Annotated in this window: 46 protein-coding genes, 2 tRNA genes and 1 pseudogene; 28 read left to right on the top strand and 21 right to left on the bottom strand. The window is 54.4% G+C overall.

Features of this window, described 5'->3' with window-relative positions:
• Window positions 1-503, bottom strand: a 503-nt coding sequence (locus RR877_RS02450; protein ID WP_332627660.1) for a helix-turn-helix domain-containing protein, incomplete at its 3' end; no start/stop codon positions are given.
• A 229-nt stretch (window positions 504-732) separates the two neighbouring features.
• Here RR877_RS02450 and RR877_RS02445 point away from each other — a divergent pair.
• Window positions 733-2,952: an NADP-dependent isocitrate dehydrogenase gene (locus tag RR877_RS02445; protein WP_332551064.1), complete on the top strand. Its 2,220-nt coding sequence runs from the start codon at window positions 733-735 to the stop codon at window positions 2,950-2,952.
• 50 nt (window positions 2,953-3,002) lie between these two features.
• Here RR877_RS02445 and RR877_RS02440 read toward each other — a convergent pair whose 3' ends face one another.
• Entirely contained in the window at window positions 3,003-3,731 is a 729-nt protein-coding gene (locus tag RR877_RS02440) for a DNA alkylation repair protein (RefSeq protein ID WP_332551063.1), read from the bottom strand.
• Between the two features lie 89 nt (window positions 3,732-3,820).
• Between RR877_RS02440 and RR877_RS02435 the strand changes: the two genes are divergently transcribed.
• The gene (locus RR877_RS02435) at window positions 3,821-4,786 is read left to right on the top strand and encodes a BadF/BadG/BcrA/BcrD ATPase family protein (protein WP_332627658.1); all 966 of its coding nucleotides are present in this window, start codon (window positions 3,821-3,823) and stop codon (window positions 4,784-4,786) included.
• Window positions 4,787-4,854: 68 nt separating this feature from the next.
• Window positions 4,855-6,591 (top strand): amidohydrolase, encoded by a 1,737-nt coding sequence (locus tag RR877_RS02430; RefSeq protein WP_332551061.1) that lies wholly within the window; start codon window positions 4,855-4,857, stop codon window positions 6,589-6,591.
• Window positions 6,592-6,600: 9 nt separating this feature from the next.
• Here the strand turns inward: RR877_RS02430 and RR877_RS02425 are convergent, their stop codons facing one another.
• Together RR877_RS02425 and RR877_RS02420 are read right to left on the bottom strand one after the other, a co-directional pair.
• Window positions 6,601-7,071 (bottom strand): HEPN domain-containing protein, encoded by a 471-nt coding sequence (locus RR877_RS02425; protein ID WP_332551060.1) that lies wholly within the window; start codon window positions 7,069-7,071, stop codon window positions 6,601-6,603.
• Complete coding sequence (locus RR877_RS02420; protein ID WP_332551059.1) at window positions 7,071-7,652, bottom strand: hypothetical protein; 582 nt, start codon at window positions 7,650-7,652, stop codon at window positions 7,071-7,073. Before RR877_RS02420 ends, RR877_RS02425 begins: the two co-directional genes overlap by 1 nt.
• Before the next feature lie 61 nt (window positions 7,653-7,713).
• Here RR877_RS02420 and RR877_RS02415 point away from each other — a divergent pair, with 61 nt between their 5' ends.
• Together RR877_RS02415 and RR877_RS02410 are read left to right on the top strand one after the other, a co-directional pair.
• Complete coding sequence (locus tag RR877_RS02415) at window positions 7,714-8,523, top strand: inositol monophosphatase family protein (RefSeq protein ID WP_332551058.1); 810 nt, start codon at window positions 7,714-7,716, stop codon at window positions 8,521-8,523.
• A 130-nt stretch (window positions 8,524-8,653) separates the two neighbouring features.
• A complete protein-coding gene (locus RR877_RS02410) occupies window positions 8,654-9,955 on the top strand; it encodes a M23 family metallopeptidase (protein WP_332551057.1) in 1,302 nt (433 codons plus the stop codon).
• Here the strand turns inward: RR877_RS02410 and RR877_RS02405 are convergent.
• Window positions 9,952-11,595, bottom strand: a complete 1,644-nt coding sequence (locus RR877_RS02405) for a glycoside hydrolase family 13 protein (RefSeq protein WP_332551056.1) — start codon at window positions 11,593-11,595, stop codon at window positions 9,952-9,954. The genes RR877_RS02410 and RR877_RS02405 overlap by 4 nt on opposite strands.
• A gap of 141 nt (window positions 11,596-11,736) precedes the next feature.
• Between RR877_RS02405 and RR877_RS02400 the strand changes: the two genes are divergently transcribed.
• Window positions 11,737-11,808 (top strand) — tRNA-Thr (locus tag RR877_RS02400).
• Window positions 11,809-11,860: 52 nt separating this feature from the next.
• Window positions 11,861-11,934 (top strand) — tRNA-Met (locus RR877_RS02395).
• Between the two features lie 49 nt (window positions 11,935-11,983).
• Here the strand turns inward: RR877_RS02395 and RR877_RS02390 are convergent.
• Window positions 11,984-12,946 (bottom strand): sodium-dependent bicarbonate transport family permease, encoded by a 963-nt coding sequence (locus RR877_RS02390; protein ID WP_332551055.1) that lies wholly within the window; start codon window positions 12,944-12,946, stop codon window positions 11,984-11,986.
• A gap of 78 nt (window positions 12,947-13,024) precedes the next feature.
• On the opposite strand from RR877_RS02390, the gene RR877_RS02385 reads away from it, so the two are divergent.
• Together RR877_RS02385 and RR877_RS02380 are read left to right on the top strand one after the other, a co-directional pair.
• On the top strand, window positions 13,025-14,038 hold the full coding sequence (locus RR877_RS02385) for a TerC family protein (RefSeq protein WP_332551054.1): 1,014 nt from the start codon (window positions 13,025-13,027) through the stop codon (window positions 14,036-14,038).
• 2 nt (window positions 14,039-14,040) lie between these two features.
• Window positions 14,041-14,310, top strand: coding sequence for a winged helix-turn-helix domain-containing protein (locus tag RR877_RS02380; RefSeq protein ID WP_110234611.1), 270 nt, complete (start codon window positions 14,041-14,043; stop codon window positions 14,308-14,310).
• A 21-nt stretch (window positions 14,311-14,331) separates the two neighbouring features.
• Here the strand turns inward: RR877_RS02380 and heR are convergent, their stop codons facing one another.
• The 3 genes from heR to RR877_RS02365 form a co-directional block, all read right to left on the bottom strand.
• Window positions 14,332-15,135, bottom strand: a complete 804-nt coding sequence (gene heR / locus RR877_RS02375; RefSeq protein ID WP_332551053.1) for a heliorhodopsin HeR — start codon at window positions 15,133-15,135, stop codon at window positions 14,332-14,334.
• A 94-nt stretch (window positions 15,136-15,229) separates the two neighbouring features.
• The gene (locus tag RR877_RS02370) at window positions 15,230-16,090 is read right to left on the bottom strand and encodes a MurR/RpiR family transcriptional regulator (protein WP_332551052.1); all 861 of its coding nucleotides are present in this window, start codon (window positions 16,088-16,090) and stop codon (window positions 15,230-15,232) included.
• Between the two features lie 39 nt (window positions 16,091-16,129).
• Window positions 16,130-16,909 (bottom strand): class II glutamine amidotransferase, encoded by a 780-nt coding sequence (locus RR877_RS02365; RefSeq protein WP_332627656.1) that lies wholly within the window; start codon window positions 16,907-16,909, stop codon window positions 16,130-16,132.
• A 187-nt stretch (window positions 16,910-17,096) separates the two neighbouring features.
• On the opposite strand from RR877_RS02365, the gene RR877_RS02360 reads away from it, so the two are divergent.
• From RR877_RS02360 to RR877_RS02350, 3 genes are all read left to right on the top strand, one after another.
• On the top strand, window positions 17,097-18,461 hold the full coding sequence (locus tag RR877_RS02360; protein WP_332551050.1) for a glutamine synthetase family protein: 1,365 nt from the start codon (window positions 17,097-17,099) through the stop codon (window positions 18,459-18,461).
• Between the two features lie 58 nt (window positions 18,462-18,519).
• Complete coding sequence (locus tag RR877_RS02355) at window positions 18,520-20,040, top strand: APC family permease (RefSeq protein ID WP_332551049.1); 1,521 nt, start codon at window positions 18,520-18,522, stop codon at window positions 20,038-20,040.
• A 138-nt stretch (window positions 20,041-20,178) separates the two neighbouring features.
• Window positions 20,179-21,354 (top strand): amidohydrolase family protein, encoded by a 1,176-nt coding sequence (locus RR877_RS02350; protein ID WP_332627655.1) that lies wholly within the window; start codon window positions 20,179-20,181, stop codon window positions 21,352-21,354.
• 14 nt (window positions 21,355-21,368) lie between these two features.
• Here the strand turns inward: RR877_RS02350 and RR877_RS02345 are convergent, their stop codons facing one another.
• Complete coding sequence (locus tag RR877_RS02345) at window positions 21,369-22,265, bottom strand: LysR family transcriptional regulator (protein WP_332550720.1); 897 nt, start codon at window positions 22,263-22,265, stop codon at window positions 21,369-21,371.
• A 49-nt stretch (window positions 22,266-22,314) separates the two neighbouring features.
• Between RR877_RS02345 and RR877_RS02340 the strand changes: the two genes are divergently transcribed.
• Both RR877_RS02340 and RR877_RS02335 read left to right on the top strand, forming a co-directional pair.
• On the top strand, window positions 22,315-23,829 hold the full coding sequence (locus RR877_RS02340; RefSeq protein ID WP_332618793.1) for an aminotransferase class V-fold PLP-dependent enzyme: 1,515 nt from the start codon (window positions 22,315-22,317) through the stop codon (window positions 23,827-23,829).
• Window positions 23,830-24,102: 273 nt separating this feature from the next.
• A pseudogene (locus RR877_RS02335) lies at window positions 24,103-25,791 on the top strand (amidase); the annotation flags it as partial.
• Window positions 25,792-26,132: 341 nt separating this feature from the next.
• On the opposite strand, the gene RR877_RS02330 reads toward RR877_RS02335, so the two are convergent.
• Together RR877_RS02330 and RR877_RS02325 are read right to left on the bottom strand one after the other, a co-directional pair.
• Complete coding sequence (locus RR877_RS02330) at window positions 26,133-27,950, bottom strand: ABC transporter ATP-binding protein (RefSeq protein WP_332550722.1); 1,818 nt, start codon at window positions 27,948-27,950, stop codon at window positions 26,133-26,135.
• Window positions 27,947-29,755, bottom strand: a complete 1,809-nt coding sequence (locus RR877_RS02325; RefSeq protein ID WP_332550723.1) for an ABC transporter ATP-binding protein — start codon at window positions 29,753-29,755, stop codon at window positions 27,947-27,949. The genes RR877_RS02330 and RR877_RS02325 overlap by 4 nt, the downstream gene beginning before the upstream one ends.
• A 143-nt stretch (window positions 29,756-29,898) precedes the next feature.
• Between RR877_RS02325 and RR877_RS02320 the strand changes: the two genes are divergently transcribed.
• From RR877_RS02320 to RR877_RS02295, 6 genes are read left to right on the top strand one after another with little or no spacing between them, the layout of a single operon-like run.
• Complete coding sequence (locus RR877_RS02320) at window positions 29,899-31,311, top strand: aminotransferase class V-fold PLP-dependent enzyme (protein ID WP_332550724.1); 1,413 nt, start codon at window positions 29,899-29,901, stop codon at window positions 31,309-31,311.
• A gap of 21 nt (window positions 31,312-31,332) precedes the next feature.
• Window positions 31,333-32,298: a quinone oxidoreductase gene (locus RR877_RS02315; RefSeq protein ID WP_332550725.1), complete on the top strand. Its 966-nt coding sequence runs from the start codon at window positions 31,333-31,335 to the stop codon at window positions 32,296-32,298.
• 15 nt (window positions 32,299-32,313) lie between these two features.
• Window positions 32,314-33,966, top strand: a complete 1,653-nt coding sequence (locus tag RR877_RS02310; RefSeq protein ID WP_332550726.1) for a FumA C-terminus/TtdB family hydratase beta subunit — start codon at window positions 32,314-32,316, stop codon at window positions 33,964-33,966.
• Between the two features lie 43 nt (window positions 33,967-34,009).
• Window positions 34,010-34,552, top strand: coding sequence for a MaoC family dehydratase (locus RR877_RS02305; RefSeq protein WP_280804499.1), 543 nt, complete (start codon window positions 34,010-34,012; stop codon window positions 34,550-34,552).
• The gene (locus RR877_RS02300) at window positions 34,552-35,409 is read left to right on the top strand and encodes a CoA ester lyase (protein ID WP_332550727.1); all 858 of its coding nucleotides are present in this window, start codon (window positions 34,552-34,554) and stop codon (window positions 35,407-35,409) included. Before RR877_RS02305 ends, RR877_RS02300 begins: the two co-directional genes overlap by 1 nt.
• Window positions 35,410-35,411: 2 nt before the next feature.
• Window positions 35,412-36,551 (top strand): CaiB/BaiF CoA-transferase family protein, encoded by a 1,140-nt coding sequence (locus RR877_RS02295; RefSeq protein WP_332550728.1) that lies wholly within the window; start codon window positions 35,412-35,414, stop codon window positions 36,549-36,551.
• A gap of 3 nt (window positions 36,552-36,554) precedes the next feature.
• On the opposite strand, the gene RR877_RS02290 is transcribed toward RR877_RS02295, so the two are convergent.
• The 4 genes from RR877_RS02290 to RR877_RS02275 form a co-directional block, all read right to left on the bottom strand.
• Window positions 36,555-37,487 carry a cytochrome b/b6 domain-containing protein gene (locus RR877_RS02290; RefSeq protein WP_332550729.1) on the bottom strand — a complete coding sequence of 311 codons (933 nt, stop codon included), beginning with the start codon at window positions 37,485-37,487 and terminating at the stop codon, window positions 36,555-36,557.
• On the bottom strand, window positions 37,484-38,452 hold the full coding sequence (locus tag RR877_RS02285) for an electron transfer flavoprotein subunit alpha/FixB family protein (RefSeq protein ID WP_332550730.1): 969 nt from the start codon (window positions 38,450-38,452) through the stop codon (window positions 37,484-37,486). The genes RR877_RS02290 and RR877_RS02285 overlap by 4 nt, the downstream gene beginning before the upstream one ends.
• A 17-nt stretch (window positions 38,453-38,469) precedes the next feature.
• Window positions 38,470-39,237, bottom strand: a complete 768-nt coding sequence (locus RR877_RS02280; protein ID WP_332550731.1) for an electron transfer flavoprotein subunit beta/FixA family protein — start codon at window positions 39,235-39,237, stop codon at window positions 38,470-38,472.
• 88 nt (window positions 39,238-39,325) lie between these two features.
• A complete protein-coding gene (locus RR877_RS02275; RefSeq protein WP_280804493.1) occupies window positions 39,326-39,997 on the bottom strand; it encodes a GntR family transcriptional regulator in 672 nt (223 codons plus the stop codon).
• Between the two features lie 122 nt (window positions 39,998-40,119).
• On the opposite strand from RR877_RS02275, the gene RR877_RS02270 reads away from it, so the two are divergent.
• On the top strand, window positions 40,120-41,274 hold the full coding sequence (locus RR877_RS02270) for an acyl-CoA dehydrogenase family protein (protein ID WP_280804492.1): 1,155 nt from the start codon (window positions 40,120-40,122) through the stop codon (window positions 41,272-41,274).
• Window positions 41,275-41,289: 15 nt separating this feature from the next.
• Window positions 41,290-42,768 (top strand): NAD-dependent succinate-semialdehyde dehydrogenase, encoded by a 1,479-nt coding sequence (locus RR877_RS02265; RefSeq protein ID WP_332550732.1) that lies wholly within the window; start codon window positions 41,290-41,292, stop codon window positions 42,766-42,768.
• 65 nt (window positions 42,769-42,833) lie between these two features.
• Here RR877_RS02265 and RR877_RS02260 read toward each other — a convergent pair whose 3' ends face one another.
• A complete protein-coding gene (locus RR877_RS02260; RefSeq protein WP_332550733.1) occupies window positions 42,834-43,550 on the bottom strand; it encodes a gamma-glutamyl-gamma-aminobutyrate hydrolase family protein in 717 nt (238 codons plus the stop codon).
• 14 nt (window positions 43,551-43,564) lie between these two features.
• Entirely contained in the window at window positions 43,565-44,908 is a 1,344-nt protein-coding gene (locus tag RR877_RS02255) for a glutamine synthetase family protein (RefSeq protein WP_332550734.1), read from the bottom strand.
• Window positions 44,909-45,018: 110 nt separating this feature from the next.
• On the opposite strand from RR877_RS02255, the gene RR877_RS02250 reads away from it, so the two are divergent.
• Both RR877_RS02250 and RR877_RS02245 read left to right on the top strand, forming a co-directional pair.
• Window positions 45,019-45,984, top strand: a complete 966-nt coding sequence (locus RR877_RS02250) for an alcohol dehydrogenase catalytic domain-containing protein (protein WP_332550735.1) — start codon at window positions 45,019-45,021, stop codon at window positions 45,982-45,984.
• A 27-nt stretch (window positions 45,985-46,011) separates the two neighbouring features.
• Window positions 46,012-47,520 carry an aldehyde dehydrogenase gene (locus RR877_RS02245; RefSeq protein ID WP_332550736.1) on the top strand — a complete coding sequence of 503 codons (1,509 nt, stop codon included), beginning with the start codon at window positions 46,012-46,014 and terminating at the stop codon, window positions 47,518-47,520.
• 121 nt (window positions 47,521-47,641) lie between these two features.
• Here the strand turns inward: RR877_RS02245 and RR877_RS02240 are convergent, their stop codons facing one another.
• A complete protein-coding gene (locus tag RR877_RS02240) occupies window positions 47,642-49,150 on the bottom strand; it encodes an APC family permease (RefSeq protein ID WP_332550737.1) in 1,509 nt (502 codons plus the stop codon).
• Window positions 49,151-49,338: 188 nt separating this feature from the next.
• On the opposite strand from RR877_RS02240, the gene RR877_RS02235 reads away from it, so the two are divergent.
• Both RR877_RS02235 and hisC read left to right on the top strand, forming a co-directional pair.
• Entirely contained in the window at window positions 49,339-50,154 is an 816-nt protein-coding gene (locus RR877_RS02235; RefSeq protein WP_280805397.1) for an acetoacetate decarboxylase family protein, read from the top strand.
• A 54-nt stretch (window positions 50,155-50,208) separates the two neighbouring features.
• Window positions 50,209-51,276, top strand: coding sequence for a histidinol-phosphate transaminase (gene hisC / locus RR877_RS02230; protein WP_332627654.1), 1,068 nt, complete (start codon window positions 50,209-50,211; stop codon window positions 51,274-51,276).
• 3 nt (window positions 51,277-51,279) lie between these two features.
• Here the strand turns inward: hisC and RR877_RS02225 are convergent, their stop codons facing one another.
• Window positions 51,280-51,888: a GNAT family protein gene (locus RR877_RS02225; RefSeq protein WP_332627652.1), complete on the bottom strand. Its 609-nt coding sequence runs from the start codon at window positions 51,886-51,888 to the stop codon at window positions 51,280-51,282.
• 9 nt (window positions 51,889-51,897) lie between these two features.
• Window positions 51,898-52,533, bottom strand: coding sequence for a YqaJ viral recombinase family protein (locus tag RR877_RS02220; RefSeq protein ID WP_332618791.1), 636 nt, complete (start codon window positions 52,531-52,533; stop codon window positions 51,898-51,900).
• A gap of 129 nt (window positions 52,534-52,662) precedes the next feature.
• Here RR877_RS02220 and RR877_RS02215 point away from each other — a divergent pair, with 129 nt between their 5' ends.
• Both RR877_RS02215 and RR877_RS02210 read left to right on the top strand, forming a co-directional pair.
• Window positions 52,663-53,403 carry a response regulator transcription factor gene (locus RR877_RS02215; protein ID WP_280805399.1) on the top strand — a complete coding sequence of 247 codons (741 nt, stop codon included), beginning with the start codon at window positions 52,663-52,665 and terminating at the stop codon, window positions 53,401-53,403.
• Window positions 53,403-54,881, top strand: coding sequence for an ATP-binding protein (locus RR877_RS02210; protein WP_332627650.1), 1,479 nt, complete (start codon window positions 53,403-53,405; stop codon window positions 54,879-54,881). Before RR877_RS02215 ends, RR877_RS02210 begins: the two co-directional genes overlap by 1 nt.
• The last annotated feature ends 83 nt before the right edge of the window (window positions 54,882-54,964 follow it).

Genomic DNA, 54,964 nt, shown 5'->3' with positions numbered 1-54,964 from the left:
AGTAGCTTTCTGGAATGGTCATCGAGCCAGTTAATGATTTCAATATCGCGCCCGTCAGCTAATGACCAGTGGGTGAAATCCGACTGCCAGGTTTCGTTGGGTTGGTCTGCTTCGAAACTGAGGAAAGAAGATTTAGGTCTTTTCTTCGGCTCCGGGGTGATGAGTCCTGCCTGGTGGAGAACACGTCTGATTGTGGATGTGGACGGCGCAGTGAAGCCTTCAGTAGTGAGGAACGGTTGAATGCTTTCAGGTCCATGATCGAGTCCTTCTGCATCGAGATGGATGCGCAATTGAATAATGCGCAAACGCAGTTCATCGCTGAGGGCATGTGGTGAGGACTTCGGCCTGGACGATTGAGGTTCGACAGCGTCAAGGCCACCTTCTTGATAACGCTTGAGGAGGGTGTAGATATGGGCTCTGGAGAAGCCATGAGTTCTGGCTGCTTCAGTGACTGTTAGGCCTTGGTGGACGATAGAGAGGACGACGACGCGTTGTTTCGACATTGCTCCAGAGTGTCAACAAGGACGCGACTCATCTAGTGTTAATAAGGACGCGACTCATGTGTCAACAAGGTCGTGAACCTAGACACCTCACTTGCCACCACAAGATAAGCCCCTCTCCGGAGGGGCTTTCTGTTTGCTTCGATAAAAAAAGTAGCTCGATATCAAGATACTTTTGGTAGGCTGGGGGAAGATTTTGTAGAGACCCACCCCAGAAAAAGAATGGCCAGCCATGAACGATTCGACCATCGTCTACACCCACACTGACGAGGCGCCAGCATTAGCTACCGCCTCGTTCCTCCCCATCGTTCAGGCCTATGCCAAAGCTGCAGATGTCTCGATCGAAACCCGCGACATCTCCCTTTCCGGCCGCATCCTCGCTGCATTCCCTGAGCGCCTGAAGGAAGACCAGAAAGTCTCAGACGCCCTCAAGGAGCTTGGTCAGCTCGCAACCAAGCCCGAAGCAAACATCATCAAGCTTCCCAACATCTCGGCGTCTATTCCTCAGCTCAAGGCAGCTATTGCAGAGCTCCAGGCTGCTGGTTATGACGTTCCTGACTACCCCGAGGACGCCAGCACGGACGAAGAGCGAGAAGCACGTGCTCGTTACGACAAGATCAAGGGATCCGCCGTCAACCCTGTTCTTCGTGAAGGAAACAGCGACCGTCGCGCACCTGCCTCGGTGAAGGCATACGCTCGCAAGCACCCTCACGTGAACAAGCCTTTCGCTGCCGGTTCCAAGACTCGCGTGGCCACTATGGGCCACGATGACTTCTTCTCCAACGAAAAGTCCGTCGTGATGCCATCTGCTGACACCCTCACCATTCGACACACTGCGGCCGACGGTACCGAGACGGTACTCAAGTCTGGACTTGCAGTTCTTGATGGTGAGATCGTGGACGCCACCTTCCTGTCCGCCTCTGCTCTGGACGCATTCCTGGCAGAGACTCTCAAGCAGGCCAAGGCGGACAACGTTCTCTACTCCGTCCACCTCAAGGCCACCATGATGAAGGTCAGCGATCCCATCATCTTCGGTCACGTCGTAAAGGCTTTCTTTGCAGACGTATTCGACAAGCACGGAGCTGCGCTTGAAGCTGCAGGGCTCACTCCCAACGATGGTTTGGGTTCGATCCTGGCTGGTCTGAGCGATGTTGTCGGAGGTGAGCAGATTGCTGCTGACTTCAGCGCAGCAATCGCAGCAGGTCCTCGCCTGAGCTATACCAACAGCGACAAGGGCATCACCAACCTGCACGTTCCTTCCGATGTGATCGTGGACGCATCCATGCCTGCCCTCGTTCGTAACGGCGGCAAGCTGTGGGGTGTTGATGGTGGCGAAGACGACACTCTCGCAGTGATTCCAGACTCTTCCTACGCTGGTGTTTACCAGGCAACCATCGAAGACGTCATTGCGAACGGTCCTCTTGATCCTGCAACCATCGGCACCGTTCCTAACGTGGGCCTCATGGCTCAGGCAGCAGAGGAATACGGCAGCCACGATAAGACCTTCGAGATTGCTTCCGACGGCCGCGTTGACATCGTCAACGCAGCTGGAGACGTTCTCATCTCCCACAACGTGCACAAGGGAGACATCTGGCGTGCAACGCAGGCTAAGGATGTGCCTATTCGTGACTGGGTCAAGCTTGCAGTGACCCGTGCGCGCGCAAGCAACACTCCTGCTGTCTTCTGGCTGGACGAGAAGCGTGCACACGACGCTCAGATCATTGCCAAGGTCAAGACCTACCTGAAGGATCACGACACCTCCGGTCTCACCATTGAGATCATGGCTCCCGCCGAGGCAACCAAGTACTCACTGGCTCGTATTCGTCAGGGCCTCGACACCATCTCTGTTACCGGCAACGTGCTCCGTGACTACAACACGGACCTGTTCCCCATCCTGGAGGTGGGCACCAGCGCCAAGATGCTCTCGATCGTTCCTCTGCTTAACGGTGGTGGCTTGTTCGAAACCGGTGCAGGTGGATCCGCTCCTAAGCACGTTCAGCAGTTGGTGGAAGAGAACTTCCTGCGCTGGGATTCACTCGGTGAATTTTTCGCACTTGCTGCCTCACTTGAGCACCTCTCCGACACCACTGGTAACAAGAAGGCACTCGTGCTTTCCACCACCCTGGACCGTGCGACTGGAACCTTCCTCGAAGAAGACCGTTCACCCGGTCGCAAGGTCGGCACCATCGACAACCGTGGCAGCCACTTTTATCTCGGCCTCTACTGGGCTCAGGAATTGGCCATACAGACCGACGATGCAGAACTTGCAGCAATCTTTGCTCCGATTGCAGAAGCTCTCGCTTCTCAGGAAGAGACCATTGTTGCTGAGCTCATCGCAGTTCAGGGCAAGCCTGCCGACATCGGTGGTTACTACAAGCCTGATGCAGACAAGATTGTGAAGGTCATGCGACCTTCCGCAACGTTGAACAAGGTCATCGACTCGATCAACTAATCCTGAAGTTTTCAGAAGATAAGCCCTTGAGCAATCAAGGGCTTATCTGTTTAAGACTTGGCTTCCCGTCGAACAGATAGCCAATACTGCCGCTCATCCTCGTCAAGTTTTTCGATGGCATAGCGGAGTTCGGTTCGCGGCATCACTTCTGCGTGTGCACGGAGGAAGTTTCGAAGCACCTCAACATCACGCTTACCTATCTCTCTGAGCATCCAACCTGAGGCTTTGTGGATGAGGTCGTGGGTATCACTCAAGTGGAACTCGGCCATGGCCAGGGCGTCCTCGAATTCATTCGCACGAATGAACGCAAAGGTGAACATGATGGAGAGCCTGCGCTCCCAGAGTGATTCACTGTGAGCGAGTTCTAGGAGTAGCTCTCTTCTGTTTTCATCTGGCAACAAGAACTCACCGAAGGTGGGGGCGCTGGTGTCGATGAGATCCCAGTTGTTGACGTAGCCGGCCTGCACGCTGGAGAGATACAGAGCAAAGAGCTCTGCTTTCTCAATCTCTGACTTTGAGCGCTTGAAACGGTTCACCAGGATGTGCAGAGCACACAGCCTTACCTCGTGGATGGGGGATTGCAGTAGCTCAAGAGCCTCTGCAGGAGGAAGGGACTTGTGTCGCTGAGCAATCTCTCGACCTTGAGGAACAGTCAGGCCGATAAAGATGTCACCTTCGCCATATTCACCAGGCCCGGTTTTGAAATAACCAGCAGAGTGAGCCGCTCTTTCGGGGTCTGCTAATTCCTGCAGATCCCGGATTACTTCCTGTGCACTCACCTCTCAATTATGAGTCACGAAGGTGACGTTCTTTCAGCCCTCTTTTCGACGGATCAGTATGTTCAGCAAGTAACCTGTGGGAAGGCTCATTGAAGAGTCTTCTGCGTGTGGAAGGTAGTGCCATGAATGCTCCGTTGGGAGAAAACCTCACCCTTGCGTTGGATGCAGGGCAGACCGGCGTCCGAACGTTACTGATCAGCGGTGATGAAAAACACACTCAGCAGTTCCCTGGTCTCAAAACCGATTCGGAACTCTTTCCTCAACTTGCCACCATCATTACTTCGGCACTGACGAGCGTCACGTTACCTGTCTCTTTGTCTATCGGGATGACGGGACTCACGGCGTCTCAGAGCAAACCGGAGGAACTCCTGGGATTACTCCCCGCCACTGTTTTTCGTGTGTCGCTAGCTCATGACTCCATTACCGGCTTTCTTGGAAGCATGGGAGTGGAGAACGGAACTGTGACGGCGGTGGGAACAGGGGTTGTTACTCTCGCTGTGGGAGAAACAGAGATGGCCCGTATCGACGGCTGGGGAAATCTCATCGGTGACGCCGGATCTGCGTATTGGATAGGTCGCGCTGGGCTTGATGCGGGGATGCGTGTCTATGACGGTCGCATCGCAGACAGTTCCTTGATTTCACTGCTGCAGGATAATTTCTCCCACCCGGAGGAGGCCTACATCGAGTTACAGACGAGCCATGACCGGGTGGCCCGCATCGCGTCTTTCGCCCAGCAGGTCATTGAGCATGCTCAAGAAGATGCCGTCGCTCGCGCGATCGTGGAGGAAGCAGGCAGAGAATTAGCGATTTCCGCAGTGACTGGAGCACGACGAGTGGGCTTGTTGGAAACGGAATCTCCACGCTTTAGCTGGGCTGGAAACATGATGAAGGCGCAGCAGCTCAAAGATTCCTTCCTGGCGCATATAGCTGAAGCTGTTCCACATGCTGAGTTTGCTGAGCCACTGGCGGAACCAATTGACGGTGTTGCTGTCATGGATTTACTGCCAGAAACCTCACCGCTGCGCAGTGTCATTCACACAGCAAAAAGGCCATAAGTTTTTCATAGACCAATCGTTCAGACTCTGCTGATAGCTTGAGTGACGAACAAACGAAGGAGTTCACCATGTCTGCAGGTTGCTGCTCAGCACACCCCGTTACCCAAGATCACCTCGGCGCAGCTCTCAGCTCCGCCGGAACAACCGTCACCGCTGCGAATCACGCTGCTGGAAAGACCGTCGGGGCTTCTGCTGAGATTCTGGTTGTCGGCACGATTGCCACGGGCAATCCTGCTGCCCCATTGGCAGAAGCAATGGCTATCTCTGGTGGAGCCATCATCGGCATCGGTGCGCTCAAGGATGTTGAAGGTCTTGTTGATTCCTCGACCAAGACGGTGAAGCCTGAGGGTGTTGTTGTTCCAGGCCTCATCGAGCCCCACATGCACATCTGGACTTCACTGCTCAACCTCACCTGGACCGATGTTTCACACGAAGTGTGTGCGACGTTCGACGATGTGGTTGCCGTGCTCAAGACCGCAGCAGCAGCTACACCTGCTGGACAGTATGTCTTGGGCAAGCTCTTTGACCCCAGCTTGTTCCCCGGTGAACCTGATCTAACCCTTGACATCCTCGACCAGATTTCCCCCAACAACCCAGTCATCGTAATGAACGCTTCGATGCACTACCTCTACGCAAACACAGCTGCGTTTGCAGCCGCCGGCATTACCTACGACACCCCAGATCCAGTCGGTGGCAACTTCGGTCGTGCTGACGGCAAGCTCACTGGGGTTATCGGTGAGGCTCCAGCAATGATGATGGTGTTGGCCACGTTCCCCAAGCCCTCTGCTCAGGAGCTGGCAGCTGGCATCACTGAGATTTTGACTGAGTGTGCCAAGCAGGGAGTTACCTCACTTCGTGAAGGTGCCACCGGCACCCTTGCTGGTGTGAGCGAATTGGCCATGTTGCACCAACTCAATGGTGCGAAGCGTCTGCCCGTGCGTGTGTCCACTGCACAGTTCGCGATTATGGCCGGCAAGACTCCAGAACAGGTTGCACAAACCTGGAAGGACGCTGGTGTCACCCCATTTAGTGGCGACGAAATGGTTCGTGCAGATGCCTGGAAGGTCGTCGCAGACGGATCAAACCAGGGACGTTCTGGCTACTTCATGCAGCCATACCTCGGTGAAAACAACGGTGGTCACGGCAACTGGACGCCTGAGACATTGCGCGGTGCGATTCGCGCCGGCCTGAACGATGGCTGGCAGATCAACTTGCACACCAATGGTGATGCTGCGGTGGAAATGGCGCTCGAAGCTATGGAAGAAATCCTTCCCGGCAGCGCTAACGCTGATTTGCGTCACGCATTCGTGCACTACTCCGTCACGACAGATGACCAGCTAGCGCGCACTGCCAAGCTTGGCATCTCAGCAACCTTCTTAATGAACCACGTCCTCTACTGGGGTGCTGCGTTCCGTGACACCATTCTCGGCGCAGAGCGTGCAGACCGACTTGACCGCGTTGCCTCGGCAATCAAGGCGGGTATCAACGTCAGCTTGCACTCCGATTACAACGTGAGCAAGGTTCACCCCCTGTTGAGTGCTCAAACTGCAGTATTGCGTCGTTTGCAGGCAGATGGTTCTGTCCTCAACGCAGCTGAAAGCGCAACTCCCGCACAAGCACTAGCCGCAATCACCAGAGATGCAGCTTGGCAGATTCACGCAGATGACCGTGGCTCGCTCGAAGTGGGTAAGCGTGCTGACTACGCCGTTCTAGACAGCAACCCCTGGACTTCTGATCCAGAAAGCTGGGACAAGATCGTGGTCAACGAAACCTACATCGACGGAACCCTCGCCTTCCAGGCGTAGAGATTCAGGTTAAAACACAGGCATCTCATCAAGGAGCTTTTCGGCTAGGCCGAGAAGCTCCTTGGCGTATGCGATGGCAGTTTGTGCGTCGGAGGCATCAGCTGTCGGGTTATCAAAGCTCGGGTACTCAGAAGCGTTTCGAAGAGTGCGCATCCAGCCAAAATTGTTCAGTTGTGACTTCAACGGAGGAACTAACTGGGCCCGGAGCGCGTCTTCAACTGCTCTATGCCCACCTTTAGAGGTTGCGCGCAGACCCTGATTCTCCAACAATGCAGCACATGATTTTCTTGCAGCATCGTAAGCAATCTGAAAACTGCCGGCGGGGTCTGTTGATTGAACTTGCGTTGCGGTGTGGAGGTGAAGTCGGGCGTGATTGAGGAAGAGATCTGCAAGATCACGATCGGGCGATACTTTCTGGAGGTAGCCGGCTTTCACCATTGTTTCTATGTCGGTGCGCCCTTGTTTCCAGTGGGTAATCACTATTTCTCCAGATTTAACTCCAGCAATGGTCGGCTCTTCACCGTGGTGACAAACCCATCTTTCTGGTTTGCCCAGCGTTCAGGGGTTATCACGTTGATGCTGACCTCTCGGCCGACAAGTGCAGAGGCCTTGTGCGCAACCTCATAGAGGTCACCATATTCGGAGCCACCGACAATGAGCACGTCAATGTCCTGAGGACTTTCACCACTTTCACCGAGGAATCTCGCGGCCCACGAACCATAAATATAGGCATGTTCAATACCGGGCAAACCAGAGAGTAGGCCAGGGAGTAGTGCGGCTGGACCGTATCCGAACATGACCACGTTCCATAGGGAGGCATAGATGGGGTGCTCTGTGTTGATGCGAACTAGCCGGTTTCGGCCAACCCGGCGCGCTGTGACATAACCCCCGTCAATCAGCCGATCAACATCTCGCAAAATCGTAGGAACGGCAACACTGCACTGGGCTGCTAGTTCAGTGAGCGAAAGTTCCTTTTCTGCATCGCGCATGAGGGCAGCAAGCATTCTCCCTTGGGTATCAGAACGCAAAATAGGAGAAAGCAGCGGAGCTGAGGATTTCATAACACCTATCATAACTTAGGCGATATGAAATCATAATCTTGGAGTGAGCTAACCTAAGACCATGCCTGTTTCCCCCACAGAACTTCTCGACATTGCTCGCACAATTGCACTTGAAGCCGGTGAACTGATTGCACGCCGTCGCAGCGAAGGCGTTGTGGTGGCTGATACAAAGTCCAGTTCTATCGATGTGGTGACGTTCGCAGACCGCGAGTGTGAAGAGTTTGTGAAGTCCCGTCTGGCCGAGCTTCGCCCCGAGGACGGCTTCTATGGCGAAGAGGGTGGAGACTCCACAGGAACTTCAGGTCTCACCTGGATTGTTGACCCAATCGATGGCACCGTGAACTACCTCTACGGCATTCCCCAATTCGCCGTCAGTATTGCTGTGGTTGAAGGAACACCAGACCCTGGGACGTGGAAGCAGCTTGCCGGCGTGGTCTTCAACCCGATGAATGACGAGCTCTACTTCGCTTCGCTTGGTGGTGGAGCGTTCCTGACTAAGGCAGGTATGACTTCACCTCTTGCCGTCAACCAAGAGACCCTGCTCGCCCACACTCTGCTGGCAACGGGCTTTGCCTATAGTTCAGAGTTGCGAGCTGAACAGGCAGATGTTCTCACCCGCATTCTTCCTGCCGTGAGGGACATTCGCCGTGCTGGAGCAGCGTCACTGGATCTGTGTGCAGTTGCAGCAGGCCAGCTAGATGCCTACTACGAGAGAGACACCAAACCATGGGACTATGCAGCAGGTAGCCTCGTACTGCGTGAAGCAGGAGGGGTTGTGGGCGGTCTAGACGGTGCTCCAGAGGGCCGGGAAATGCTGCTTGCCACAAATACTCACCTGTTTTCTCAGATTGAAAAACTCCTGTTGAGCTAAGGAAATTCACCTTCATTTGATCTTTTCTGGGTGGTCTTTCTCAGGGTTTATCTGTAGCGTTAACCATTCCGTTATCTTTCATCCCGCAGGGCACTAGCCCCGGGTCATGATTATGTGAGGAAAAGTTTTAGTGGTTCACGATTCCAACGACTTCTCTGCTGATAACCAGCAGAGCGCCTTGGGGAACCCAGAACAGCCCCTCACCCGACGTGAAATGCGTTTGCGTGAAGCACGATTGGCTGAAGAACGGCTCGCTGAAGAGCTAGAACGTCAGATGCAAGGTATGCGTACCCCATCTCGAGAACTGAGTATTCCGGCGGAAACCCAGATAGAAGAAGCCGTAGCTTCTTCGGTTGCTGCACCACCCGCATTTGCAGAAGAAGCACCACTGCGTCGACGAGATCTTCGTAATCGACCACCTCGTGCAGAAGAAGACGCCACTGCTGTCCTGCCAGAACCTGCACACGATGTTCCCGTGTTGACGGATCCTGTTCAGGCAGAGATGAACACGCCCGCTGAGGGAATACCTGTTATCCCCGCAAAGCCAGTGCTCACTGAGCCACCAGTGAATACTGCTCAATTACCTGCACCCATTTCACTCATTGCACAGGCTTCAACTCCTCGCACTCCTGCTCCAGTGGTCAAGGTGAGGTTGAAGCATAAGCGTCGCAGTACTGAACCAAAGATTGTTGCACCGAAGTCTCGCAAACGTCGCGGTGCACAGATTTTCAGCATGGTTGCCATGGCATTTGTTGCTGGTTTGGCTATTGCCACCAGCATTCCAGCCAATGCGCTGCTCTCTCCAGAAGACGTCGCGCTGCAGTCTGAGCAGGCCCGCCTGAGCACTATGGCCATTGGAGATGGGCAGACCGTTGAAGGCACGGGTGGTGATGTCAACGCCGGGCGTGACGGTGTGAGTGTGACAGCCGCACAGGTAGCTCCCACAGCTGGAGCTTATGCACCCAAGAAACTCAACGTGAACGTGCCTGTCTCTACTAACGGCATGCGCTGGCCGGTGGATGAAGTGAAAATTTCCTCACCCTACGGCCCTCGCAACTTGTTTGGAAGTTACAACTTCCACACCGGACTCGACATTGACCCTGCCTATGGCACCCCCATCTACTCAGTAGCTGATGGCATTGTGTCCCTGGTTGAAAACCCAGGTCCCACTTGTGGTGTGGCGGTATTCATTGAGCACAACGTTGATGGCACCAAGTTCACCAGTGTCTATTGCCACATGGCCCTGGGTTCTCCCACGGTCACCGCAGGGCAGACCGTCAAGAAGGGTGACTTCGTCGGAAATATCGGTCAGACCGGTCTTACCACCGGTCCTCACTTGCACCTCGAGATTCGAGTGGCAGATGCTCCGATTGACCCCTATTCATTCCTGGTGCAGCACGCAGGTATGGCACCGAACGAGGTTTGGGACTAAACCATCCAGACAGCACTTGCGGGTGTGAGAACACCAGAGCTGCTGTCAGCGCTGTCGAGAATGATGTCCCCGTCAGGCAACACAAAATCGTCTTGGCTGTAGTTGATGAATACCGTTACGTCACCATTGCGGAACCCCAGCACGTTTTCTGGCGTTCCTTCAATCCACTCAAGAATGCCGTCACCCAGCGCCCGATCCTTACGAATCGCCAGCGCTGCTTTGTAGAGCTCGAGGGTTGAGCCTGGAACGCCCTCTTGGAGGTCACGTGCAAAGTCGCGATAGACGGCAGGTTGTGGCAACCATGGTTCACCTGCAGGACCAAAGCCGTAGTTAGTGGCCTCTGCCTCCCAGGGGATTGGGACACGGCACCCATCACGGCCATAGGACTCACCTGCGGTGCGGAAGAAAGTGGGGTCCTGACGCTTGTCATCAGGAATGTCCATTGCTTCAGGAAGTCCAAGTTCTTCACCCTGATACATATAGGTCACTCCGGGCAATGCCAGCATCATGGCTGATGCTGCACGGCCGCGGGCAAGGCCTAAAGCATTGTCTGGCTTAGGTTCTGTCAGTGGCCCAATACCGGTGATGCGGTCAGCAGTTTTCGCGTTGGGATCCAGTGCAAGACGAGTTGCGTGACGTATCTGGTCATGGTTGGAGAGCACCCAGGTGCTGGGTGCGCCTACGGCATGGAATGCCGAAATGGAGTCCTTGATGACCTGACGCATCTGTTCGCCATTCCAGCGGGTCACCAGGAAGGGGAAGTTAAATGCTTGCTGCATCTCGTCAAGACGAACCCACAGAGCCATCTTGGTGAGAGGCTCCACAAATGCCTCAGCGCAGAGAATGCGCTCGCCAGGATATTCCTCAAGCAGCTGGTGCCATTCACGATAGATCTCGTGGACACCCTCGTGACCGAAGTAGGGGTTGTCAGGTCGAACCTCAGCTGGAGTGCTCCAATACTCCTCGTCACGACGGAAGTCGGGAAGACCCGGTGCCTTGGAGAGACCGTGAGCAACATCCACGCGGAACCCATCGACACCACGGTCTAGCCAGAAGCGCAGGATTTCGAGGAAGCGGTCACGAACCCAGCGGTTAGTCCAGTCGAAGTCAGGCTGGCTGGAGTCGAAGAGGTGCAAGTACCACTGACCAGGGGTGCCATCTGGGTTAGTGGTTCTAGTCCAGGCGGGACCGCCAAAGACAGACTCCCAGTTGTTGGGAGGAAGTTCACCGTTTGCTCCCTTGCCTTCCCGGAACATGAAGCGGGCACGTTCTTCACTGCCTTCTCCGGCAGCAAGTGCTTCCACAAACCAGGGGTGCTCAGAGGAGCAGTGGTTGGGAACCAAGTCAACAATGACCTTGAGGCCCAGGCCGTGAGCCGTGGACTCGAGAGTATCGAAGTCTGCAAGTGCGCCAAAGAGAGGGTCCACGTCACAGTAGTTGGCCACGTCATAACCAGCATCCTTTTGCGGGCTGGTCATAAAGGGGGAGAGCCAGATGGCGTCAACACCGAGTTCTTTGAGCTTGGGCAGGCGAGAAGTAATCCCCGCGAGGTCACCAATTCCATCACCATTCGCATCCGCGAAGGAACGGGGGTAGATCTGGTAAATAACGGAGGAACGCCACCACTCTTTTTCACTCATGGAGCAAGTTTAGGCACGAGCGAAACTCCTGAGAACATCCCTGCGGTATGTCATCAACCGCCTTGTGTTTTTAGCATGCGCTCAGAGGTGATAATCTCTTACGGTGCCAATTTTCGAGGGAAACTTCGAAGGTATGGATACGCCCCGATAGCTCAGTGGTAGAGCACTTCCATGGTAAGGAAGGGGTCGCGAGTTCAATCCTCGCTCGGGGCCCGATCATTCTTCGACTGCTGCAGGGTAACCTGCCTCACCGGCGGATGTTCGTGGCTGGGTAGCTCAGGTGGTTAGAGCGCACGACTCATAATCGTGAGGTCGCGGGATCGAGCCCCGCTCCAGCTACGCCGTCAAAACCCCCTCATCGCGAGGGGGTTTTGTTTTGCTTCAGCGGCTAGCCAATTACCTGAGCGAACCACACGAACAGGGGTATTCCTACAATCAGGTTGAACGGGAAGGTAATCCCCAAGCTCGCTGTGAGATAGAAGCCCGGGTTCGCTTGCGGCAGAGAAAGCTTCACAGCAGCAGGTGCTGCGATGTATGACGCACTAGCGCACAGAATTCCAAACACCGCAGCTCCTCCAGCGCTCAGCCCAATCCAGGCCGCAAGTGCAACTCCTGCAAAGCCGGCAATCAGCGGAAAACCGAGTGCAAACACGAGCAATCCCCAGCCGGCCTGCGGCAGTTCTTTGAGGTGTGATCCAGCCTGAATTCCGAGCTGAAGGAGGAAGAGTGTGAGTACTCCCACAAACAGGCCGCCGAAGAACGGCTCCACTCGCTCGTAGCCGGTCTGGCCGCTGACGGCACCGATGACCAGACCGCCAACCAAGAGCAAGATGGACTTCCCAGTGAGCACTTCGTGCATGAGGGGACCCCAGCTTTGACCTTTGCTGGCCTTGCGGGCAAGGACAAGGCCCACAATCAGGCCGGGTACTTCCATGATGGCCAGCAGGGTGGGCAAGAAGCCTTCTGTTTCGAGCCCTAAGGATTCGACGAACATGAGCCCTGCCGTGAAGGTCACCAAGGAAGTCGAACCGTAGTGGGCGGCAATCGCCCCGCGATCGAGTTGACTCAGCGGGGTCAGTACCTTCAAGAGCGCGAAGGCGGCGATCGGAATCAAGAGCCCGACCGCGATGGCCAGGGCAATTGGTGCGGCGATCTGTGTGGGGTCTGCGCTACGCAGACCCACACCGCCTTTGATGCCGATAGCGAGCAGGAGATAGATGGAGAGTGCGCTGAAGATCTGTGGTGGAATCTCGAGTTTGCTTCTGAGGCCAACAGCTATCAGACCCAATACAAAGGCCAGCACGGGGGGAGAGGTCAGGTTCGTGACAGCGAGTTGCAGAGATTCAAACATCTGATTCCAATCGGTTGACTGGAACAATAATACATGAAATACTTTTCCGTAATAACTTTTCTCTAATGAAGGTGAGACATGAACATAGAACTCTGGATGTGGCTCGCAGTGTGTGCTGGCATCATCGTGATGCTGTTGGTCGATCTCTTTGCCCACCGCAAGGCGCACGAGATCTCCCTGCGTGAAGCTGCGCTGTGGTCAGCCTTCTGGGTTGCAACAGGTGTGGGCTTCGGCGTTCTCATCTGGAACAGCTTCGGCGAGGAATACGGTCAGCAATACTTTGCTGGTTTCGTCATTGAGAAATCCCTCGCTATCGACAACGTCTTTATCTGGGCATTGATCTTCGCGGCATTTAGCGTGCCACGAAAGTACCAACACCGGGTGCTCTTCCTGGGTGTGCTCGGTGCGCTGATCTTCCGAGGCATCTTCATCGCGCTGGGATCAGTCATCCTCGAAAACTTTGCCTGGGTGCTCTACCTCTTCGCTGCCTTCCTCATCTATACCGGTATTCACATGCTGATCAAGCGCAACGAGCACTCAGACCCCACCCAAGGACGTTTCTATAAGTGGTTCTCTGCACGGGTGCCGAGCGTGAAGAAGTTCTACGGGCAGCGCCTCTTTGTGAGAATTGGTGGCACGTTACTCGCCACTCCACTGCTGTTGGTCCTAGTGCTGGTGGAGTTCACCGACATTATCTTCGCGGTGGATTCCATCCCTGCGATCTTCGCGGTGACGTCTGAATCGTTCCTGGTCTTCACTGCAAACGCCTTCGCACTTCTGGGTCTGCGCGCGATGTACTTCCTGTTAGCTGATCTGATGCACCGCTTTATCTATCTCAAGGTGGGACTGGCCCTGGTGCTGGTCTGGGTCGGTATCAAGATGGGTCTGCACGACGTTGTGAAAGTGCCCAGTGGATTGTCCCTGACGGTGATTCTCGCCATCCTGGTGATCGCGATTGTGGCGAGCCTGATTGTGAGCCGCAACAAGGAAGTTGTTCACGCTGAGCCAGTACACAAGCAAGAATTTCCTGAAGCAACAGAGGCTGAGATTGCAGAATTGAAGCCGCTGTGGCGAAGGTCTGTCAGGATGTAAGCATGGCTCAATGGACATTCCTTACTCACCACGGGCACGTGTTGGTTGCGGTTGCGCAATCTGCCGATCTCACGGTTGATCAGATTGCTGCCAAGGTAGGGATTACTGCCCGGGCAACCGCAGGTATTCTCACGGACTTAGTAGATGCGGGCTATGTGGAGAAGACCAAGGTTGGTCGCAACAATCACTACACCGTTCACGGTGAAATCCCCCTGCGTCACCCACTCAACAACAACACCACCATTGCGGAGTTGTTAGCCCTCTTTCAGTAGGGCGTGAGTTTCTTGAGTGTTTTAGTTCACAAAGAGGGGAACTAAAGCACCAGAGAAGACCTGCCAGGCAAGGACGCTCTTTGCAACCAAGCTGAGCGTGATGTAGGCACGTTCACCGCGCAGGTAGCTCTTCCAACCGCCAATTTGGCGATACTGCAAAACCTGGTTGATGGCGAAAGTGTTGAAGAACACGAAGAGTGAAATCACGATGCCATAGACAAAGCCAGGAACCTCAGCTGCGCTGGTTGAGCCAGGCTGCAGGGTGTAGACGGCAATGATGATCCAGGGCACGATTCCGGTCATGGAGCCGAAGATGAATGGCAGGAACTTCTTGTTTCCTGGCTTCTCATACTTCTCCTGCAGTGCCCCGAACATGATCATGGAGGCGTTCACCGCGAAGATCGCAAACAGAGCAGCGAAGTCGGTAGCACCGTTGAGCTGAGCAATCAGCCAGATCATGACCGAGGAGCTCAGTGAATACTCTGTCCAGCGGAAGTAGTTGTGGTTGAGTTTCAAGCCATTGGCATAGCGCGTGAAGACACCAGGCAAAGAAATAAGGAAGTGGAAGAAAGCCGACATAAAGAGGAAGGCCACCACACCCAGGCCGAGGTTTATTTCAAACAGTGTGACCTGCTCCGTGGGGAGGTCTACCCCGGGAGGACCGGTCATGTAGTCAACGGTCACGGGGAACATAACCTGTGAACTGAGTTTGGTCAGGATGAAGAGGAATGCCACACCTTGGAGCAGGTGAATGGCTCCAGCAACGATGTTGTACACCCGAAGGCGTTTGATCTGATCATCTTCGGAGCGAATCTTGCGGGCCATGATGCACCAGTCTTTTTGTGGCCCACCATGGACCATTTTTTTCTCATTCTGAACCACTTTGGCTGAGAATCAAACCCTGGAGTTGTTGGGGGCATTAACTTTCTGAGAGAAGCTCTTCTTCTCTCATTCGCTCCCAGAGAGCAAGACGAGTATGTGCGGGTTCACCAATTCGTTCCAATACGAGATTAAGCAGCTGCTCTCCAAGTACAAACGCTGCAGAGTCACTTTGAAAGGCATGCTCAGTTGGGCTAGACACATCAAGTACTACATCGGCGCGAGAAGCAATAGGGCATTCGACACTGTCGGTGATGAGTATCAACGTTGCACCATGTTGCTTCGCCGCGATGGCCAGGTTGGTCGCGCTTCGTTGATAGCGATGGAAGTCATAGAGTACGAGCACATCGCGAGGGCCAAGGTCTGCAACAACTCCGAGATCATGACCAGTGGGGTCATTGAACATTCGAACCCCGGTTCGGAGTTCTTGAAGATGAGTTCCTAAATGGTAGGCAGCGAGATAGGAAAACCTCCCACCTGTGAGCAAGATGCGTCGATTTTGGTCTGCGAGAAGACTGATTGCGGCATCATAGGAGGCATTAGGAATATTCGAAAGTGATTCAAGCGTTCTTTCAGCTTGGGTGGTCGCATCGCGAACGATGACTTCTCGTGCTGTGCCATGAGTCTTGGGGGTATTCAGGCGAACTAATGGGCCTGATGAGCGACGCGTGAGTTCTTCTCGAAGGGCTCTTTGAAACTCTGAGAACCCCCCAAAACCTAGTCCTTGTGTGAATCTCAGGACTGTCGGTGCGCTGACTCCCGCCCGAGCAGCAAGATCGGCAATTGTAGATAACCCGGCACTTGGATAGTCAGCAAGGAGTACGCGTCCGACTTGTCGACTTGCCCGCCCCATTTCAGAAAGCGAGCCCGCGATCTGGTCCGAGATTGTGAAGTCATCCATTTACAAAGTTTGTCACAGCACTGCAATGTTGATGGGTTATTAAAGAAAATCAGTATGCATCGAGCGTGAATCGAGATCAATAGTTGTCACGGATTCTGGGGGGAGATTTTCCCAGCCTGAACCGTCAACGCCCGTTGAACTAATCAGTATTGTGTCATCTATCGTTCGCTTCATTCTGAGAGCGAAATAATCTTCATTATGTTCGTCGGGCAGCCCACCGAGTTCTTTGAATTCTTCAACATCAGCTTCAGGAAGTGTGCTGCGGGCACTTGCGTGCACAACGACAAGTTGCTGGGAATCAAGCAATATCGCATTCAGGCTCGAGAGCGGGAATGCAGAACGTAATCGCCGAACGGCTTTGATGACTGCTTCAGGCAAAGTCAATCCGTGACCAATTTCTTCTTGAATCAACATGAAATACATTTCACTGTCGGTAACACCGGTCATCTTCGCTCGAGATTCTGCCGAGAGCATTTCACGAACCTTCGCAATGGGCTTCAGCGAACCATTGTGTTCGAAAGAAAGTTCGCCAGTGCTGAAGGGGTGAGCATTACATATTTCGACAGGTAAACCCATGGTTGCCCATCGCAAGTGAATCATTGCAGCGTGACTCGGTTGTGAAAGCATTTCGTTAAACTGGGGATCTTTCAGGGCGGACTTCGGTGATTTAACTGTTGTGGGAGCAGCACCAGTTTGAGAAACACCAGCCCACCCCCAACCGTCACCGTGAAGTCGAGCCAGTGATGTGAGTTTCTCTACTCCGTCGTCTCCGAGCTCTCGTTTGACTGTCGAGCTACCTGCAGCGACGTACGCGAACAATCTGCACACCAGAGTTCTCCGTTCTTGGCGGTTATTGAAAACACAAAGCGTTCTTCATATTTCACCAATCAATATATTCATCTTATGTGTATATATGTTACATTTTCAGAAATATTGATATATTGTAACGAATATGACGAAGCCTTCGTCTTATGCTCAACATTTCGACCCAACGGAGGGATCGACAGTGACTTGGATCAATGAAGACCCCAAGAATTATGAATACGACGTCCAGGAGCTGGATCTTGTAGCAAGCAGGCTGAGCAGTGATGGCGTTGATTTACTTGTTGGCACAGCTCTTGACTTTGCAGGTGTGATTCGAAGCAAGGCAGTACCGACGAGACGACTCCGGAGTTTTGCTAATTCAGGTATGGGAGCTTCTCCGTCATGGGTAGTGTTCTGCGCGGACAACGGGATTGCCTTTACTGAAGATATAGGTGTTACAGGTGACCTACGGCTTCGACTCGACCCAACGCGAGTTCGATCTATCGGTGAAGGAATGGCTTGGGCGCCGACAGATTATTTCGAACAAGACGGCACTCCATCAAAAATGTGCGCACGTACTTCACTGAAGCGACAAGAAGCTCGAGCTGAATCACTTGGGTTAACTTCACTCATGGGTGTTGAACTCGAATTCAATTTATTGGCTGAGGATGGATCCGAATTACACGAGCCAAACTGGGCCGGTTATGGAATGCGATCGCTTATTTCTAAGCGACAGTTTCTTACCGATCTCACCAAAACACTTGAAGATGCCGGGGTTGGTACGGAACAAATTCATGCTGAGTACGGTGTGAACCAATATGAAGTTTCTCTGGCACCGATGTCCCCAGTTGAGATGGCTGATACAGCACTTCTAGCACGAATATTGATATGTCTAGTCGCTTCTCGTCACAACATGGCAGCCTCCTTCTCGCCACTTGCGTTTGTAGGAGGAGCGGGAAACGGCATGCACCTGCACCTTTCGCTTGCCCGTAACGGGGAAAACATTTTTTCTCAGGGAAACGGCCCACACGGCATCTCACAAGATGGTGGAAGTGCTATTGGTGGAGTTCTCGATTCAGTTTCTGAATTACTAGCCCTCTACGCGGGTTCGATAGTTTCCTCCCTGCGACTTCAGCCTGGTTCATGGTCTGGGGCTGCTGCGTGTTGGGGCTTAGAAAACAGAGAAGCGGCACTTAGGTTCTTAGCCGCAACGCCTGGGAATCCACACGGGGCCAACATTGAACTGAAGATTGTTGATCCAAGCTCGAACATTTATCTAGCTTCCGCAGCGTTGTTAGGTTCCGCTCTTAACGGAATTGATCAGCACTTGGAACTACCTGGGGAAGTCGCGGGTAATCCATCTGAATCGGACAACTCAGAAAAACTTCGTTTAGACGCAGAACCAAATGAATCATTACGTCGTCTTGAACACTCGGACGTCGCGAGGGATATTTTCGGCGTTCAAATTATCAGTGGGCTTATTGCGGTGAGACGTCATGAAATAGAGGTCTTTCAGAACTCAACACCCGATGAGATAACTTCGGCACTCCGACTGGCTTGGAGTTAGCCGACTACACAAGGGCAAATTGCTCACAACTATGAGGTTTCCAAAGGAGGAAACGCAAATGGAATCAACCGATACAAATAAGAAAGTGGATGGTTCACCTCGGCGAAACTTGCCACTGTGGGCAGCACTTGCTCTCTCACTTGCAATGGTCGGCCCCACCTTGGCAATGTCAGGAAATGGACAGGGCCTTGTAGGAATTGTTGGGAAATCAGTTCCTCTTGTCTTCTTGATTGGCGCAATCGGCGTCGCTCTAGTTGGTTATGGCTTCCTCCGCCTAACTCGCCACCTGAATCACGCTGGTTCCGCATACGGTCTCATCGGAGCGACTGTTGGCCCAAGGACGGGATTCTTCGCGGGTTGGGCAATGTTGGGCGCCTACATCGGGTTCTCAATTGGAACATTGGCCCTTACGGCAGCATTCGTCAATGCGTTGCTCGCAGCTTTTCAGCCTGGTGTAGAAAACCCGTTCCAATTGCCCTGGTGGCTGATCATGCTATTTGGCGCAGTTGTTTCATTCATCCTTGCTGGCCGAGATGTGACCGTCATCGCTAAAGTCCTCCTCGTTATTGAAGGTGTTGGCATCCTCGCAATGATCATTCTTGTGATTGCCATATTCGGCCAAGGTGGTGCTCAAAGCACCGGTATTGATTTTTCAACGTTTAGTTTTGAGGGCGTTGACGTAGGAACGGTCATGGCTGGTGTCGTTGCTGCATTCCTTTCCTGGGCCGGCTTTGAAGCCTGTGCTTCACTTGGTGAAGAAACCAATAATCCAAAGCGAAACATTCCTCGGGCACTTAGTGGCACTTTGCTCATAACCGGTGTTCTATTCGTGGTGGTGATGTTTGCTCAAACCATTGGCTTTGGAACAGACGCTGCTGGGCTTGAAGCATTCGGTACTTCAAGCAACACACTGGGACAACTGGGAACCGAATATATCGGTGCTTGGTTCGGAGTCATTGCAGTATTTACTGCAACTTGCGCAGCGTTCGGCTCTCACTTGGCAACAATTGCCACCTCGAGCCGCATGCTTTACGCATTCTCACGTGATGGATTTGGGCCAAAGTCACTCGGAAAGCTTCACCCTAAGGGTGGGCCTCGTCGTGCTGCCTGGTTAGTTCTCGGGATCACTGTGGTGACGCTATTGATCTGTGCAGCTACTGGTTGGCCAGTAATGGGAACCGAGGACGCAGCCATTGATGCGTATTTCTACTTCGCAGTAGCGGGCGTCGTCTGTCTCATGGTTGCTTACTTTATGGTTGAAGTTGCCGCCGTTTATTTCGTAAACAGTTCTCGATTCAACTCAATTCACGGCTCAAAGGGCCGATTCCTTGGCACTGTGATTCCAATTCTTGGTGCAGTCCTGATCGCAATAATTCTGTGGTTCAACGTCAAAGATTCGACTGATCCGTTCACCCCAGGACTTGCTGGATTGTATTGGGTTGCCGCAGGTCTGATTCTGGCAATTGCTGCTTCGCGAATCGCTAAACGCGTAGGAGAGTCGTTGGCTCGTGAATTGCTCATACCAGGACTCGGAAAAGAGCTCGATCCAATTCATCTGTCGGGGTCGGAGGAACGCTAACTGAGTGAAGAACCGTGGCCACATTGGGAGAATAAATCTGTTCCATTGGAACTGATACCAAGGTGAAGAAAATATTCTTGACTGTTCTCTCGTGTGGTCGCGGTTCTCATTTCAACAAACGAAGAAGTACATAAGGAAATGATGTTCGATATTTTGAGCGACGGGCTCCACAGCAACGTGAAAATGAATCAGACGATTGTGGAAGCTGCATCGACTATTCCTTTGATCGACCATCATGTGCATGGAACGTTCAGCAATCCGATTACACGTGAGACCTTTGAAGAATCAATCAATGAAGCTTCATTAGATCCAATTCCACAATTTATGTCGCAGTTTGACTCGCAGCTTGGATTTGCCATTCGTCGTTGGTGCTCTCCAATGCTGGGCCTCGATATGCATGCCCCTGCTGATGAGTACTGGTCAAGTAGAACAACATTGTCATCACAGGAACTCGACCGTCGCATGCTTACCCAAGCCAGGGTTGGTCACTGGGTGATGGACACCGGTTTTAGTAGCCAAGCAATAACCACTCCAAAGGAATTTGGGGAGAGGGCTGGCGGACTTACGAGTGAAATAGTGCGACTGGAATCCATTGCCGAAGCACTGATGGCTTCTGAGGTTCCCGTTAAAGATTTCGTCAACGCATTTCGTTCTGAAGTTGAACATGCTGCGAAAACTGCTGTGGGATTTAAAACAATTGTTGCTTATCGCACGGGATTCAAAATTGATTGGACTATTCCTTTTGACACAGAAGTAACTATTGCGGTGACTAAGTGGGCAAACTCAAGACAGTCAATCCCACGTTTAGCCGATCCAACTATCGAAGCTTTCATCATTCACGCAGCTTTATCCACTGGGCTGCCTCTCCAAATTCATGTTGGATTCGGTGACCGAGATCTAGATTTGCACCATACTAACCCCATGGATTTACTGCCCTTGTTGCGACAGCCACACGTGAGGGGGACATCTATTGCACTCTTGCATTGCTATCCCTTCCATCGCGAAGCTGGTTATCTCGCGCAAGCATTTGAGAATGTGTATTTCGATATCGGTTTGGCCATCAATTACCTAGGTGCCCAAAGTAGCCAGTTGATTCGCGAGTCACTCGAGCTGTCCCCGTTTGCAAAACAAATGTATTCCTCTGACGCTTTTGGGCTTCCCGAACTACATGTGCTCGGTTCTATTCTGTGGAGACGTGGAATGGCCGCAGTACTGAGTGATTGGGTCATTTCTGGTGAGTGGAGCGAGAGCGATGCTTGCCGTGTGCTCAAGATGATTGGTTCAGATAATGCCAAACGCGTCTATAAGTTATAGAAATATTTTTTGTGCTATTTCCGCGTTGAATTGAGTGTTGAAAGTTCAGTAAGGAGTAGCTGAATTGGCACTCGAGGGGCGTGTGCACCGATAACAACAGCAAGTTCACGGGAAATACCTTTCCCGGCTAGTTCGCGAACAGCAACATCTGTGCGACCTAGGTTAATAGCCGAGGCAGGAATGAGAGCAATTCCCAACCCGGCCGCCACATAACCATAGATGACTGAATAGTCATCTGAACGGATCGAACAGCGGGGAGTGAATCCAAGTAATTCCGACTCTCGTGTGAGTGCATTATCAAGTGGATCATTGGGGTAATTACTCATAATCCATTGCTCGTTTGCTAGTTCAACTAATTGAACACGATCGCTTTTTGCAAGGGTGTGTGTGCCCGGAAGCAAAACACTCATTTGCTCACGGAGCAAGGGGCGATATGTTGCGCCGGAAGGAATCAAGTCCACTACCTCCGGCCCACCAACTATGACCGCGGTATCAATACGCATGAGCTTTATCGATTCAAGAAGTGAAATGCTTTCGGCTTCAGAAACGTTTAAAGAGACATTGAGGTCGTTCAATCTCTTGAAAATTCGTGGCATCACGGTTGCACCCATCGTCGGCAACACTCCAATGGAAAGTTGGATGACCGCATTATTGAGCGAGGCTATTTCGACCAGCACACGTTGTTCTAGAGCCAGGATTTCCCGAGCAACAGGGACCAGTACTGTTCCGGCGTTTGTGAGAAGAGTTCCTGAGCGGCTTGACTGAATGATCGGTTGTTGCACTGTTCGGGCCAATGACGCCAAATGATGTGAAATTGTTGGCTGGCTCCATCCCAATTGCTTGGCCGCAGCTGAGATTGACTGAGTTTGTGAAATTGCCACAAGTGCCATGAGCTGTTTTGTTTCAATCATTTGGTTCCATATTGAGTATGTAACTAGGTAGTTAATATGTTATTCCAAGATGTCTGGTGATTCGAGAAAATTAGTTATGCCACAGACCCCAGATTCTCCTACGCCCTACGCCGATGCTGTCGAGAGATTTGCCCGTCGTGAGTCACTCCGACTGAATGTTCCTGGCCATAGCGCTTCGACTTCTGCGGCACCGCAGCTTTCACAATATTTCGGTGAACATACTTTGTTACTTGATGTACAGCCACTAGTAGCTGGAATTGATAAGGGACCTGATAGTCCGCTTGTGCAGTCATTGGAGCTCGCTGCTCAAGCATGGGGAGCTCGGAGAACATGGTTCTTGACCAATGGCGCATCTCAGGCAAATCGGATGACAGCACTCGCTGTAGCTCAACTTGGTTCAAGCCAAGATGTGGTTATTGCTCAACGAAGTGCGCATTCAAGTTTTGTTGATGGAATGATTCTTGGGGGGATCACCCCATGTTTTATTCAGCCCGCGATTGATACTGAGCACGGAATCAATCATGGTGTGAGCGTAGAAAATTTTGCTCATGCTTTTTCTGAACAGAAAAATGTGAAGGCAGCTTATGTAATTAGTCCTTCATATTTTGGCGCAGTTGCAGATATTCCCGCTCTCGCTCAAATTGCGCACGAGGCCGGGGTACCTCTCATTGTTGATGGAGCTTGGGGAGCACATTTTGGATTTCATCCAGAAGTTCCAGAAAACCCATTGCGTCAGGGCGCAGATATATTAATTTCGAGTACCCACAAGTTAGGCGGCTCGCTTGGTCAATCTGCAATGTTGCATTTGGGTAATGGTGAATTTTCTGAACGACTAGAACCATTAATCGAAGGTGCTTTTTCTTTGACGCAATCTACAAGTGCAAGCGCACTTCTTCTAGCATCACTCGATATTGCCCGAGAAAGTTTGCAGCATGGTAGCGATCAAATTGGACGTTCGATCGGTGCTGCTCATCGTTTGCGTGAGGCAGTTCGACAGCACCCACTTCTCGACGTAGTAAGCGACGGCTTTTCTCAATTTCCAGACATCGTGACACATGACCCATTACATGTGTCTATAGACATCCGAAAACTGGGCCGGTCAGGTACAGATATTCGTGAGGCACTCATGAGCCAATTTGATATCTATCTTGAAATTGCAACTCAAAGTTGCATTGTTGCGATAGTGGGGCCTGGCATGGACTTTGATTCATCTGAGTTAATTAACGCCCTTGAAGCGCTTGCTGATCCTGATAAAGCAGAAGTTGGTGTCATATCAATTGCAAGTTCGCTACCGACTCCTGGTCAGATGATCCTTTCTCCTCGTGAAGCTTTCTTCTCTCCAAGAGAGCTGATTTCAGCAGAAGCTGCCATCGGTAGGGTAAGTGCAGATTCTCTCGCGGCATATCCACCGGGGATTCCAAATGTCATGCCTGGTGAACTTATTACTGCCGAAGTGGTGACTTTCTTGCAATCAATCGCAACCGGTCCAGGCGGGTATGTTCGTGGAGCGGCGAACTCTGAGGTGACGGATTTTTGGGTTGTAGCAGATAAACCCAACAAGTGAGTTCGATACTCAGAAGCTTGGTGCTGAACTCGCATACTTTAGAACAGGTTATTCATTTCTGCGTATAGAGGAGTTCTCGAAGAGGGTGAACTATCAAAAGGCATACTTTCCCTCAATCATGTTGATCCTGAAAGTTCGTTCATGTGCACAATGCAGAAGATACCTTTGGCACAATCCCAATTGAAGTAGTTGGATACCGAAGGCGTGATCTGAAAGTATTTTCAATCTGATTTATGCACTCACTTAGGCTTAAGGCAATCTAAGGAAACAATCATGTCTCACTTCCCTGTGGTCGAAAAGACCCTCTCTCAACTTCGCGCTGCACTCGACACCGGCGAGGTTACCAGCGTCCAACTGGTTGCTACCTACCTGAATCGCATTGCCTTCTATGACCGCCATGGCATCACGCTCAACGCTGTTCCGATTCTGAATCCCGATCTCTTTGCTGAAGCTCGAGCAGCTGATGAGCGCCGTGCTCAGGGCACGACACTGGGTTACCTCGACGGTATTCCCTATACAGCTAAGGACAGTTACAAGGTCAAGGGGTTGACGGTCGCTTCTGGCTCTCCCGCTTTTGCTGACCTCATCGCCACCGATGACGCATTCACCATTGCGCAGTTGCGCAAGGTGGGCGCCGTGCTCATTGGCCTGACCAATATGCCACCGATGGCCAACGGCGGCATGCAGCGCGGACTCTATGGACGCGCGGAAAGCCCGTATAACGCAGATTTCTTGACTGCTGCGTTTGGTTCAGGTTCTTCAAACGGTTCGGGAACCGCTACCGGTGCCAGCTTCGCTGCCTTTGGTCTGGGTGAAGAAACCTGGTCTTCTGGCCGTGCACCTGCCAATAACAATGGGCTCTGCGCATACACACCCTCCCGGGGAGTGATCTCAACCCGAGGCAACTGGCCACTTGTTCCCACCATGGATGTCGTGGTTCCTCACACGCGCACGATGGATGACATGCTCGCTGTGTTGGATCAGGTCGTCGGAGACGACTGGGAAGTGCGTGGAGACTTCTGGCGCATGCAGCCGTGGGTGAAGACCCCGAAGAGCTCTGAGCTACGCCCTGATTCCTATCCTGCTCTTGCAAACCCTCGTGCTCTCGAGGGCAAGCGCATTGCTATTCCACGGATGTATATCAACAAGGCTCCGGTCGACATTGTCCTCGATGACATTGATGTCATTGAGACCCGCGACTCGGTCGTGGAACTGTGGCATCAAGCCAAAGCTGACCTCGAAGCCCTCGGTGCTGAGGTCGTGGAAACAGATTTCCCCGTGGTGACCAATTACGAAAGCCGTGGACCAGGAGCGAAGAGCCTCATAGCTCGTGGCCTTGTTCCTGAGCACTTTGCTGAGCACGAGCTCTGGGAACTCTCCATGTTTGGTTGGCACGACTTCTTGGCAGCCAACAATGACCCCACACTCAACGCTTTGGCACAGGTCGATCCAGACAAGATCTTCCCCGTTCCCACCGGGTCGGTGCCTGGTCGTTATGACGACCACCTGCACCGCTTTGCTCCGGAAGATGTTCCGTTGGAAGAGTATGTGGCCCGCGCCAAGCGTGACGGTGTTCCTGCGCTTGTGGACATCCCGGACATGGCTGAAGGTATTCCAGGGCTTGAGAAGGCACGCAAGCTTGACCTCGAAGACTGGATGGACGAACTCGGCTTGGACGCTGTGGTCTTCCCGGCATCAGCTGATGTGGGACCAGCAGATGCTGATGTCAATGACGCCTCTGCCGATCTGGCCTGGCGCAATGGAACATGGGTTGCCAACGGCAACCTGGTTCCACGCCACCTCGGCATCCCTACTGTCACGGCACCCATGGGAATCATGAGTGACATCGGTATGCCAACCGGACTGACCTTCGCAGGTCGTGGCTATGACGACAGCAACCTCCTGGCTTATGCCTGGGCTTTCGATAACTACCGTAACCACCGCGTTGCCGCTCCGCGCACGCCTGAGCTTGCTGGAACTCACTGGGTCTCGCGCGATGTTGAGCAAGTAAGCCAGGCTCCCGAACTTCACGTCCTCGTCTCCATGGCACCTGCGGTCAATGGGATGGTACCCATCCACGTTGACGTGGCCACAGATGCAGCGGAGGTAATGGTTACCGTCAACGGTGTCCAGATTGCAGGTGTGGTGACCCCTTCTGGCTTCATCGCGGAGACGTTGGTCCCCGAGTTTGAGCACACTCGCCTGCACTCGGAATGGCGAGGAGGTTATGGCTCCGTGATTGTTGCCCTAGCCAAGTCTGGCAACACCGTTGTTGGCCACTACGACGTCGTGGGTGGCGTGGCCTAAGCCAGCGAGTCTCGCCAGGCTGAGTGCAGACTGGCAAACTTGCCGGTGCCGGCAATGAGTTCTTCAGGGGATCCGTCCTCGATGATTTCACCGTGTTCCATCACGAGCACACGGTCCGCAATCGACACCGTCGAGAGTCGGTGAGCAATGATGATTGCGGTGCGGTCAGCGAGCAAGGTTTGTAGTCCTCGCTGCACCAATCGCTCGCTAGGGATGTCCAGCGATGCAGTTGCCTCATCCAAGATCAGCACGGTGGGGTCTGCAATGAATGCGCGCGCGAAAGAGAGCAGCTGACGTTGTCCTGCGGACAAACGACCACCGCGCTTGTTCACGTCAGTGTTGTAGCCTTCCGGCAATCTCATGATGAAATCATGAGCACCCACAGCCTTGGCAGACGCCTCAATTTCTTCCTGCGCTGCTCCAGGTTTACCAAGGCCAATGTTGTCGGAAACCGAACCTGAAAACAAATAGGACTCTTGGGTCACCATGACGATGGCTCGGCGGAGATCCTTGTTGGCTAGGTCACGCAGGTCTATGTCATCCAGGCTGACGGTTCCCTGGCTGGGGTCATAGAAACGTGCCACCAACTTTGCCAGGGTGGACTTCCCAGCGCCGGTGGTTCCCACCAAAGCGATGGTCTGTCCTGCTGGGATGTGGAGATCAAGTTGGGGAAGAACGATGGTCTCGTCGTTATATCCAAATCGAACCTGGTTGAAGTCCAGCTTGCCCTTGGGGTGAACCAGAGGAGTCGGATTGAGCGGCTCCACCACGGTGGCCTTCTCTTCGAGCATGCCCGAGACCTTCTCCAACGCAGAGGACGCGTTCTGGAAGGAGTTATAGAACATGGCTAGTTCTTCCATCGGTTCAAAGAACCGGCGGGTGTAGAGAACAGCTGCAAGAAGTACGCCGACCTCCATAGCGCCGTTGGCCACACGGAACGACCCCAGAATCAAGACGGCAGCCAGGGTGAAGACACCAATGACTTTGAGGCCGGGGTCATAGGTTCCAAAGAGGCGAATGACTTTGCGGTTTGCTTCCCGGTAGTCGTCAACGGCGAGGGCGTAGCTCTTTTCGTTGCGCTCTTCACGGCGGAATGCTTTCACGGCACGGATACCGGTCATGGTTTCCACGAACTGCACAATCAACCGTGCCGAGAAGGTGCGGGCTTCACGGAACTGCTTCTTGGAGGTGTTGGAGAACCAGCGGGTGAGGAAGAATGCAGGAATCAAAGCAATGAGCAGCGGAAGCGCACTTGAAGGATCCAGTGCAATCAACGCGCCTGCCGTGAACGTCATGAGCAAGATGCCGCGGAACAGGTTGCTGATTCCGCCATCGAGCAGTTCACGCAAGGTTTCGATGTCACTGGTTTGACGAGCAATGACGCGGCCCGAGGTGTAGTTTTCGTGGAAGCTCATACTGAGGTTTTGGGTGTGCTGGAAGACACGTTCACGCAGGTCAATCAATACCGTTTGGCTCAGCACCGCAGAAGAGCGCATATAGACGGCCATCATGGTCGAGCTGACAATCGCGGTGAGCACATACGCACTCACAATCAATTGCGCAGGTAGCCAATTGTGGTTCTGCACAACCTGGGACAAGCCCTGGTCAATTCCTAGTGCCAACAGCGTGGGCCCGGCAACCTGCGCTGCCGTGCTGACCACCACAACAACGAGCGTCCAATACAAACGCACCCGCACAGGGTGAAGCAGGGACTTCAGTAACGAAAGCGAGCGCTGGCGCAGGCGCTTTCCTTCCTGTTTCGTGAAGTCGGAGCGTTCTTCACCGGTTACTCCGCGAACTCCGGCAATCGTCATCGCTTTTCCTCCTCGAGGGAAGCAATCACGTTGCGGTATTCGGGGCAGCGCGCGAGAAGTTCAGCGTGGGTGCCTACGTCCAGGATTTTGCCGTTATGCAAGAGAGCAACACGATCCGCCAGCATCACTGTGGAGGGTCGGTGCGCCACAATGAGCGCTGTGGTGGTGCCCAGTACTTCACGCAGTGCCTTCTCGACAGCAGCCTCGGTGGTGACATCAAGTGCGGAGAGAGGGTCATCCAGCACCAAGATGCTGGGCTGGACGGCAATGGCTCTCGCTAAAGCCAAACGCTGACGCTGGCCGCCGGAGAGACTCAGGCCTTCCTCGCCGATCTTGCTTTCGACTCCCTTGGGCAAACTTCGGGCAAAGTCTGCTTGAGCAATGTCGAGTGACTCCTGCAGGAGGGCTTCACCCTCGGCTAGGAGCACAGGGTTCTCGGTGTTGGTGAGATCTTCACGGCCCAGCAAGACGTTGTCTCGCACGGATATGGAGAACAATGTGGCATCTTCAAAGGCCATGGCCACGCGGGTGCGCAGGCTTTCAATGCCCACGTCTCTGATGTCCACGCCATCAATCAGTATGCGACCGCCGGTGACATCAAAGAGTCTGGTGGTGAGGGCGGTGAGGCTGGTCTTGCCGCATCCCGTCAGGCCCACCAGTGCCATGGTTTCACCAGGCTTTATCGTCAGGTTGACCCCATCCAGCAGATCTGGAACATGTGCGGGGGAGTCTTCATAACGGAAGTGAACATCGTCAAAGACAAGTTCACCAGGACCAGCTGGAACATCTTTCGCATCCCGCACTTCGAGGATCTCGATGGGGGTGTCCATCACTTCGTGGAAGCGGTTGAGCGAGCTGGCTGCCTCAATAGAAATAGAAAGCATGGGTGCAATGGACTGCATCGGTCCCTTGAGCAGGGCTGCCGTAGCAAAGAACGCGATGAGAGTTCCCACCGAGACAATGCCCTGCTCAGCTTCGATGATGCCGATGAGCAAGGTGATGGCGAATCCCAGGTCTGGAATCAGGAGCATCCAGAACCACATCTGGCCATTGGCCTTGCCCTTGGCTAGTTCCGTTCCGCGCAGGATGTTGGCCTGCTCGAGGAATTCTTCGAGAGCTTCACCGGCGCGACCAAAGGACTTCAGCACACGGATGCCGTGAACGGATTCTTCAATGGCCGTGGCCAGGTCACCCTGCTGGTCTTGAGAGTTTCTGGCCAGGGTGGTGAAGGTGCGCTGGAAGCGCAGGCTGATGATGATCAAAGGCAATGAGCAGATTAGGAAGATGGCGCCCAGCACAGCATTGAAAGCAAAGAGGAGGGTGAAGCCGGCAACAAGCATGATGGTGCTCGTGACGAGCTGCACCAAGGCGAAGGAAATCCATCTGCGCACGGTGCTAATGTCACCCATGGCGCGTGAGAGCAGCTGGCCGCTTTGCCACTTGTCATGGAAAGAGACGGGAAGCTTCTGAAGGTGGACATAGATGGCGTTCCGCATCTTGCCTTCGAGGTGAACACCGGGGGCCAACGTAATCCAGCGGCGCAGGTAGATGAAGATGACTTCGGCCATACCGAGCCCGAAGATAACGGCGACGCCAGGCACAATTTGTGCCACGTCGCCGGTGCTCAGTGGGTTGTCAACCAGCCAGCGCAGGGCGAAAGGAATCGTCAGTGCGGTAGCTACGGCAGCTAGAGAAACAAAGATTCCCACGAAGAGGAGAGGCAGTGCACCCTGCACGAATGGGTACACCCGACGCAGGCTGCTGAATGTGCTCAGCTGACCGCTCTGCTGCTGGGTAATTGCCACGCTGCTCCTGTTTCGACCTCTCAATGTATCAACTCGAAATGCACCACAGTTATTCCCGCAGGCGGCGCTGATGTCTGGCAGGCAGGACAGTCAATACGCAGGTAGCGCTGACAGGAAGCACAGCTCATTTGTATCCTAAAGACATGCATGATTTCTTGCGGCTCGGTGTTGAGCGCGACGGTGTCCTTGAGGAAACTTTCCAGACTGTAAACCAGATGTGGCAGGGTCAGGACAAAGCTCGAGAAGGTGAGCCAGAGTTCACTGGAGAAACTATCCAATTGCTCAAAGAATCTCTCCCCGAGCGCGGCATGAAAGCAACTGATGCCATCAGTCTTGCTGCAGAGGTATTGGATCAATCCATTGCGCAGTCGCGACCTCGTTTCCTCGCCTACATCGGTTCAAGCGGTCTCGAGATTGGCGCGGTGGCAGACTTCCTGGCCGCTTCCTATGACATCAACGTTGCATTGAATTCGAAGGCCTCCACGATGTTGGAGGTGCAGACCAGTAAGTGGCTGGGAGATTTCATCGGATTCCCGAACTCTCGAGGACTCTTCACTTCTGGTGGCACAGTGAGTAACATCACCGGTCTAGCCGTCGCAAGGCAGAAAGCTGTACCAGACTCTCGTGAAAATGGGAACAGCATTCCATTGGCTGTGTACTGCTCGAGTGAAGCGCACTATTCCAACCGACGTGCAGTGGAGTTGCTGGGTCTGGGAAACAAAGCAATCCGTTCTATCGCTATTGATGACGAACGCAGGATGATTCCCGCGGACCTGGAAAAGCAGATCAAGGCAGATATTGCCCAGGGGGTCAAGCCCATGGCTATTATTGCCAGCGCCGGAACCACCCTGACGGGGGCAGTTGACCCATTGCGGGAAATTGCGCGAATAGCTCAGGAGTACAACGTGTGGCTGCATGTCGATGGTGCTTATGGCGCACCTGCTGCAGGCACGAATACGGCTCGTGCTCTCTTTGACGGTTTGGAACTAGCGGACTCTGTCACCATTGATGCACACAAGTGGCTGTTTGTGCCCAAGGCTTGCAGCATCGTGCTGGTGCGCGATTACCACGCGCTCGCCGAAACCTTCGGTCACAACGAGGCATACATGCCTCACAACACCGAGGACCCCAACCCGGTAGATGTGACCTTGGAGTATTCGAGACCACTCCGAGCACTGAAGTTGTGGCTCGGGTTCAAAACACATGGTGCTGCGCAATTCCGTGAGGCGCTGGAGCATGACCTCGAACTGGCGCAAATAACCTATGACCGCGCCAGCGTGAACCCACGATACCGAGTCATGCCTCATCGCCCCCAGCTTTCTGTAGTGCCGATTCAATACCTTCCTGAAGGAATGACTGATCCTGAAGAAATCAGCGAGCACAATGCTCGGCTGTGTAAGGCAATTATGGAAGATGGAAGGGTCTATCTCTCTCCCGCCATTATTGACGGACACTCCTGGCTTCGCCCTTGCTATACAAACTTCCGGACCGAAGTCAGCGATGTGGATGCGCTGTTTGCGGTTATTGAAGAGCTCAGCGCCACGCTTCGCAGCTAACACAGTGCCAAACTTGGTGTTATGAGCAATGCCATTGTTGTCACAGAGTTCGGTGACTCTTCCGTCCTGAACTTCACCGAGGTCGAGGCGCCCGTTGCTGGTCCTGGCCAAGTGCTTGTGCGTATGCGTGCCATCGGTGTGAACTTCATTGAGATTTATCAACGTAAAGGCATTTATTCCATCCCACTGCCCCACATCTTGGGCAATGAAGGCATGGGTGTGATTGAAGCTCTCGGTGAGGGCGTGACCAACCTGGAGGTTGGTCAGCGCATTGCCTTCACTGATGGCATCTCTACCTATGCCGAACTAGCACTTGTTCCAGCAGATAAGGCGTTGGTGATTCCTGCCGGCATGGATGACCTCACCGCTGCTTCTCTTCCCCTGCAGGGAATGACTGCTCATTACCTCGCTGCCTCAACTTTCCCTCTCGGCCCTGGGCACACTGCCCTGATTCACGCTGGTGCTGGTGGAGTTGGCCTGCTGTTGATTCAATTGGCCAAGATGCGCGGTGCTCGGGTGTTCACCACGGTTTCTGACGAACTCAAGGCCGAACTTGCTCGAGCAGCTGGTGCTGATGAAGTACTTTCCTATGGCGGCTTTGATGTTCGCGTGCGCGAACTGACTAATGGCCGCGGGGTTGACGTTGTCTATGACGGCGTGGGTCAGGCCACATTTGACCGCTCTTTGATGTCGCTTGCCATCCGCGGAACCATGGTTCTCTTTGGTGCTGCCTCTGGTCCTGTTCCTGAGTTTGATCTGCAGCGCCTGAATTCAGGTGGTTCGCTGTTTATTACGCGACCCACACTGTGGAATTACTTGTTAACCGCCGAAGAGCGCAATTGGCGCTGGAGCGAGCTCACAGATGCCGTCGTTGCAGGCAAACTCGACGTTCGCATCGGCGGGACATACCCACTTGCAGAGGCAGCCCAGGCTCATGACGACTTGGCTGGGCGCAAAACCACGGGCAAACTTTTAATACTTCCCTAGAAAGAACAGGCAATTATGAACAAGGGCGAATACCAGATTCTGCACCGTCAGTCTTCTGACTACGACAGGACTCTGCTCAGTGACGAAGGTGTTGAATCTGTCACCCTCGGTGAGCACACCTTTACCTCTGTTTCTCCTGAGGCTCTCGAGCTCCTTGCCTACACCGCCTATAAGGAAATCAACTACTTCTTGCGCCCAGCCCACCTTGCTCAGCTGCGCACCATTCTGGATGACCCCGAGGCTTCTGGCAACGACAAGTACGTGGCCCTAGACCTACTCAAGAACGCTAACGTGGCTTCCGGTGGCGTGCTGCCCATGTGTCAAGACACCGGCACCGCTCTGGTCATGGCCAAGCGTGGCCACCGCATCCTGACCGATGGCCGTGATGCTGAATACATTACGAACGGTATTGCCAAGGCGTATCACGACCTCAACCTGCGCTACTCGCAGATGTCTCCCACCTCGATGTGGGAAGAAGTGAACACTGGCACCAACCTGCCCGCAGAAGTCGATATCTCGCTGACTAAAGGCGACAGCTATGAATTCCTGTTCATGGCTAAGGGCGGCGGAAGTGCCAACAAGACCTTCCTCTACCAAGAGACCAAGGCTGTTCTGGAAGAGACGCGTCTGTTGGAGTTCCTGCGCGAGAAGATCGCCAGCCTGGGAACCGCAGCCTGCCCTCCCTATCACTTGGCCATTGTCATTGGTGGAACCTCTGCTGACTACGCGGTAAAGACCGCCAAGCTGGCCTCCACCCACTACCTCGACTCACTTCCCACCGAAGGTGGCAAGGAAGGTCAGGGGTTCCGTGACCTCGAGTTCGAACAGAAGGTCTTCGAACTGACCAAAACCATCGGTTTTGGTGCGCAGTTCGGCGGGAAGTACTTCTGCCACGACGTTCGTGTTGTTCGCCTGCCTCGCCATGGTGCTTCGCTGCCGATTGCCATTGCGGTCTCCTGTTCGGCTGACCGTCAGCTCCTGGCCACCATCAACTCTGAGGGTGTCTTCATTGAAGAGCTCGAACATGACCCAGCACGCTTCATTCCTGAAACAGGTCTCGAAGAAATCGAGCAGGCCTCTCCTGGTGTTCCCATCAACTTGAACCAGCCGATGGAGGAGATCCTCAAGGAACTCTCCGCCTGCACTATTGGCACGCGTGTGATGTTGACCGGAACCATTGTGGTGGCACGTGACATTGCGCACGCTCGTATGCGTGAACGCCTAGAACGTGGTGAAGGTTTGCCCGACTACGCCAAGGATCACCCCATCTACTACGCTGGTCCAGCAAAGACCCCCGAAGGTCTGCCGACAGGCTCCTTCGGACCCACCACAGCTGGCCGTATGGACAGCTATGTGGAGGAGTTCCAGAAGGCTGGTGGCTCCATGGTCATGTTGGCCAAGGGTAACCGCTCCTCTGTGGTGACCAAGGCCTGTGGCACCTATGGCGGCTTCTACCTCGGTTCTGTGGGAGGCCCCGCTGCTCGTCTGGCCCAGGACAGCATTCGTTCGATGGAGATCATTGACTACCCCGAGTTGGGTATGGAAGCTGTCTACAAGATCGAGGTGGAGAACTTCCCTGCCTTCGTTGTTGTCGATGACAAGGGCAATGACTTCTTCACGATGGACCAGAAGAAGCCTCTACTGCTGGGCCCTACTCGTTCTGTATAATATATTCAGCGCTTTCTGCGCGAATATCTAAAGGACTGCATCCATGAGTGACTCTGATTCCCGCGTTGTTGAGGGCTGGACTGGCCGCCTGTTTGAAGACTTCGCAATTGGTGATATTTACTACCACCCCTTTGGCAAGACGGTCACCGAAGGTGACAACCAGATGTTCACTCTCATGACGCAGAATGTCTCGAAGACACACGTCGACCGAAACTATGCCGCAGGCACTAGCTACAAGCTTCCTCTGGTTAACTCCACATTTACACTTGCTTTGGTGACCGGACAGTCCACAATGGATCTCTCCATGAATGTCTTTGCCAACCTGGGCTGGGACGAAGTGCGTATGCCTGCACCTGTTTATGAAGGAGACACCATCTACTCGCGCTCCAAGGTACTCGACCTGCGCGAATCTGCGTCACGTCCCACCATGGGCGTGGTCACGGTTGCCACCGAGGGCTTCAACCAGGATGGCACCATCGTGGTGAGCTTTAAGCGTTCCTTCATGATTTATAAGAAGGGCCACCTGCCCAGCGTTGCCGGCTCGCGTCCCGACGAATCCAGCCTGCCCGAGGTAGCGTCCAAGTAATGACTTCTGCACAGGGATCGAACTTCGACGTTGTGGCCAATGCCACAACGATGTTGTTTGTTCCTGGCGACCGTCCCGACCGCTTCGTCAAAGCGCACCAATCAGGTGCTGATCTCATCATTATCGATTTGGAAGACGCTGTCGCTCCCGAGAACAAGGCGCTTGCTCTGGGGGAAGTCGTTGCTGCGCTGACAACGGAGGCCGAATCTCTTCCAGGTGGTCAACTGACCGCTTTGGTGCGCATCGATAGCGCTCATAGTGCAACAGAGCTTGCTGCTCTTCGCAAGGTGGCAGAGACTCCTGGCAATGGTTTGCTCGGCGTCATGGTCCCCAAAGCTGAATCGGCGCAGCAGATGGCGGAAGCCGTTACCGCCTTGCCAGCCGGCCTCGCCATTGTTGCATTGATCGAGTCAGCACGTGGCCTTGTGAATGCGAAAGAGATTGCTGCCGTTCCCGGTGTGACCCGCTTAGGTTTTGGTGCGGTCGACTTTGGTGTCGACGTGGATGCCACCCACGAACGTGTTCTTGACTATGCCCGGGCACAGATTGTCATTGCCTCCAGCGCTGCTGAAATCGCTGCGCCAGTAGATTCACCCAGCTTGAGCATCAAGGACGGAGAGGTTGTTTCAGCTGAAGCTCTCCGTGCTCGTGAGTTTGGCTTCGGGGGAAAGCTATGCATTCACCCAGCACAGGTTGAGCTTGTTCATTCAGCATTCGCCCCTACTGCAGAACAAGTTGCCTGGGCCCAAAAAGTTATTGGCCTTGAGGGTGGTGCTTCACAACTTGATGGCGTCATGATCGACAAGCCTGTGGTTGATCGCGCGAAGCGCATTCTGTCTCGAGTGGGAGCCAAGTAGTCATGGTTCGCCCACTCGACGGCATCACTGTTGTTTCTCTTGAGCAAGCAGTTGCTGCTCCCTTTGCCTCCCGTCAGCTCTCTGACCTGGGTGCACGGGTGATCAAGATCGAGCGCGATGCAGGTGACTTCGCCCGCGCCTATGACACCAAGGTTCATGGTGAAGCAAGCTACTTTGTCTGGATCAACCGCAACAAAGAAAGCGTTGTGCTGGACCTCAAGACCGAGCAGGGCATAGCTGCACTTCGTGGCCTTGTGTCTCAAGCGGATGTCTTTATTCAGAACCTTGCCCCTGGAGCTGTTGAACGTCTTGGTCTGAGCGCTGCCCAGGCATTGGAACTCAACCCTCAGCTGATCTATGTGTCCATCTCTGGCTATGGCCGTGGGGGAGAGTATGAACAGAAGAAGGCTTATGACCTTTTGGTTCAGTGCGAAACGGGTTTGCTCAGCGTGACTGGAACGCCAGGGGCGCCTGCCAAGGTGGGCATTTCGGTGGCAGATATTGCGGCAGGTATGTATGCCTACTCGGGTGTGCTCTCTGCGCTGATTCAGCGTGGTCGCACAGGTAATGGTGATGTGCTCGAGATCTCCATGCTGGAGGCACTGGGTGAATGGATGAGCCAGCCTTATCTCTATGCCGAATACGGCGGAGAACAACAGCCACGCTCGGGTGCTCAGCACGCCACCATCGCCCCCTATGGTCCGTTCAATACCAATGACGGAACAGTGTTCTTTGGTATTCAGAACGAACGTGAATGGGCCAAGTTCTGCGAGATTGTGCTCCAGGATGAATCCGTTGCCGCCGATTCACGATTCAACGCGGGTGCTATCCGTGTTCAGAATCGACCTGCGTTGCATGCCCGCATTGACGAGGTGTTTTCCTCTATCAGCAGTGTTGAGGCCCTCTCTCGTTTAGACGAGGCAGGCATTGCTAATGCCCAATTGCGAGACATGCGCCAGTTCTCTGCACACCCCCAACTCGAAGCCCGTCACCGCTGGCGCGAGGTGGAACTCCCCAATGGCGAAAACGCACGCAGCTTAATTCCACCCGTCACAGCCAGCTCGTATGAAGCACAGATGGGTGCTATCCCTGCACTCGGTGCACACACCGAGGCAGTTCTGAAAGAGTTCGGACTGAACTAATTCCTACTGGCGCGTGACCTTGCCGGTTATGGTTGCCACGGGCTGCAGGAATGCTGGCTTGGCCAAGATCCATGCCACAACCGTGAGCACAAGTGAACCCGCGAAGAGACCGAAGCCAAGCCAGCTGTCTCCATTGTTGGAGGCATACATGTGGTTGAGATTACGCAGTGCACCAGTGGTGAGAACCAGAGTGACGTGGGCGATGACAAACAGTACAAAGAAGATCATCACGGGGTAGTGAATAGCTCGTGCAACCGGAAGCGGGTAGACCTTGCTGATGGCTGCTTTCGGCCCAGGCCACGCGTTCGACATACGAACACCGGTGAGGGTGGCCAGTGGAGCTGCGACAAACACGATGAGGAAGTAGGCGAGCTGCTGCAGGCTGTTGTAGTTGACCCAGCCGTTCTCATGTGGCCAGTTCAGTGAGGCGTATTGAATAGCTGCCGACCACGCATTGGGAATGACCTCCCATGAGGTGGGCACAAGACGCATCCATTGCCCGGTGACAAAGAGCAACACGATGAAGATCACACCGTTGAGTGCCCACAGGAAGTCGAGGCTGAGGTGGAGCCACAGGTCGAGGCTGATCTTCTTGGGTTCCCCCTTGGTGCGGAGAAGGCCCTTGTCGTTGCGGGTCCAATACGCAGCGGGACGCTGCGTGGTGCGGACAAGCCACCCCGTGCGAATGATCAACACAATGAAGAATGCGTTGAGGAAGTGCTGGAAGTTTAACCACGCGGGGAAGCCTTCGGGTGCTCCTGCAGGAAGAGCAGTCTCTCCAGGGTATTGAGCGAGGAATGCAGCACCTGCATCAGATGCCCTGTACCACTGCGCAAGCAGCACTACGGCGACCAGGGCTACGAGTGCGAGAGGGATTCCCCACGCCAGTTTCTTCTTCGTCTCAGGAGTGCCGAGGGCGGCGAGGAGTGAACTCATCGACGTGCCTCAATGGCAGCGATGAGCTGCGGCACAACAGTGAAGACGTCACCGACAACACCAAAGTCAGCAACATCAAAGATGGGAGCATCCCCATCCTTGTTGATGGCTATGATGGTGTCCGAGGTCTGCATACCGGCGCGGTGCTGGATTGCTCCAGAGATTCCGAGAGCAACATACAGCTGTGGTGCGACTGTCACACCGGTCTGACCGACCTGGTGAGATTGGGCGATGTAGCCTGCATCCACAGCTGCGCGAGATGCGCCCACTGCAGCGCCGAGCGCATCTGCGAGCTGTTCAACCAAAACAAATTTCTCTGCTGATCCCAGACCGCGACCACCAGATACAACTCTCTCAGCACCGCGAAGTTCGGGGCGAGAGGAGTTGGACTCATGGGCATTGGTGCTCTCGATGACACCGGTCGTGCTGGCGTCCACGTCAATCGAGATGGTGCTCACGCCAGGAGAGGCAACGGGTGTGCGGCCATCAGGCGAGCCCTGGCGGACAGTGGCAATGGTGAGGCCACCGTTGGTCTGGGATTCGACGGTGAAGCCACCACCAAACACCGAGTGGGTGGCAACGATGCTGTCCTTGCCGTTGACAAGGTCGACAGCATCCACCAACACCGTGGTGTTGGTGCGCACAGCCAGACGGCCTGCTACTTCGCGGCCATCGATGGAGTTCGGAATCAGAACCGCTGCTGGCTTCTGCTCAGCAATGGCTGCTTCTAATGCCGCGACAGCTGGAGTGGTAAGGGCAGTGTGAGCTGCAGAGCTTTCAGCGACAACCACGTGTGCTGCACCAAGTGCACCCAGTTCAGAAACGAGTGCTGCACCAGAACCAGGTGCGGTCACCACGACGGCAACAGGGGTACCGAGCTTGGTGGCTGCTGCCAAGAGTGAAGGGGTAGTGGAGCTGAGCTTGCCGGAACTGGTCAGTTCGACGAGAGCGAGAATGTTCGACATGTCTGTACCTGTTCCTTCTAGATGAGTCGGTTCGAGACGAGGAAGTCAGCAAGTTGTTCTCCCGCTGTTCCGTCATCGGTGATCTTGGTACCTGCGGCGCGAGCAGGACGGACGCTTGTGCTGAGAATCACGGTGGAACCTGCGGGTGCGCTCACGCCCAGGTCAGCGAGTGACTGAGTGACCACGGGCTTCTTCTTGGCGCCCATGATGCCCTTGAAGCTGGGGAAGCGGGCGTCGGGGTTGCTCTCGTTGACGGAGATGACGGCGGGAAGGTTGGCGTGGACGTTCTGAGTTCCTTCTTCAATGAGGCGAACGCCAGATACAGCAGATCCTGATATGTCGATGGAACCCAACATGCCGAGGTGGGGGAGGCCCAGGTGCTCAGCAATCATGGAGGGAACAATTCCACCGCGACCATCTGTTGATTCATTACCGGCGACGATGAGGTCGGCGTTGAGATCACGAAGCGCCGCGGCCAGTGTTGCTGCGGTCATGCCGGCGTCTGCACCTGCCAGGCCATTATCTTGGATGTGGATGGCGGAGTCGCAGCCCATGGCGAGTGCTTTCTTCAGCGAATCACTGACATCGCCTGGTGCCATGGTCATCACGATGACTTCTGCAGACTTGTCACTGTCTTTATAGGAGAGAGCTACTTCGAGGGCACGCTCATTGATTTCATCAATGACATTGTCACCGCCCACGCGGTCAACCCAGCCTGTGGTGGTATCGAGCTTGCGCTCGCCCCAGGTGTCGGGCACCTGCTTCATCAAAACGACGATTTTCACTACTGTTTTCCTCTCACCGAGTAACAGAAAATATTATATACCAAAGTGAAGAAAGCGCTAGTAGTCAGTCATCCAGGGGTGTTACGAGTTAGCCCTGAGCTGCGATGCGGGCGTCGATGTGGCTGGCAAGCTGCTCGCCAGCGTGACGCACGTGCTCGGTCATCTCCGTGCGAGCGCGTTCTGCGTCTCCTGCACGGATAGCTTCGAGCAATCCGGTGTGGTCGTGAACGGTGGTTTCGGGCCAGCCGTTGATCGAGGCATAGAAGCGACGAGGGGCATAACGGGAAACAAGCTTGATAACCCAGGCCAGACGCGGGGCATCAGCTGCGAGGTTAATTTCGCGGTGGAAAGCGTGGTTGAGCTCTTCGAGGGAAGCCAGGTCCCCACGGTTTGCGGCTGCGGTGAGCTCGGTGTGGATCTCATCCAGGGCAGCAATAGTTTCTGGAGTTGCCTTGGATGCGGCACGTGCTGCAAGCTCCCCGGCCACCATGGACTGAACCAAGAACATGTCTCGGACGTCGTTGCCGTCTACTTTGGCAACCGTGAATCCGCGGCGAGGAGCAAGATCAAGGAATCCTTCAGCACGGAGTGCTTGGAGTGCTTCGCGAGCAGGAGTTGTCGAGATACCGAGCTCATCTGCCACCGTCTCAGGGCGGACAGGGGCGCCAGCGGCGAGAGTGCCAGATGTGATCTGGTCACGCAAGAACGAAGCTGCTTCGTCACCCAACTGAGGGCGAACGGGGCGAATTCGTGCGTTCATTATCAGCAGTGCTCCTCGTCTCACACACCGGGAAGAAGCCCGGAATTCCGGGCGAGTGTGCTTCTTACATAATATTCCCTATAGCCTTGCCGAGCACTGTCAATATGATATATTTTGTTTTTATGACTACCTCTCTCACCGAAGAAGAACAGATGCTCGTCGACACTGTCCGAGCATTTATTGATCGTGATGTGAAGCCCACCGTCAATGAAGTTGAGCACGCCAATGAGTACCCCGAGGCGTGGATTGAACAGATGAAAGAGATGGGAATCTACGGCCTCGCCGTTCCCGAGGAGTATGACGGTCTGCCCATCTCCATGCCTGCCTATGTTCAGGTCACAGAAGAGCTTGCTCGCGGTTGGATGAGCCTTTCAGGCGCCATGGGTGGTCACACCGTTGTGGCCAAGCTGCTGACCATGTATGGCACCGAAGAGCAGAAAAGCAAGTATCTTCCCCTGATGGCTACCGGTGAACTGCGTGCCACCATGGCCCTGACTGAGCCCAGTGGTGGTTCGGACCTCCAAGCCATCTCTACCGTTGCTCGCGCAGACGGAGATGACCTCGTTATTAGCGGTTCGAAGACCTGGATCTCCAACGCTCGTCGCTCCGGCCTGATTGCACTTCTTGCCAAGACAGACCCCAACGCTGAGCCTCGTCATAGCGGAATGTCCATCATCCTGGTTGAACCAGGTGAGGGCATGAACATTTCTCGCGACCTCCCCAAGCTTGGTTACAAGGGTGTGGAGTCTTGTGAGATTTCATTTGATGACTACCGCACTCCTGCAGCCCAGATTTTGGGTGGGGAACCCGGCAAGGGCTTTGCCCAGTTCATGAAGGGACTCGAGGTCGGACGTATTCAGGTCGCTGCCCGCTCACTCGGTGTCGCTGCCGCTGCTCTGGAAGATTCCATCAAGTACTCACAAGAGCGTGAAACCTTCGGCAAGGCCATTTGGAAGCACCAGTCCATTGGTAACTACCTTGCAGACATGGCAACCAAGCTCACCGCTGCTCGTCAGCTCACTCTCTTTGCTGCTGAAAAGTATGAAAGCGGCGAACGCTGTGACATGGAAGCAGGAATGGCCAAGCTGTTCGCCTCCGAGGTCGCCATGGAGATTGCCCTCAACGCCATCCGTATTCACGGTGGGTATGGCTACTCAACCGAATACGATGTTGAACGTTACTTCCGTGATGCTCCACTCATGATTGTGGGAGAGGGCACCAACGAGATTCAAAAGAACGTGATTGCAGCGCAGCTCATTGCTCGCGGTGGACTCTAAGAAAAGGTAAGCACAATGTCGTACTTCACCCCAGACGCTGATCTTCTCGCAGCATCAGAGAAGGCTCTTGCCAGCATCAATGTCTCTCGACTGTTGCCAAGCAACACCAGCTTCGATGTCATTGACCCTGCAACGGAGAAGGTCATTGGCACCCTGCCAGATCACACTCCCGAGCATGCTCTGCAGGCCCTGACCAAGGCCGATGCCGCGGGTAAGCAATGGGCAAAGAAGAGTCCACGTCACCGTTCGGACATTCTGCACGCGGTCTATGCCAAGTTGATTGAGAACAAGGACACCCTTGCCTACGTCATCTCCCGTGAGATGGGCAAGCCGCTGTCTGAAGGTTATGCCGAAGTTCAGTACTCCGCTGACTATGTTCGTTGGTTTGCAGAAGAGGCACTGCGTGCTCAGGGTCTCTATCGTGATTCGCCGGCAGGGGACGCGACCATCCTGGTTCGTCGTGCACCAGTAGGTAATGCCGTGCTGATTGCCCCATGGAACTTCCCCATGGCGATGGCAACGCGCAAGATTGCTCCCGCGCTCGCTGCAGGTTGTGCGTGTGTGGTCAAGCCTGCCAATCTCACCCCGTTGACCACTGTGGTTGTTTTGGATCTCATGATTCAGGCAGGTGTCCCCGAGGACCTGGTCCAGGTCATCACCACAACTGACGCTCCTGGCTTTAGCTCAACCCTGTTGGCTGACCAGCGCGTGCGCAAGATTTCCTTTACTGGATCCACTCCCGTGGGTAGCACACTCATGGAACTGGCTGCCAAGAACATCGTCAAGAGCTCGATGGAGCTCGGCGGTAATGCTCCCCTCATCGTCTTTGATGATGCAGATCTTGATCGCGCCATTGAGGGAGCAATCCTGGCCAAGATGCGTAATGGTGGACAGACCTGTGTAGCCGCCAACCGCATGTTTGTTCAAGAAGGCATCGCCGATGCTTTCATTGACGGCTTCACCGCCAAGATGGCTGCATTCAAACTGGGTAATGCCATGAACAAGGATGTAGACCTCGGTCCCGTTATCGATGACCGTGCTGTTGCGCGCCTCACTCACCTGGTCAACGACGCTGTCGCTAAGGGTGCAACTCTCCGCACCGGTGGAAAGGCGCCTGATCATGAAGGTCACTTCTTCGAGCCCACGGTTCTCGACAATGTTCCTGCGAATGCAGACATTGCCACCACGGAAATATTTGGTCCCGTTGCCGCAATCACGCGCTTTAAGACTCAAGAAGAAGTTATTGCGAAAGCTAATGACACTGAGTTCGGTCTTGCTGCGTTCGTGTTCACGGAAAACCTCGACCGCGCCATCAACGTTGCCGAAGCCCTCGAGACCGGCATGGTTGGTATCAATAATGGTTTGCTCTCCAACATTGCGGCACCCTTCGGTGGTGTGAAGGCATCAGGAACCGGTCGCGAAGGTGGAGCGGAAGGCCTCGAGGAATACCAAGAGATTCGTTACTTCACGATGAAGCGCAAAGAAACCTTCTAAGCACCTCCAACGCCTGAAGGCAACAGAAAACCCCCGCCGTAATCCGGCGGGGGTTTTCTTGTGAACTACACGGAGACTGGTTCGACCGTGAGGAACCAGTCAATGAGTTCCCGGCCGTGAGCTTGGGCATATTTACCCTTGGCATCCCATTCCTGACGAAACTCTTCTGCGGTGAAGTTTCCGGTGAGTTCATCTCCGCCCACCCGCAGCCACTCATTCATGAGTTCAGTAGTGACTTCGGGGTGGAATTGAACACCTAGAGAGTTTCCAGCACGGAACACTTGAGGGGCAATCTCATTGCGGGCAAGAACTTCTACATCTTCAGGTAGCTCAACGATGTCGTTGTGCCACGAGAACCAGGGGCCAGGAGCTGTGGGGCATCCTTCGAAAGTGTCGAAATTGATCATGCCCACCTCCATACGCTCTGCTTTGATGGTTCGGCCGCCCAATACTTCTGCCAGAAGCTGGGCGCCAAAGCATATTCCGAGATAGGGAGTTCCTCGCTCGCGAACAGCGCGGATGAAGTCAATCTCTAGCTCAACCCACACGCGAGTGTTGGGGTTGTAGGCGTGAGTGAAAGAACCGAACATGATGACGGAGTCGATTCCCTCAAGTGAGGGGAAATCGGTATTTGCTTCGAGGAAACCATCATGTTCAGGGGTCGCCTTGAGCACTTCGTGGTGAAGCACGGTGTGGCCAAGTTCAGTCAGATAACTCGCGACGTATCCATAGTCGGATGCGACGGTTTCCTCATGCGTGATGAGCAGGATTGTCTTGGACACGAATGTTCCTTTAGTTAGATGACGTCGCGGTAACGCTGGGTTTCCCAGTCGGTAACCCAGGCGGCAAATGCAGCCATTTCGTTCTGCTGCATCACAGTGAAGTTTTCTACGAAATCTTTACCGAAGCATTCGAGCGTCCAGTCACTGGATGAGAAGTTTGCTAACGAGTCACGCATGCTGGTGGCAAAACGAACCAAGCTCTCATCCAGGTGAACGTCACCGATGGACTGCGGGATCAGCGGGTAGTCATTCTTGATGCCATCGAGGGCGGCCTGGAGGTAGCCCTGAGCTACAAGATAGGGGTTGGAGTCAGCCGCAGCCCAGCGAACTTCAATACGCGTGCCAGGTCCCGCATCGGTGATGCAGCGAACGCCAACAAGCCGGTTATCGAGCCCCCAACAGACTTGAGTGGGGGAGAACGAGTAGTCCACGATGCGCTTGTAGTCATTCTGAGTGGGCTGGGCAATAATTTGCAGCTCGAGGTTGTGCTGAAGGATTCCAGCGAGAACCTTGCGCATCAAATTAGAGTGAACGGGGTGGTCTGAGTCTTTCGCAGCGAAGAGGTTCTTACCGTTCTTATCGGTGACGCTCATGTGAACGTGCATTCCCGAACCGGCACCACCGTTAATTGGCTTGGCCATGAAGGTGGCGTGCAAATTGTTTTGTCGTGCGACGCGCCGCACAATGTGGCGGAACAAGATGGTCTTATCCACCATGGTCAGAGCGTTGTCGTACTTGAGGTTGATCTCAATCTGAGAGGGACCATATTCGACGTTGGAAGCCTCAACTTCAATACCCGAGCGCTCGAGAGCGTGACGGATGCCACCAATGACAGCCTCGAGTTCATCTGCACGGTCCATGGAGTAGCAGTAGGCCTGGTCCGAGATGGGGGTCCAGTCATCGTTGAAGAGGTGGAACTCCAACTCAGTGGCCATGTCGACCTTGTAGCCAAGCTCCAGGAATGACGCCAGAGTCTTCTTCAGCATTCCGCGGCCGTCCATGGTGACGGGCTCTCCGGTGTGGCCATCGACCATGTCGCACATGACGGTGGCCATGCCGTCTTCCCAGCCCGCAATGCGGAAGGACTGCAGGTCAGGCACTGCCTTCATGTCAGGGGCGCCCATGTCGCGTTCAAACCAGGGGGTTGCTTCCACGTCGGAACGGAAGTTCCAGGAGAATGCGACACCAGAGATGGCAAAGCCTGCACCAGAAAGGAACTGCTCTACCGGAAGGCGCTTACCTCGAGGCATTCCCCATGTGTCGGTGAAGATGCACTCGACGGTATGGATCTTGTTTTGCTCGATGATCTTGGCGCAGTCAGCCATCGTGGCGGGGGCAGAAGCAGTGTGTGATGCCATGGTTCCTCATCTTTGAGTTACATATCCAGTAAACGGATATACAATATATAGAGTAACCGAGGGTTACTTCTCCGGCAACTATTGCCGGACTTTCTCACTGTGGAGGTCTCGTGAAAACGCTGGTATTGGTTGAAGCAAACAAGCCATTAGTACTGGAAGAACGAGAGATTCCCGTCGCCACGGCACCAGGCGAAGAAATCATCAAAGTCATTGCCTGTGGTGTGTGCCACTCAGACATTCACGTCGCAGATGGACACTTCGGTGGACCACTTCCGTTAGTCCTCGGTCACGAAGTTGTGGGTGAACATGCCGAGCTGGGTCGCGTTCTTCTTTATGCACCCTGGGGGTGCCGAAAGCCTGATTGCCGCCAGTGCAACGCAGGTCTTGAAATGATCTGCGCCAACAGTCACGAAGCAGGTGTGGTCGATGACGGTGGCTACTCCGAATACATGCGAGTACCCAGCCGTGATTACTTGATTCCCATCGGTGATCTTGACCCTGCAACTACAGCACCGTTGGCTTGTGGTGGTCTTACCGCTTTCCGTGCCGTTAAGCGCACCATGCCTCACCTCAATGTTCCCGGGGCCAAGGCAGTCATTATTGGTGCCGGAGGTTTGGGCCAGTTCGCCATCCAGTTCATGAAGAAACTGGCCAATGTTGAACTAACCGTCCTGGACATGGCGGACGACAAGCTCGCCGCTGCCAAGGAACTCGGCGCAGATCACGCGCTCAAGCAATTGCCAGAAGGTGTGAAGTATGACGCCATCATCGATTTTGTGGGCGCCAAGCCCACCATGGAAGCAGCTGCAGGGGCTGTCAACCGCCAGGGCATTCTGGTTGTTGTGGGTCTCGCTGGTGGCCGCCTCGAGTTCGGTGTCGGTGTCATCCCCAGTGAAGCAGTGCTGACTACCAGCATCTGGGGAAGCTTGGAAGAACTCAAGGAGCTTCTTGAGTTCGTCCGCACGCAGGGTGTTAAGCACCTTGTCGAAACCATGCCTCTTGATGATGCGCAAGAAGCGTTGGACCGTCTGCGCCGCGGTGAAATCCGCGGTCGCGTGGTCCTGACCGTCGCCTAACTTTTCTCTTCAATCAAAGGACAGCACGTGAACTTCCCCACGAAATCAGTTCAGGAATGGACCGACTACGCCAACACCATTAAGTGGCCTGAGGCCATGATCATCGATGGCAAGCCTCAAGCCGCCCGAGATGATTCTTATGTTGCACTGGTCACCCCTCGTGATGGTTCCACCGTCACGCAGGTTCCCTACGCAACTTCAGATGAACTCGAGATGGCGGTCAGTGCAGCTCGTCGTGCCTTTGATGAAGGTCCCTGGCCTCGCATGGCTCCGAAGCAACGCAAGGAGCTCATGCTGGCATGGGTGGCGTTGATGGAACAGCACCGCACTGAGTTGGCAACCATGCTCAGCATCGAAATGGGCAAGCCCATTGCCGATGCCTGGGGCATTGAGCTTCGAGCACTGATCAACACCTACCGCTGGTATGCCGAGATGGCAGATAAAGAACTCGATGAGATCTCGCCCGTAGGTGAGGACGACCTCGCACTGATTACCCGTGAACCTGTGGGTGTTGTGGCAGTCGTGACGCCGTGGAACTTCCCGCTGACATTGTCAGCGTGGAAGATTGCTCCCGCTCTTGCAGTGGGCTGCACCGTCGTGCACAAGCCTGCCGACCTCACTCCACTCACTGCTGTTCGTATCGCCGAGTTGGCTCTTGAGGCTGGTATTCCTGCGGGTGTCTTCAACGTATTGCCTGGACGTGGATCTGTCATTGGCAAGGGACTCGGTCTGCACCACGCTATTGATTCACTGGCATTCACCGGTTCCACCGAAGTGGGCCGTGCCTATATGGAATATGCAGCGCAGTCGAATCTCAAGCGCGTGTGGCTGGAGCTAGGGGGCAAGTCACCGAACATCATCCTTCCGGATGCACCAGATCTGCAAACTGCCATCGACACAGCCGCCTGGGGAATCTTCTTCAATACAGGCCAGATGTGTACAGCTCCTTCGCGGTTGATAGTTCACCAGGATGTTGCCGATGAGGTCATCGCTGGCGTCATCAAGGCTGCTGAGAACTACAAGCCTGGAGATCCTTTCGACCCTTCAACCAAGATGGGGCCACTGGCCTCCTCTTCACGCCGTGCTGAGGTACAGGCTCACGTGGATCGCGGTATTGCAGATGGTTCCACACTGGCTTTGGGAGGTCACTCCGTCGAGCTCAGTGCCCCTCTAGCTGGCGGCGCCTATTACGAACCCACGATGTTCATCAACGTGAACCCTGACTCTGCCCTGGCTCAAGAAGAGATCTTTGGCCCAGTGTTGTCGGTTACCACCGTCAAGGACGATGAGGAAGCCATTCGTGTGGCCAACAATTCTGACTATGGTCTCGCTGCTGGTCTCTGGACTGCTAACGTTTCCAAGGTCCACCGCCTAGCTCGTCAGATTCGTGCTGGAACCGTGTGGGTCAACTGCTATGAAGAAGGTGACCTCACGGTTCCCTTTGGCGGTTTTAAGATGAGCGGTAATGGTCGCGACAAGTCACGTCACGCACTCGAGAAGTACACCGAGTTGAAGACCACCTATATCAAGCTATAAGAACAATAAGCACGAAGGCCCTCGCTCTGCGAGGGCCTTCGTGCATTCCGCGGCCATGAGCCTGCACATAAAGAAGGGGCGCCCACCATATTCAGGTGAGCGCCCCAGTACTTACTTTTGATTAGGACAGGATGTCCTCTGTCAGTGACTTGTTTTCCTTCTTGTTGACCACTCCACTGATCAATCCGATGACAAGGAAAATGAGGGGCAGCGCAACGAGGAACCAACCAAGTGGGCTCAGTGCGAATGCGCTCTCAGGCAGTGTGGGGTCGACGCCGTCTGCAACCGTTCCTGCAAGCAGGTTGAAGCGAGCGACGACGAGGTACATTGCCAAAGCCATACCAATTGCTGCCAGTGCGGGAGCAATCTTGCCTTGCCAGACGTTAGCGCCTTCGTTCTTCATGAAGTACGCGATCACAGCAATGCTGACGAAGATCTCGACGAGAACGATTGCAAGAACGGCGACGGTGCTCATCCAGTAGAACAGGTTGAGTACGGGGTCGAGAGCGAAGATTGCAAACAGACCCATCACGATCAAAGTGATGATCGAAGTGGTCCATACGCCACCAGCAGGAGCCCCGCGGCGGTTAGTGTTTGCCAGACGAGCTGGAAGAACACCACCACGTGCCATTGCGAAGAAGTAGCGAGAGGCTGCGTTCTGGAAAGCAAGCAGACCTGCGAAGAGGCTGGTGATAACCAGGATTCCCATGAGCTGAGCCATCCAGGGACCAACGTACTCAGAGGCAAGAGAGAACAGAACTGCAGCTGGGTCAACTAGCGGGTTTCCGTCAACACTTGAACGCTCGAGTGTCTGGTTGATTGCTTCAGAGGCACCCATACCGGTCATCATGGCGAAGCTCACGATTGCAAACAGACCAGCGATGATTCCAACTGCCCAGTAGGTTGCACGACGCACAGCCTTCTTGGGGTCCTTTGCTTCTTCACCATAGATAGCGGTTGATTCGAAACCAATGAAGGAAGCGAAAGCGAAGGCGATAGCAATACCAGCGGTACCGGTGAAGCCTCCAGCGAATACCAGTGAAGGATCGAAGCTTGCCTGGAAGTTGAGGCCTTCAGGGCCACCGTTTGCGAGGATTGCGACAGCAACGATGAACATGGACACAACTTCAAGCGTGGTGAGAACACCAAGGAACTTTGCACCCACCTCAACACTCATGAGCGAGAGGAAAGTGACAGCTAGCCATCCAATGACGCACCAGATGAACCAGTTGATGTCAAGACCCAAGCTGGCGAAAGTAATGTTCATCATCGCGCCGAAGAATCCGAAGACAGCAAGCTGCACTGTGAGGTAAGCCAAGATGGAGACGAAGGCCGAGCCCACACCCATGTTGACGCCAAGGCCCTTACCTACGTATGCAAAGAACGCACCTGCGTTGGTGACCTTGTGGCTCATCGCGGTGAAGCCCACGCTGAACAGGAGCAGGATAAGACCTACGAAAACGTATGCACCAGGTACGGCTGCTCCGTTTCCTAGGACAGTAGCTACTGGAACAACACCAGTCATACCGGCCATAGGGGCCGATGCAGCTACAACGAAGAAGACGATACCCGCAACGCCGAGACGGCCCTTGCTAAGTTTTCCGTCCTCAGTTGTCTGAGTGGATGACATTATTTGATCTCCTCATTGAGTTCATAAATCGTTTGGATAGAAACGATGTTTCAACATTGCCAATAAAGCAGTGGCTACGTCAAGTTCAGACTATAACTTTTGGGCAAAGAATATGGAATATTTTCTGTAAACAACTTGTTACGAATTTATGTTTGTTTGGATACGAATGACCTATAAACTCTTATGTCATGAGTGAACTTAAAGGCTTCCTTGCCCCCAAGACCCCCACAGGTAAAAGCGCCATCATCCCCGAGATGCCCTGGCACTATTCCGGAACACTGCTCACTGTTGAGTACCTGACCGATCCTGCCAACGTGCGCGCCATCCTCCCTCCCGAGCTCGAGCTTGCCGACGAAGAGCCCGGTGCTGTGGCACTGATCTGGGCCGACTGGCAGTCCTGCTCTGACGACTTCGAAGAACTGCTCGATCCCGATCGCTCGCAGTACATGGAGACCTTCGTGGTTGTCCGCTGCAAGTACGAGGGCGTCACCTACAGTCGCTGCGTCGCGATCTGGGTTACCAAAGACTTCGCTATGGCTCGAGGCTGGTTCCAGGGCTACCCCAAGAAGCTGGGATCTATGCACTCCACTCGCGTATACAACCGAGGTAAGGCAACCCCCACCCTCGAAGCAGGCGCCAAGTTCGGTGCAAGCCTGGCTGCTTATGACCACCGTCTCGCTTCAGCAAAGGTGACCCTGACCGGTCCCGTCGAAAGCAACGGTTTCGTCAACGGTCACAAGATGCTTCACAACCGCTGGGTTCCATCGATCACTCCAGGTGCTGGTAACTCTCTTGACCAACTCATCACAATGGGTGGCGTTGACCTTGACCTCGGTCAGGCCTGGGGCGGAACCGCAGAGTTGACTCTCGGAGATTCGCAGTGGGACGAGCTGGGCTCAATCTTGCCTGTTGAGAAAATCCTGGGTGGCTACTTCCGTGAGGTTGGCACAACCTTCAACGGGGGAACCCTCGTCGCCGACCTAGGGTCAAACCCCAGCATCTAACTTTCCCTCTCGATACGCAGAAGAGCCGGTAACTATCACCGGTATCGTTGAACTGTGATTAAGCAGCCTGCCCACATCGAGAACATCCCTGCCTATAAGCCAGGGAAGTCCACCGTGGACGGCTGGGATGGTCCGGTGTACAAACTCTCGTCGAACGAGAACCCTTACCCGCCCCTTCCCTCGGTCATCCAAGCAATTACGGATGCTGCATCCACGATGCACCGCTATCCCAACATGGCAGCACCTGAGCTCACGGCAGCTTTGGCCCAGCGTCTGGGTGTGAAGGAATCAGAACTCGCTTTTGGCACGGGGTCTGTAGAAGTTGCCGGTCAGCTCATTCGTGCCTTCGCTGGACACGGGGACGAAGTGATGTATGCCTGGCGTTCCTTCGAGGCATATCCCATCTTGGTGCGCGGTGCCGGGGCTACTCCGGTGGAAGTTCCTCTCACTGCTGATCACCGTCATGATCTTCCCGCGATGCTCGCGGCGATTACCCCTGCCACCAAAGTCATCTTCATTTGCACGCCCAACAACCCCACCGGAACAGCCGTGGGACATGAAGAACTGCGAGCATTCCTTGCACAGGTTCCCCCGCACGTTCTCGTTGTCATCGACGAAGCGTACGTTCACTTCCAGAACGATCCTGATGCTGCCCGTGGTTTGGAGCTCTACCGCGAGTTCCCCAACGTTGCAGTTCTTCACACCTTCTCCAAGGCCTATGGCCTTGCCGCTCTGCGTCTTGGTTACACCGTTGCACGCCCCGAGGTGATGGAAGGTCTTGCCAAAGTCGCTTTGCCCTTTGGCGTGACTGACATTGCTCAGGCTGCCGGTGTGGCATCGCTGTTGGCAGAGCCAGAACTACAGGCACGCATTGATGTTCTTCTCGAAGAGCGCGCCAAGCTTGAGGCTTACCTCGCCACAACCGACTGGGACGCTCCTGCGTCGCAGGCCAACTTTGTGTGGCTTGCAGCAGGGGAAGAAACCGACGCCCTTCAAGCTCACCTGATGAGCCGCGGCATCATTGGTCGGGCCTTTAGCGGCACTGGAATCCGTATTTCAGTGGGATCCCCTGAAGCCAACGAGGCATTGGTGGAGGCGCTCGGTTCGTATAACCGAGGCTAGTTTTTAGGCCTCTTCTGCCTGCTCGAGATCATCGAGGCGGGCAATGAGACCGTCATGCACGCCAGGCCACTCGTCCTTGGTGATGGAGTAGACCGCAGTGTTGCGCAGGGTGCCATTGCCCATGACCATGTCATTGCGCAGCATGCCATCGAGTTTGGCACCCAGCTTTTCAATAGCAGCGCGAGACTGCGCATTTTTCTCATGGGTGCGCAGCTCAACAGCGTTGCATTCCAGTACGTCGAAGGCATAGCTGAGCATAAGGAGCTTGGCTTCGGGGTTGATAGCGGTTCCCTGATAGCTGGCCGCCATCCAGGTGGACCCGATCTCGACCTTGAAGTTTTCGAGCTTCATGTTCATGAAGGTGGTCATGCCAATGGCTTTACCCGACTCCACATCAATAGTGGCGAACGGCATCATGGTGCCCTGCTCATAGAGGCCGAGACGGCGGTCAATCTCGGCAGTCATGCCGGCAGCGTCAGGAACCCAGGTGTACCACAGCTCGTGCAGCTTGCCGTCATCGCTGGCAATAGAGAGGTCAGCCGCATGTTCGTGGCTCAAAGGTTCTAAGCGAACATAGTCACCGACAAGGGTGGGGATCTCAGGTAGTGCCATGGTGGTTCCTTAGTTCGTCAGGCGGTGAAGCTCACCAATGAGCCCGTTTGCGAGATAGACGAGATCGCGGATTGCGCGCTCATCGCGCTCTATCCAGATGTGCTTGGGGGTGTCCGAGACGGGCACAAAGTTTTCGTGCTGTTCCCACACGAACAAGGTGCGCTCAGCACCGAGCACGTATTGCTGCCAGTAGACCTGACGCAGATATCCAGCAGGGACACCTTCGAAGGGCTTTTGGCTGGTTTTGATCTCAGCAAGAATGAGGGTTTCCTCCACCACACCAATGCCATCGGGCGTGGCAAGGTGACGAGATTCTGCTTCCGAGTGGAACAAGGCAGAGCTGGGTTCGATGGAGAAGTTCTCTTTCACCCAGGCCGCAATCACCGGTTCACGGGCCTTGCCGTGGTCGGTGTAGACGTTTCCGGTAAAGCTGGATCCGCGAAGTTTTTCCAAGGCTGCAGTGGGAATGGCGTTCACGCTGTTGAGCTTGGCCACATCCGTTGCGGTAATGCCACGAGAGCGGGCACGAAGCCAGGCGGCCTCATCCGAACCATCGGTGACCATGCGTGAGAGATACGCAATGTGAGGCTCGGCCGCCTGAGGCTTCGTCTCGGGCATCTGGGCCACGTTAGCTGCTGAACTCACGAGCTCTATTCTGGCTTGTCCTGCGGACATCGGTGTGTGCGCTCGCCGCAGTGACGCACTCTCAGAACATTCATAGCCTTCTTAGGCAGTTCATAGGATTCTCATAGGAAACTTCGTCATACTCATCATGTGAACGAAACTACTGCCCAAGCCCCCATCCGCCTCACTCGTGCCGATGGTTCCCCCATCCGTGTCCTCGTTGTGGACGACGAAACCTCGCTGACCGACCTACTACAGATGGCTTTGCGTTATGAAGGCTGGGAAATCAAGACCGCAGCCGATGGCTCATCCGCCATCGCCACTGCGCGTGATTTCCGCCCCGATGCGATCGTTCTCGACATCATGCTTCCTGACATCGACGGCCTCCAGGTTCTTCAACGCCTCCGCGCAGATGGCAATGATGTTCCCGTCCTATTCTTGACCGCCAAGGATGCCCTCGATGACCGTATTGCCGGTCTCACCGCCGGCGGTGACGACTATGTGACCAAGCCCTTTAGCTTGGAAGAAGTTGTGGCACGACTGCGTGGACTGATTCGTCGCTCCACCCTCACCGTGGATGCCAACGAAAGCCCTGTGCTAGTTGTGGGAGATCTCGAGCTGGATGAAGACAGCCACGAGGTTCGCCGCGCTGGTCGCCTCATTGAACTGACCGCAACCGAGTTTGAGTTGCTGCGCTATCTCATGCGTAACCCTCGCCGCGTGGTGAGCAAGAGCCAAATTTTGGACCGCGTCTGGGACTACGACTTTGGTGGAAAGAGCTCAGTCGTGGAGATCTACATCTCCTACCTGCGCAAGAAGATTGACGCCGAAGGTTCGCCCATGCTGCACACCGTTCGCGGTGCTGGCTACATGATCAAGCCGGCTGAATAATGTCGAAAGTCACCCGCGCTCCCTGGACGCTGCGTCGCCGCCTCACGGTGACAATGGCAGCTCTTTTAGTGGTTGCCGCGGCCCTGATTGGTGTCGTCAGTGTGTTGTCGCTGCGCTCCTTCCTGGTTGATCGACTGGACACGCAGCTCAACAGTGCGGTGATCCGAACTACGGAAGCCGTCACCGACGGTATTCCGGTTCGCCCAGGCCACAACGATGGTGATAACGATCACGATGACCGCCCCAACAATGCCTTGTTGGCGCCCGGTCAGGCTGCAGGAACTCTCGTCGCCATTGTCGCCGCTAATGGCTCCACCACGGCTGGCATTTTGAACGACCGCGGTGAAGTTCGCCTGGTCGATGTCGGAGATATTTCGAACTTCACTACGGTGAAAGTTAGCCGCGAGCCCAGCACTATTCACGTCAAGGGGTCCCAGGACTACCGCGCGATAGCGGTCAACACCACAGGCGATGCCAAGCTCGTGATTGCTCTGCCGATGACCGAAGTCAATGCAGCCAGTGCTCAACTCATTACCGTCATCTTGTTGGTGACCGCATTTGGTGTGGGAGCGGTCATCATTGCTGGTCGTTTGCTCATTCGTTACGAATTGCGCCCGCTCGATCGTGTTGCAGATTCAGCAACTCGCGTTGCTGAGCTTCCCCTCGATAAGGGTGATGTTGATTTAGCGGAACGTGTCAGTGAAGACGACACCGATCCCCGCACCGAGGTGGGTCGTGTGGGCTCTGCCTTCAACCACATGCTCGGTCACATCTCTCGTGCCTTCGCTGCCCGCCAAGCCAGCGAAGAGAAGGTGCGCCGCTTCGTGGCGGATGCCAGCCACGAACTGCGCACGCCCCTGGCCTCTATTCGCGGCTATGCCGAACTCACCAGGCGCAGTGGTGCCGAGCTCCCCGAGGATGTTCGTCACTCACTGAACCGCATCGAATCTGAAGCAACCCGCATGACCGGGTTGGTCGAAGATCTCTTACTCTTAGCTCGCCTGGACGAAGGCCGTGAACTCCAGAACAGCCCGGTTGATCTCTCCCGCATCATTGTCGACGCTGTGAGCGATGCTCACGCTGCCGGACCGGATCACACCTGGGATATGGAACTTCCCGAAGAACCTCTCGAAGTCATCGGTGACCAGGCTCGCTTGCACCAGGTCGTGGTGAACCTGTTGGCGAATGCCAGGGTTCACACACCTGCTGGCTCCACAGTTCAGGTGGTGCTGGAAAAGCACGACGAGAATGTTCTGCTCAAGGTGATTGATAACGGTCCTGGTATCCCTCAAGAACAGATGCCGGAGTTGTTCGAACGTTTCACTCGAGGAGACGCTTCCCGCACGCGTGCAACCGGAAGCACCGGACTGGGCTTGGCCATTGTCAATGCTGTTGTTCAGGCCCACCATGGAACAGTGACGGTGACGAGTGAACCCGGTAAGACCATGTTCACTGTGAGCCTGCCAGCTGCACAGTAATTGCTTCTACACATAAGGAAAGCCCCGCATTGAACTGAACCCCAAAAGTTGGAGTTCTAATAGGGAGCCGTTTCTAAGTTTGC

The sequence above is a fragment of the Aurantimicrobium sp. genome (assembly GCF_036667855.1).
In the GTDB taxonomy this organism is placed as follows: Bacteria; Actinomycetota; Actinomycetes; order Actinomycetales; family Microbacteriaceae; genus Aurantimicrobium.
This window is presented reverse-complemented; position numbering and strand designations above follow the sequence as displayed.

What these genes read in the sequence shown, in the direction of transcription:
- RR877_RS02385 (WP_332551054.1), top strand. Translation starts at nt 13,025, where the DNA reads ATGAACATAGAACTCTGGATGTGGCTCGCAGTGTGTGCTGGCATCATC.
- RR877_RS02445 (WP_332551064.1), top strand. Translation starts at nt 733, where the DNA reads ATGAACGATTCGACCATCGTCTACACCCACACTGACGAGGCGCCAGCA.
- RR877_RS02340 (WP_332618793.1), top strand. Translation starts at nt 22,315, where the DNA reads ATGTCTGGTGATTCGAGAAAATTAGTTATGCCACAGACCCCAGATTCT.
- RR877_RS02405 (WP_332551056.1), bottom strand. Translation starts at nt 11,595, where the DNA reads ATGAGTGAAAAAGAGTGGTGGCGTTCCTCCGTTATTTACCAGATCTAC.
- RR877_RS02235 (WP_280805397.1), top strand. Translation starts at nt 49,339, where the DNA reads ATGAGTGAACTTAAAGGCTTCCTTGCCCCCAAGACCCCCACAGGTAAA.
- RR877_RS02370 (WP_332551052.1), bottom strand. Translation starts at nt 16,090, where the DNA reads ATGGATGACTTCACAATCTCGGACCAGATCGCGGGCTCGCTTTCTGAA.
- RR877_RS02310 (WP_332550726.1), top strand. Translation starts at nt 32,314, where the DNA reads ATGAACAAGGGCGAATACCAGATTCTGCACCGTCAGTCTTCTGACTAC.
- RR877_RS02240 (WP_332550737.1), bottom strand. Translation starts at nt 49,150, where the DNA reads ATGTCATCCACTCAGACAACTGAGGACGGAAAACTTAGCAAGGGCCGT.
- RR877_RS02255 (WP_332550734.1), bottom strand. Translation starts at nt 44,908, where the DNA reads ATGGCATCACACACTGCTTCTGCCCCCGCCACGATGGCTGACTGCGCC.
- RR877_RS02430 (WP_332551061.1), top strand. Translation starts at nt 4,855, where the DNA reads ATGTCTGCAGGTTGCTGCTCAGCACACCCCGTTACCCAAGATCACCTC.
- RR877_RS02285 (WP_332550730.1), bottom strand. Translation starts at nt 38,452, where the DNA reads ATGTCGAACATTCTCGCTCTCGTCGAACTGACCAGTTCCGGCAAGCTC.
- RR877_RS02275 (WP_280804493.1), bottom strand. Translation starts at nt 39,997, where the DNA reads ATGAACGCACGAATTCGCCCCGTTCGCCCTCAGTTGGGTGACGAAGCA.
- RR877_RS02330 (WP_332550722.1), bottom strand. Translation starts at nt 27,950, where the DNA reads ATGACGATTGCCGGAGTTCGCGGAGTAACCGGTGAAGAACGCTCCGAC.
- RR877_RS02225 (WP_332627652.1), bottom strand. Translation starts at nt 51,888, where the DNA reads ATGGCACTACCTGAGATCCCCACCCTTGTCGGTGACTATGTTCGCTTA.
- RR877_RS02300 (WP_332550727.1), top strand. Translation starts at nt 34,552, where the DNA reads ATGACTTCTGCACAGGGATCGAACTTCGACGTTGTGGCCAATGCCACA.
- RR877_RS02345 (WP_332550720.1), bottom strand. Translation starts at nt 22,265, where the DNA reads ATGATTGAAACAAAACAGCTCATGGCACTTGTGGCAATTTCACAAACT.
- RR877_RS02270 (WP_280804492.1), top strand. Translation starts at nt 40,120, where the DNA reads ATGACTACCTCTCTCACCGAAGAAGAACAGATGCTCGTCGACACTGTC.
- RR877_RS02390 (WP_332551055.1), bottom strand. Translation starts at nt 12,946, where the DNA reads ATGTTTGAATCTCTGCAACTCGCTGTCACGAACCTGACCTCTCCCCCC.
- RR877_RS02320 (WP_332550724.1), top strand. Translation starts at nt 29,899, where the DNA reads ATGCATGATTTCTTGCGGCTCGGTGTTGAGCGCGACGGTGTCCTTGAG.
- RR877_RS02350 (WP_332627655.1), top strand. Translation starts at nt 20,179, where the DNA reads ATGATGTTCGATATTTTGAGCGACGGGCTCCACAGCAACGTGAAAATG.
- heR (WP_332551053.1), bottom strand. Translation starts at nt 15,135, where the DNA reads ATGGCCCGCAAGATTCGCTCCGAAGATGATCAGATCAAACGCCTTCGG.
- RR877_RS02305 (WP_280804499.1), top strand. Translation starts at nt 34,010, where the DNA reads ATGAGTGACTCTGATTCCCGCGTTGTTGAGGGCTGGACTGGCCGCCTG.
- RR877_RS02265 (WP_332550732.1), top strand. Translation starts at nt 41,290, where the DNA reads ATGTCGTACTTCACCCCAGACGCTGATCTTCTCGCAGCATCAGAGAAG.
- RR877_RS02415 (WP_332551058.1), top strand. Translation starts at nt 7,714, where the DNA reads ATGCCTGTTTCCCCCACAGAACTTCTCGACATTGCTCGCACAATTGCA.
- RR877_RS02210 (WP_332627650.1), top strand. Translation starts at nt 53,403, where the DNA reads ATGTCGAAAGTCACCCGCGCTCCCTGGACGCTGCGTCGCCGCCTCACG.
- RR877_RS02355 (WP_332551049.1), top strand. Translation starts at nt 18,520, where the DNA reads ATGGAATCAACCGATACAAATAAGAAAGTGGATGGTTCACCTCGGCGA.
- RR877_RS02420 (WP_332551059.1), bottom strand. Translation starts at nt 7,652, where the DNA reads ATGAAATCCTCAGCTCCGCTGCTTTCTCCTATTTTGCGTTCTGATACC.
- RR877_RS02290 (WP_332550729.1), bottom strand. Translation starts at nt 37,487, where the DNA reads ATGAGTTCACTCCTCGCCGCCCTCGGCACTCCTGAGACGAAGAAGAAA.
- RR877_RS02315 (WP_332550725.1), top strand. Translation starts at nt 31,333, where the DNA reads ATGAGCAATGCCATTGTTGTCACAGAGTTCGGTGACTCTTCCGTCCTG.
- RR877_RS02295 (WP_332550728.1), top strand. Translation starts at nt 35,412, where the DNA reads ATGGTTCGCCCACTCGACGGCATCACTGTTGTTTCTCTTGAGCAAGCA.
- RR877_RS02380 (WP_110234611.1), top strand. Translation starts at nt 14,041, where the DNA reads ATGGCTCAATGGACATTCCTTACTCACCACGGGCACGTGTTGGTTGCG.